The organism is Nocardioides sp. Z40_12 (assembly GCF_058215795.1).
In genome coordinates, this window is sequence record NZ_JBZAJA010000010.1 from 1 (window position 1) to 56935 (window position 56935).

Annotated in this window: 49 protein-coding genes, 1 tRNA gene, 1 rRNA gene and 1 other RNA gene (1 of these 52 cut by a window edge); 27 read left to right on the forward strand and 25 right to left on the reverse strand. The window is 72.2% G+C overall.

The genetic code is table 11. From position 1 onward, the window contains the following. The first annotated feature begins 262 nt into the window (after positions 1 to 262). From rrf to AC4BG9_RS16945, 3 genes are all read left to right on the forward strand, one after another. Positions 263 to 379: ribosomal RNA gene (rrf, locus tag AC4BG9_RS16935) — 5S ribosomal RNA — on the forward strand. A 93-nt stretch (positions 380 to 472) separates the two neighbouring features. Next, on the forward strand, positions 473 to 1462 hold the full coding sequence (locus AC4BG9_RS16940) for a tetratricopeptide repeat protein (RefSeq protein WP_490572294.1): 990 nt from the start codon (positions 473 to 475) through the stop codon (positions 1460 to 1462). 168 nt (positions 1463 to 1630) lie between these two features. Continuing rightward, positions 1631 to 2158: a DUF3145 domain-containing protein gene (locus AC4BG9_RS16945; RefSeq protein WP_490572295.1), complete on the forward strand. Its 528-nt coding sequence runs from the start codon at positions 1631 to 1633 to the stop codon at positions 2156 to 2158. Positions 2159 to 2191: 33 nt separating this feature from the next. Here the strand turns inward: AC4BG9_RS16945 and AC4BG9_RS16950 are convergent, their stop codons facing one another. The 6 genes from AC4BG9_RS16950 to AC4BG9_RS16975 form a co-directional block, all read right to left on the reverse strand. Continuing rightward, positions 2192 to 3649, reverse strand: a complete 1458-nt coding sequence (locus tag AC4BG9_RS16950; RefSeq protein WP_490572296.1) for an acyl-CoA carboxylase subunit beta — start codon at positions 3647 to 3649, stop codon at positions 2192 to 2194. Then, the gene (gene fabF / locus AC4BG9_RS16955; RefSeq protein WP_490572297.1) at positions 3646 to 4893 is read right to left on the reverse strand and encodes a beta-ketoacyl-ACP synthase II; all 1248 of its coding nucleotides are present in this window, start codon (positions 4891 to 4893) and stop codon (positions 3646 to 3648) included. The genes AC4BG9_RS16950 and fabF overlap by 4 nt, the downstream gene beginning before the upstream one ends. 73 nt (positions 4894 to 4966) lie before the next feature. Then, positions 4967 to 5212: an acyl carrier protein gene (locus AC4BG9_RS16960; RefSeq protein WP_490572298.1), complete on the reverse strand. Its 246-nt coding sequence runs from the start codon at positions 5210 to 5212 to the stop codon at positions 4967 to 4969. 104 nt (positions 5213 to 5316) lie between these two features. Next, complete coding sequence (locus tag AC4BG9_RS16965; protein ID WP_490572299.1) at positions 5317 to 6339, reverse strand: beta-ketoacyl-ACP synthase III; 1023 nt, start codon at positions 6337 to 6339, stop codon at positions 5317 to 5319. After that, complete coding sequence (locus AC4BG9_RS16970) at positions 6336 to 7520, reverse strand: acyltransferase domain-containing protein (protein ID WP_490572300.1); 1185 nt, start codon at positions 7518 to 7520, stop codon at positions 6336 to 6338. Before AC4BG9_RS16970 ends, AC4BG9_RS16965 begins: the two co-directional genes overlap by 4 nt. 79 nt (positions 7521 to 7599) lie before the next feature. Then, the gene (locus AC4BG9_RS16975; RefSeq protein ID WP_490572301.1) at positions 7600 to 8820 is read right to left on the reverse strand and encodes a PucR family transcriptional regulator; all 1221 of its coding nucleotides are present in this window, start codon (positions 8818 to 8820) and stop codon (positions 7600 to 7602) included. Between the two features lie 118 nt (positions 8821 to 8938). On the opposite strand from AC4BG9_RS16975, the gene AC4BG9_RS16980 reads away from it, so the two are divergent. After that, positions 8939 to 9922, forward strand: coding sequence for an alpha/beta fold hydrolase (locus tag AC4BG9_RS16980; protein WP_490572302.1), 984 nt, complete (start codon positions 8939 to 8941; stop codon positions 9920 to 9922). Positions 9923 to 9942: 20 nt separating this feature from the next. On the opposite strand, the gene aceE is transcribed toward AC4BG9_RS16980, so the two are convergent. Continuing rightward, positions 9943 to 12705 carry a pyruvate dehydrogenase (acetyl-transferring), homodimeric type gene (gene aceE / locus AC4BG9_RS16985; RefSeq protein WP_490572303.1) on the reverse strand — a complete coding sequence of 921 codons (2763 nt, stop codon included), beginning with the start codon at positions 12703 to 12705 and terminating at the stop codon, positions 9943 to 9945. 146 nt (positions 12706 to 12851) lie between these two features. On the opposite strand from aceE, the gene AC4BG9_RS16990 reads away from it, so the two are divergent. From AC4BG9_RS16990 to AC4BG9_RS17015, 6 genes are all read left to right on the forward strand, one after another. Further along, positions 12852 to 13289 (forward strand): DUF3052 domain-containing protein, encoded by a 438-nt coding sequence (locus AC4BG9_RS16990; protein WP_490572304.1) that lies wholly within the window; start codon positions 12852 to 12854, stop codon positions 13287 to 13289. A 49-nt stretch (positions 13290 to 13338) separates the two neighbouring features. Continuing rightward, complete coding sequence (locus tag AC4BG9_RS16995) at positions 13339 to 14919, forward strand: AMP-binding protein (protein ID WP_490572305.1); 1581 nt, start codon at positions 13339 to 13341, stop codon at positions 14917 to 14919. A 75-nt stretch (positions 14920 to 14994) separates the two neighbouring features. Beyond that, positions 14995 to 15465: a peroxiredoxin gene (locus tag AC4BG9_RS17000; protein ID WP_490572306.1), complete on the forward strand. Its 471-nt coding sequence runs from the start codon at positions 14995 to 14997 to the stop codon at positions 15463 to 15465. Positions 15466 to 15609: 144 nt separating this feature from the next. Further along, positions 15610 to 15681 (forward strand) — tRNA-Val (locus AC4BG9_RS17005). A gap of 22 nt (positions 15682 to 15703) precedes the next feature. Beyond that, entirely contained in the window at positions 15704 to 16855 is a 1152-nt protein-coding gene (locus AC4BG9_RS17010) for a Nif3-like dinuclear metal center hexameric protein (RefSeq protein WP_490572307.1), read from the forward strand. A 26-nt stretch (positions 16856 to 16881) separates the two neighbouring features. Beyond that, positions 16882 to 17613 carry a zinc ribbon domain-containing protein gene (locus AC4BG9_RS17015; protein WP_490572308.1) on the forward strand — a complete coding sequence of 244 codons (732 nt, stop codon included), beginning with the start codon at positions 16882 to 16884 and terminating at the stop codon, positions 17611 to 17613. Here AC4BG9_RS17015 and yaaA read toward each other — a convergent pair. Continuing rightward, the gene (gene yaaA / locus AC4BG9_RS17020) at positions 17610 to 18389 is read right to left on the reverse strand and encodes a peroxide stress protein YaaA (RefSeq protein WP_490572309.1); all 780 of its coding nucleotides are present in this window, start codon (positions 18387 to 18389) and stop codon (positions 17610 to 17612) included. The genes AC4BG9_RS17015 and yaaA overlap by 4 nt on opposite strands. Before the next feature lie 126 nt (positions 18390 to 18515). On the opposite strand from yaaA, the gene AC4BG9_RS17025 reads away from it, so the two are divergent. Together AC4BG9_RS17025 and AC4BG9_RS17030 are read left to right on the forward strand one after the other, a co-directional pair. Next, a complete protein-coding gene (locus AC4BG9_RS17025; protein ID WP_490572310.1) occupies positions 18516 to 19193 on the forward strand; it encodes a hypothetical protein in 678 nt (225 codons plus the stop codon). A gap of 265 nt (positions 19194 to 19458) precedes the next feature. Beyond that, complete coding sequence (locus tag AC4BG9_RS17030; RefSeq protein ID WP_490572311.1) at positions 19459 to 20598, forward strand: DUF4082 domain-containing protein; 1140 nt, start codon at positions 19459 to 19461, stop codon at positions 20596 to 20598. On the opposite strand, the gene AC4BG9_RS17035 is transcribed toward AC4BG9_RS17030, so the two are convergent. The 3 genes from AC4BG9_RS17035 to rnpB all read right to left on the reverse strand — a co-directional run bounded on the left by AC4BG9_RS17035 (position 20513) and on the right by rnpB (position 22889). Continuing rightward, on the reverse strand, positions 20513 to 21793 hold the full coding sequence (locus tag AC4BG9_RS17035) for an MFS transporter (RefSeq protein WP_490572312.1): 1281 nt from the start codon (positions 21791 to 21793) through the stop codon (positions 20513 to 20515). The genes AC4BG9_RS17030 and AC4BG9_RS17035 overlap by 86 nt on opposite strands. A gap of 95 nt (positions 21794 to 21888) precedes the next feature. After that, the gene (locus AC4BG9_RS17040; RefSeq protein WP_490572313.1) at positions 21889 to 22317 is read right to left on the reverse strand and encodes a PPOX class F420-dependent oxidoreductase; all 429 of its coding nucleotides are present in this window, start codon (positions 22315 to 22317) and stop codon (positions 21889 to 21891) included. Positions 22318 to 22497: 180 nt separating this feature from the next. After that, an RNA gene (gene rnpB, locus AC4BG9_RS17045) (RNase P RNA component class A) lies at positions 22498 to 22889 on the reverse strand. A 53-nt stretch (positions 22890 to 22942) separates the two neighbouring features. Here rnpB and AC4BG9_RS17050 point away from each other — a divergent pair. Together AC4BG9_RS17050 and AC4BG9_RS17055 are read left to right on the forward strand one after the other, a co-directional pair. Continuing rightward, positions 22943 to 23356, forward strand: a complete 414-nt coding sequence (locus AC4BG9_RS17050; protein WP_490572314.1) for a tetratricopeptide repeat protein — start codon at positions 22943 to 22945, stop codon at positions 23354 to 23356. A 24-nt stretch (positions 23357 to 23380) separates the two neighbouring features. Then, positions 23381 to 24475, forward strand: a complete 1095-nt coding sequence (locus AC4BG9_RS17055) for a hypothetical protein (RefSeq protein ID WP_490572315.1) — start codon at positions 23381 to 23383, stop codon at positions 24473 to 24475. A 40-nt stretch (positions 24476 to 24515) separates the two neighbouring features. Here the strand turns inward: AC4BG9_RS17055 and map are convergent, their stop codons facing one another. Beyond that, positions 24516 to 25364, reverse strand: a complete 849-nt coding sequence (gene map / locus AC4BG9_RS17060; RefSeq protein ID WP_490572316.1) for a type I methionyl aminopeptidase — start codon at positions 25362 to 25364, stop codon at positions 24516 to 24518. A gap of 115 nt (positions 25365 to 25479) precedes the next feature. On the opposite strand from map, the gene AC4BG9_RS17065 reads away from it, so the two are divergent. Next, positions 25480 to 25707, forward strand: coding sequence for a hypothetical protein (locus tag AC4BG9_RS17065; protein ID WP_490572317.1), 228 nt, complete (start codon positions 25480 to 25482; stop codon positions 25705 to 25707). Between the two features lie 19 nt (positions 25708 to 25726). On the opposite strand, the gene AC4BG9_RS17070 is transcribed toward AC4BG9_RS17065, so the two are convergent. Together AC4BG9_RS17070 and panB are read right to left on the reverse strand one after the other, a co-directional pair. Then, positions 25727 to 26977 carry a PQQ-dependent sugar dehydrogenase gene (locus AC4BG9_RS17070; protein WP_490572318.1) on the reverse strand — a complete coding sequence of 417 codons (1251 nt, stop codon included), beginning with the start codon at positions 26975 to 26977 and terminating at the stop codon, positions 25727 to 25729. A 49-nt stretch (positions 26978 to 27026) separates the two neighbouring features. After that, entirely contained in the window at positions 27027 to 27896 is an 870-nt protein-coding gene (panB, locus tag AC4BG9_RS17075; protein WP_490572319.1) for a 3-methyl-2-oxobutanoate hydroxymethyltransferase, read from the reverse strand. 131 nt (positions 27897 to 28027) lie between these two features. On the opposite strand from panB, the gene AC4BG9_RS17080 reads away from it, so the two are divergent. The 4 genes from AC4BG9_RS17080 (at position 28028) to AC4BG9_RS17095 (ending at position 35223) form a co-directional block, all read left to right on the forward strand. Beyond that, entirely contained in the window at positions 28028 to 30067 is a 2040-nt protein-coding gene (locus AC4BG9_RS17080; RefSeq protein WP_490572320.1) for an NAD(+) synthase, read from the forward strand. A gap of 60 nt (positions 30068 to 30127) precedes the next feature. Then, the gene (gene glnA / locus AC4BG9_RS17085; RefSeq protein ID WP_490572321.1) at positions 30128 to 31465 is read left to right on the forward strand and encodes a type I glutamate--ammonia ligase; all 1338 of its coding nucleotides are present in this window, start codon (positions 30128 to 30130) and stop codon (positions 31463 to 31465) included. A gap of 82 nt (positions 31466 to 31547) precedes the next feature. Next, the gene (locus AC4BG9_RS17090) at positions 31548 to 32261 is read left to right on the forward strand and encodes a hypothetical protein (RefSeq protein ID WP_490572322.1); all 714 of its coding nucleotides are present in this window, start codon (positions 31548 to 31550) and stop codon (positions 32259 to 32261) included. Beyond that, complete coding sequence (locus tag AC4BG9_RS17095) at positions 32251 to 35223, forward strand: bifunctional [glutamine synthetase] adenylyltransferase/[glutamine synthetase]-adenylyl-L-tyrosine phosphorylase (protein ID WP_490572323.1); 2973 nt, start codon at positions 32251 to 32253, stop codon at positions 35221 to 35223. The genes AC4BG9_RS17090 and AC4BG9_RS17095 overlap by 11 nt, the downstream gene beginning before the upstream one ends. Here AC4BG9_RS17095 and AC4BG9_RS17100 read toward each other — a convergent pair. Then, positions 35220 to 35618 carry a DoxX family protein gene (locus AC4BG9_RS17100; protein ID WP_490572387.1) on the reverse strand — a complete coding sequence of 133 codons (399 nt, stop codon included), beginning with the start codon at positions 35616 to 35618 and terminating at the stop codon, positions 35220 to 35222. The two genes, AC4BG9_RS17095 and AC4BG9_RS17100, sit on opposite strands and share 4 nt — an antisense overlap. A gap of 127 nt (positions 35619 to 35745) precedes the next feature. Then, entirely contained in the window at positions 35746 to 36954 is a 1209-nt protein-coding gene (locus AC4BG9_RS17105; protein WP_490572324.1) for a TerC family protein, read from the reverse strand. A gap of 183 nt (positions 36955 to 37137) precedes the next feature. Between AC4BG9_RS17105 and AC4BG9_RS17110 the strand changes: the two genes are divergently transcribed. Then, on the forward strand, positions 37138 to 38355 hold the full coding sequence (locus AC4BG9_RS17110; protein ID WP_490572325.1) for a lipase family protein: 1218 nt from the start codon (positions 37138 to 37140) through the stop codon (positions 38353 to 38355). 18 nt (positions 38356 to 38373) lie between these two features. Here AC4BG9_RS17110 and AC4BG9_RS17115 read toward each other — a convergent pair whose 3' ends face one another. The 4 genes from AC4BG9_RS17115 to AC4BG9_RS17130 are packed head-to-tail and all read right to left on the reverse strand — an operon-like array spanning position 38374 to position 41811. After that, positions 38374 to 38610, reverse strand: coding sequence for a hypothetical protein (locus tag AC4BG9_RS17115; RefSeq protein WP_490572326.1), 237 nt, complete (start codon positions 38608 to 38610; stop codon positions 38374 to 38376). Beyond that, positions 38607 to 39581: a carbamate kinase gene (gene arcC / locus AC4BG9_RS17120; RefSeq protein ID WP_490572327.1), complete on the reverse strand. Its 975-nt coding sequence runs from the start codon at positions 39579 to 39581 to the stop codon at positions 38607 to 38609. The genes AC4BG9_RS17115 and arcC overlap by 4 nt, the downstream gene beginning before the upstream one ends. A 1-nt stretch (position 39582) precedes the next feature. Beyond that, complete coding sequence (gene argF, locus AC4BG9_RS17125) at positions 39583 to 40584, reverse strand: ornithine carbamoyltransferase (RefSeq protein WP_490572328.1); 1002 nt, start codon at positions 40582 to 40584, stop codon at positions 39583 to 39585. 3 nt (positions 40585 to 40587) lie between these two features. After that, on the reverse strand, positions 40588 to 41811 hold the full coding sequence (locus AC4BG9_RS17130; RefSeq protein WP_490572329.1) for an arginine deiminase: 1224 nt from the start codon (positions 41809 to 41811) through the stop codon (positions 40588 to 40590). A gap of 164 nt (positions 41812 to 41975) precedes the next feature. Between AC4BG9_RS17130 and AC4BG9_RS17135 the strand changes: the two genes are divergently transcribed. Beyond that, complete coding sequence (locus AC4BG9_RS17135; RefSeq protein WP_490572330.1) at positions 41976 to 43505, forward strand: YfcC family protein; 1530 nt, start codon at positions 41976 to 41978, stop codon at positions 43503 to 43505. A 44-nt stretch (positions 43506 to 43549) separates the two neighbouring features. Further along, positions 43550 to 44464, forward strand: a complete 915-nt coding sequence (locus tag AC4BG9_RS17140; protein WP_490572331.1) for a universal stress protein — start codon at positions 43550 to 43552, stop codon at positions 44462 to 44464. A gap of 15 nt (positions 44465 to 44479) precedes the next feature. Here the strand turns inward: AC4BG9_RS17140 and AC4BG9_RS17145 are convergent, their stop codons facing one another. Both AC4BG9_RS17145 and AC4BG9_RS17150 read right to left on the reverse strand, forming a co-directional pair. Beyond that, positions 44480 to 46216 carry a sensor histidine kinase gene (locus tag AC4BG9_RS17145; RefSeq protein WP_490572332.1) on the reverse strand — a complete coding sequence of 579 codons (1737 nt, stop codon included), beginning with the start codon at positions 46214 to 46216 and terminating at the stop codon, positions 44480 to 44482. A 96-nt stretch (positions 46217 to 46312) separates the two neighbouring features. Next, entirely contained in the window at positions 46313 to 46993 is a 681-nt protein-coding gene (locus tag AC4BG9_RS17150) for a response regulator (RefSeq protein WP_490572333.1), read from the reverse strand. A gap of 309 nt (positions 46994 to 47302) precedes the next feature. On the opposite strand from AC4BG9_RS17150, the gene AC4BG9_RS17155 reads away from it, so the two are divergent. The 4 genes from AC4BG9_RS17155 to AC4BG9_RS17170 all read left to right on the forward strand — a co-directional run bounded on the left by AC4BG9_RS17155 (position 47303) and on the right by AC4BG9_RS17170 (position 50085). Beyond that, positions 47303 to 48658: an amidohydrolase gene (locus AC4BG9_RS17155; protein ID WP_490572334.1), complete on the forward strand. Its 1356-nt coding sequence runs from the start codon at positions 47303 to 47305 to the stop codon at positions 48656 to 48658. A gap of 10 nt (positions 48659 to 48668) precedes the next feature. Continuing rightward, on the forward strand, positions 48669 to 49202 hold the full coding sequence (locus tag AC4BG9_RS17160; protein WP_490572335.1) for a DUF1269 domain-containing protein: 534 nt from the start codon (positions 48669 to 48671) through the stop codon (positions 49200 to 49202). Next, positions 49199 to 49669, forward strand: a complete 471-nt coding sequence (locus tag AC4BG9_RS17165) for an Hsp20/alpha crystallin family protein (RefSeq protein WP_490572336.1) — start codon at positions 49199 to 49201, stop codon at positions 49667 to 49669. The genes AC4BG9_RS17160 and AC4BG9_RS17165 overlap by 4 nt, the downstream gene beginning before the upstream one ends. Before the next feature lie 221 nt (positions 49670 to 49890). Beyond that, positions 49891 to 50085, forward strand: coding sequence for a hypothetical protein (locus tag AC4BG9_RS17170; RefSeq protein ID WP_490572337.1), 195 nt, complete (start codon positions 49891 to 49893; stop codon positions 50083 to 50085). Here AC4BG9_RS17170 and AC4BG9_RS17175 read toward each other — a convergent pair. Beyond that, a complete protein-coding gene (locus AC4BG9_RS17175) occupies positions 50072 to 52942 on the reverse strand; it encodes a cation-translocating P-type ATPase (protein ID WP_490572338.1) in 2871 nt (956 codons plus the stop codon). The two genes, AC4BG9_RS17170 and AC4BG9_RS17175, sit on opposite strands and share 14 nt — an antisense overlap. A gap of 24 nt (positions 52943 to 52966) precedes the next feature. On the opposite strand from AC4BG9_RS17175, the gene AC4BG9_RS17180 reads away from it, so the two are divergent. Continuing rightward, positions 52967 to 55414 carry a phosphoketolase family protein gene (locus AC4BG9_RS17180; RefSeq protein WP_490572339.1) on the forward strand — a complete coding sequence of 816 codons (2448 nt, stop codon included), beginning with the start codon at positions 52967 to 52969 and terminating at the stop codon, positions 55412 to 55414. A gap of 21 nt (positions 55415 to 55435) precedes the next feature. Here AC4BG9_RS17180 and AC4BG9_RS17185 read toward each other — a convergent pair whose 3' ends face one another. Together AC4BG9_RS17185 and AC4BG9_RS17190 are read right to left on the reverse strand one after the other, a co-directional pair. Then, positions 55436 to 55909: a PGPGW domain-containing protein gene (locus AC4BG9_RS17185; protein ID WP_490572340.1), complete on the reverse strand. Its 474-nt coding sequence runs from the start codon at positions 55907 to 55909 to the stop codon at positions 55436 to 55438. 60 nt (positions 55910 to 55969) lie between these two features. Beyond that, on the reverse strand, positions 55970 to 56935 hold the 3' portion of the coding sequence (locus tag AC4BG9_RS17190) for a hypothetical protein (RefSeq protein ID WP_490572341.1). 84 nt of this gene lie beyond the right edge of the window; 966 of the gene's 1050 nt are visible here — the last part of the coding sequence; the start codon falls outside the window, past its right edge — the gene reads right to left on this strand; it ends in the stop codon at positions 55970 to 55972.

Genomic DNA, 56935 nt, shown 5'->3' on the forward strand with positions numbered 1-56935 from the left:
ATGCCTAGCCGACCGGTACTAATAGGCCGAGGGCTTGTCCCAACACCGTACAAAACCACTCAACGGTGACAAGACCCCTAATGCGCACATGTTTGCCCGCGTCCACTAACCAGTTCCCAGACAACAACCCTCCCGGGTTGGTCTGCGAACACACACAACACAACAACGAGCTTGGCCCCACCCCAATACGGGTGCATGGGCGGACCCCCCTGCATGGGGAGTGTCCAGGTCCACGCCCGAGGGGATGGGATGCCACAAGAGTTACGGCGGCCATAGCGAAAGGGAAACACCCGGTCCCATACCGAACCCGGAAGTTAAGCCTTTCAGCGCCGATGGTACTGCAACCGAGAGGTTGTGGGAGAGTAGGACGCCGCCGGACATACACTCCGCAGAGGCCACCCACTAGGGTGGCCTCTGCGCCATTTCACGGCCCTTCGGGTCGTGCACGCGAAGACAACGAGAAGGTGGAGTCGTGGCTGAGCAGCGTCGCAGTCAAGGGGGACGTAGTGGCGGTGGAGACAAGAGGGTCGGTCGTGGCCCCGGTGGCTCCGACGCCCGTGGCGGCAAGCCGCCGCGTTCCGGTGGCTCGACCGATGGCTCGTCCGGCGGACGGTCCGAGGGCCGCAGCGGAAGGCCCGCGGAGCGGAGCGGACGCCCGAGTGAGCGCGCCGGCGCCGGCGAGCGCGGTGGGCGCCGGACCGAGCGGGCCGGAGGCCCCCAGGGCCGTGGCGGCCCCCGTCGTCCTCGGGACGCGGAGGATCGCACTCCCCGCACGGTCGACCAGGCCCGGTACGACGGTCCGGAGATCCCCGCGCACATCACCGGCAAGGAGCTGGACCGCGGGATCATCGCGCAGCTGAAGGGCCTGCCCGAGAAGCTGGCCGCCCGGGTGGCCCGTCACCTGGCTGCGGCAGGCGAGCTCATCGAGGACGACCCGGAGACCGCCTACCAGCACGCGCTGGCGGCGCGTTCGCGGGCGCAGCGGCTTGCCGTGGTCCGCGAGGCGACGGGGGAGACGGCGTATGCGGCAGGCCACTACGCCGAGGCGCTGGCCGAGCTGCGGGCCGCCAAGCGGATGAACGGTGCCACGGACTACCTGCCGATCATGGCGGACTGCCACCGGGCACTCGGTCAGCCCGAGCAGGCGCTCAAGCTCGCCAAGAGCCCGTCGGTGGCCAACTTCAGCCCCGAGGCCAAGGCGGAGATGACACTGGTGGAAGCCGGTGCCCGGCGGGACATGGGGCAGCTCGACGCCGCCTTGCGCACGCTCGAGCTGGCGCCGCTGATGTCGAAGAGCCGCGCCTCGTGGGTGGTCCGGCTGCGCTACGCCTACGCGGACATCCTCGAGGCCGCCGGCCGCGACGGCGACGCGCTGGCATGGTTCCACCGCACCAACGCGATCGACGGCGAGCAGATCACGGACGCTGCGGAGCGGGCCGAGATGCTGGAGCGCAAGGCCTGAGTGGCCAGGCCCGGCCGCGCGTCGGCGTGTCCGGGTCGTCAACGCTGGCATTGTGGTCTCGAGTGAGTCACAATGGTCGCACAAACCACATATGTGTCATCTTGCTCCTTGTTCCATGACGAGACCGCTGGGGAAGGCGTAGCTCGCGCCGGAACGAAGGAGGTCACGGTGACCACACGTACTGCCCCCCGTCCGAACGGACCTGCGACCAGGGGGATCCTGTTCGTGCATTCAGCGCCGTCCGCGCTGTGCCCGCATATCGAGTGGGCAGTGGGCGGTGTGATCGGCGCTGCCGTCAGCATGGACTGGACCCCTCAGCCCGCGCAGCCCGGCACCTACCGTTCCGAGCTGTCCTGGACCGGACCCGCGGGGACGGCGGCTGCTGTGGCGTCCGCGCTCCGCGGCTGGAACCACCTGCGGTTCGAGATGACCGAGGAGCCCACCGCGTCGACCGAGGGCACCCGCTACTCCTACACGCCCGAGCTCGGGGTCTTCCACGCCGTCACCGGCCTGCACGGGGACATCATGATCCCCGAGGACAGGCTGAAGGCCGCCGTGGTGAAGGCCGCCATGGGCGACACCACGGTGCTCCTCGAGATCGACAAGTTGCTCGGCAAGGCCTGGGACGACGAGCTGGAGACCTTCCGCCACGCGGGCGACGGCGCACCGGTCCGCTGGCTGCACCAGGTCGTCTGACGCTGACGCGGGTCCGCCTCGGACCCGCGCCGGTCAGAGGGGGATGTTGCTGTGCTGGCCGCGGGGGACCCCGTGGGTCTCGACGGCGTCCGCGATCGCCCGGGCAAGAGCAGTCCGGGTACGGCGGGGCTCGACGACCTCGTCGACCACGCCGATCTCGACCGCCCGCTCCACGCCGCCGGCCATCCTCTCGTGCTCGACCGCGAGCTCGGCCTCGACCTGGGGCCTGATGTCGGGGGAGACCTCCGCGAGGCGGCGACGGTGCAGCACTCGGATCGCGGCCACCGCCCCCATCACCGCGACCTCGGCACCGGGCCAGGCGAAGACACGGGTGGCGCCGAGCGAGCGGGCGTTCATGGCGATGTAGGCGCCCCCGTAGGTCTTGCGGGTCACCAGGGTGACGCGGGGGACCACGCACTCGGAGAACGCGTGCAGCAGCTTGGCGCCACGGCGGACCACGCCGTCCCACTCCTGGCCGACGCCCGGCAGGTAGCCCGGCACGTCCACGAGGACCAGCAGGGGGATGCCGAAGGCGTCGCACATCCGGACGAAGCGGGCGGCCTTCTCCGCGGAGAAGGAGTCCAGGCAGCCGCCCAGGCGCAGCGGGTTGTTGGCCACCACGCCCACGGTGCGGCCGCCGAGCCGGCCGAGGGCGGTGACCACGTTGGGCGCCCACCGGGCGTGGAGCTCCTCGGTGGTTCCGGGCTCGAGCACCGCCTCCACGAGCGGGTGCACGTCGTAGGCACGCTTGCGCGCCGCCGGCAGCAGCGCCTCGAGGTCGACGTCCTCGACGAAGTCGGGGTCCAGGCTGCCCTGCGAGCCGAGCAGCGAGGTGAGGCTGCGGGCTCGTGCGAGAGCCTCCTCCTCGGAGTCGGTCAGCACGTGCACCACGCCGGACCGCCGGCCGTGCGGCTCGGGGCCGCCGAGGCGGAGCATGTCGACGTCCTCGCCGGTCACCGACCGGACGACGTCCGGCCCGGTGACGAAGATGCGTCCCTCGGGGCCCAGGATGACGACGTCGGTGAGGGCGGGCCCGTAGGCGGCGCCGCCGGCGGCGGGACCGAGCACCACCGAGATCTGCGGCACCTTGCCGGACGCCTGCGTCATCACGTGGAAGATCCGCCCCACGGCGTGGAGCGAGAGCACTCCCTCGGCGAGCCGGGCGCCGCCGGAGTGCCACAGCCCGATGACGGGGACGCCGTCGGCCATCGCCCGGTGGTAGGCGTCGACCACGACGCGGCAGCCGGTGTCCCCCATCGCACCGCCCATCACCGTGGCGTCGGAGCAGAAGGCCACGGCGGGCGCGCCGTGGATCCTGCCGGTGCCGGCCATCATCCCGGAGTCGTCGTCGGGGCTGATCAGCTCGAGCGTGCCCTCGTCGAAGAGGGCCGCGAGGCGGGTGGCGGGGTGGCGCGGGTCCTCGTGGCGGGGGACCTTGAGTGCGACCCGGGTCTGGGAGGACGCTGCGGCGGCAGCGGGGATGGCGGTCATCGGGCGCTCCCGGCCGAGCCGAAGGCGACCGCGACGTTGGCGCCACCGAAGCCGAACGAGTTGTTGAGGGCGGCGATCTCGCCGTCGGGCAGGGGACGGGCCTTGGTGGCGATGTCGAGCTCCACCCGCTCGTCGAGGTCGTCGAGGTTGATGGTCGGCGGGCTAATGCGCTCGTGCAGCGCCATCACCGTGGCCACGGCCTCCAGGGCCCCGGCGCCGCCGAGGAGGTGTCCGGTCATCGACTTGGTGCTGGTGACGACCACGTCGTTGACGGCGCTGCCCAGGACGGCGTGCAGCATCAGCCCCTCGGCGACGTCTCCCAGAGGGGTGGAGGTGGCGTGGGCGTTGACGTGCTTGACGTCGGAGGCGCTGATGCCCGCGGCCTGCACGGCCTGGCGGATCGCGCGTGTCCCACCGCGTCCCTCGGGGTCGGGCTGGGCGATGTCGTGGGCGTCGTTGCTGATCCCCGCGCCGAGCACGACCGCGTAGATCTTCGCGCCACGAGCACGTGCGTGCTCCTCGGACTCCAGCACCAGGATGCCGGCGCCCTCGCCGAGGACGAAGCCGTCGCGTGCGGTGTCCCAGGGGCGCGAGACGGTGGTGGGGTCGCCGTCGTTCTTCGACAGGGCCATCATGTTGGCGAACGCCGCCATCGGCAGTGGATGGATGGCTGCCTCGGTGCCCCCCGCCACGACGACGTCGGCGCGGCCGAGCGAGATGAGGTCGAGCGCCATCGCGAGGGCCTCGTTGCCCGAGGCGCAGGCCGAGGTGGGGGCGTGGACGGCTGCCCTGGCGCCGAGTGCCAGCGACACGTTGGCGGCCGGCGCGTTGGGCATCAGCATCGGCACCGCGAGCGGCGAGACCCGGCGCGGACCCTTGTCGCGCAGCGCGTCGTAGTTGTCCAGGAGCGTGGTGACGCCCCCGATGCCCGAGGCGATCGACACCGCGAGGCGGTCCCCGTCGACGGCCGCCTCGGCGAGGCCCGCGTCCGCCCACGCCTGCTGGGCGGCGACCATGGCGAACTGGCTCGACCGGTCCAGGCGCCGCGCCTTGACGCGCTCGAGCACCTCACTGGGCTCCACGGCGACGCGGCCGGCGATCTTGACCGGCATGTCGGCCGCCCAGGGGTCCTCGAGGCGGCGTACGCCGGACCGGCCGGCCAGCATGGCCTCCCAGGTGGACGTGACGTCCCCGCCGAGCGGGCTGGTGGTGCCGAGACCGGTGACGACGACTCGGGTGCTCATGTGGGTCTTCCGTTCCTTGCGTGGTCGATGGGGGCCGCTGGCCGGTGGTCCTCGCGGACCACCGGCCGGGTGCTCAGGCGGCTTGCGCGCGCTCGATGAAGGCGACCGCGTCGCCCACGGTGCGCAGGTTCTTCACCTCGTCGTCGGGGATGGTGACGCCGAACTTCTCCTCGGCGGCGACGACGACCTCGACCATCGACAGCGAGTCGACGTCCAGGTCGTCGACGAACGACTTGTCCAGCTGCACGTCGCCGGTCTCGATGCCGGCGACCTCGTTGACGATCTCGGCCAGGTCGGTGCGAATCTCTTCGGTGGTCATGTTGCTTCCTTCTCCTTGGGTGGCGGTGAACTGGTGGGTGGTGAACCGGGGGGTTGGACCGCAGCGGCGGGCCGGGTGGTGCGGGCGGGCCTCGGGGTGCGGGCTCAGGGGACGATCACGACCTGTGCGGCGTAGGCCAGGCCGGCGCCGAAGGCGATGAGCAGGGCCGTGTCGCCCGAGCGTGCCTCACCCTCGGAGATCATCCGCTCCAGGGCCATCGGGATGGAGGCGGCCGAGGTGTTGCCCTGCTCGGCGACGTCGCGGGCGACGCGGACGTGGGCCGGGAGACCCATGGAACGGGCCATCGCGTCGATGATGCGCATGTTGGCCTGGTGGGGGACGAAGACGTCGAGGTCCTCCAGCCGCACGCCCGCCTGGTCGAGGGCCTGTCGCGCCACCTTCGCCATCGCGAAGGAGGCCCAGCGGAAGACCGCGTTGCCCTGCATGGTCAGGTGGGGCATCACGCCGCTGCCGGGTGCGTCCGCGGTGCCCACGACGTCGCGCCAGTCCTCGCGCTGCCGGATCAGGTCGGACTGCTCGCCGTCCGAGCCCCAGACGACGGGGGAGAGGCCGGGCTCCTCGCTGGGCCCCACCACTGCGGCGCCCGCGCCGTCGGCGAAGATGAAGGCGGTGCCCCGGTCGTTCAGGTCGGTGATGTCGCTGAGCCTCTCGACCCCGATGACGAGCACGTGGCGGGCGGTGCCGCCGCGGACCAGGTCGTTGGCCAGGGCCAGCCCGTGGCAGAAGCCGGCACAGGCCGCCGAGATGTCGAAGGCAGCGGCCTGCTCGGTGCCGAGCTCGTGGGCGATCATGGTGGCGACCGCCGGGGTCTGCATCAGGTGGCTCACGGTGGCCACCACCACGCAGTCGACCTGGCGGGCCTCGATCCCCGCTCGCTCCAGGGCCGCGGCGGCCGCGCGCACCCCCATCAGCTGCACGGTCTCCTCGGCGGTGGCGAACCGGCGCTCCTTGATCCCGGACCGCTGCTGGATCCACTCGTCGGAGGACTCGATGGCGGCGACCAGGTCGGCGTTGCGCACCACCCGGCTCGGCCGGTAGGCCCCGACTCCCAGGATCCGGGCGCCCGGGGAGCCGGTGGTGGCGGCGAGCGGCCGGAGCGCGGTCACGCCGCCCCCTCGGGATGCAGGCGCAGCAGCGGCTGGCCCGGCGAGACCGGGTCGCCGTCCTCGACGAGCCACTCCATCACCTGGCCACCGTGCCGGGCGGAGACCGGGGTGCGCTCGCGCAGGCTGGCGACGTCCCCGATGACGCTCCCCGGGGGCAGGGATTCGGTGGCGTCCACGCCGCTGGCCTGGTGGAAGGTCCCCTTGGCCGGGGCGACGACCATCCGCCAGGTGGGGGAGATGTCCATGGGCGAGGCCTCGCCGTGCCGGTCGCAGAAGGCCCGGGCCTCGTCGAGCTGGTCGGGGTGCTTGAGGGCGAAGGTCTCCACGCCCTTGAGCGCGCGCTTCGCGATGCCGGTCAGGGTGCCGGCGGGCGGCATCTCCAAGATGCCGGTGACGCCCAGGTCCTGCATGGTCTCCAGGCACAGGTCCCAGCGCACGGGCGTCGCGATCTGGCCGACCAGCCGGGCCAGCAGCTCCGGGCCGTCGTGGACGATCTGGCCGTCGCGGTTGGAGATCACGCGGGTCCGGGGGTCGTGGGTCGACACGGAGCGCGCCAGGGCGGCCAGATGGGCGACCGCGGGCTCCATGTGGACGGTGTGGAAGGCGCCGGCGACGCTCAGCGGGACCAGCCGGGCCCGGGACGGGGGCGCGTCGGCGAGGGCACGCAGCTGGGCGGCCGTGCCGGCGGCCACGAGCTGGCCGGGCCCGTTGTCGTTGGCCGCCACGAGACCGTGGGAGGCCAGCGTCTCGAGCACCTCCTGACGGTCGCCGCCGAGCACCGCGGTCATGCCGGTGGGCTCGGTCGCGGCGGCCCGGGCCATCGCCGCGCCGCGCTCGCGGACCAGCACCATGGCCTGCTCCGCGGTGATCGCCCGGGCGCCGGCGGCCGCGGTCAGCTCGCCGACGCTGTGCCCGGCCACCGCCCCGATCTTGCCGAACGCGTCGGCGGGGTGGGGGAAGAGCTCCAGGGCCGCGACCAGCCCGGTCGCCACCAGCAGCGGCTGGGCGATCCGGGTGTCGCGGATGGTCTCCGCGTCGGACTCGGTCCCGTGCGTGACGAGATCGAGACCGGCGACGGCGGAGAGCCAGTTCATGCGGGACCTGAAGACCGGGTCCTGGACCCAGGGGGAGAGGAAACCGGGGGACTGGGCACCCTGGCCGGGTGCGACGATGACGAGCACGGAGCCAACTGTGCCCGTCCCGGCCCACCGAACCCATCGGGGACGCACACGAAAGGTCGCGACGAAGTTTGTGGGGTTCCTACAAAGGGTCGGCCGCGCTGGAGCGGTGCGCCTGGCGCCCCAGCACGAGGGCGAGCTGGAGGGTGAAGCCCTCCCGCGGCGCGGTCGGGTCCAGGCCGGTGAGGGCCGCCACCTGGCGCAACCGGTAGCGGACCGTGTTGGGGTGCACGTAGAGCGCGCGACCGGCCGCCTCCGTGGAGCCGCCGGCGGCGAGGTAGGCCGAGACGGTGGCGACCAGCGCCCCGCGGGAGGCGGCCAGCGGGCCGTAGACCTCCTCGACCAGGTGCCTGCGTGCGTGACCGTCCCCGGCGAGGGCGCGCTCGGGGAGGAGGTCGTCGCTGCTGACCGGACGGGGGGCCTCGGGCCACCCCGGGGCGGCGCGCAGCGCGGCCGCCGCGGCCCGCGCCGAGACGTGGGCCCGGTCCAGGCCGGGGACCACCGGGCCCACGGCCACCTGCCCCTCGCCGAAGAGGTCGGCCACTGCGCCCGCCGCCGCGCGCGGGTCGCGGACCCCGCCCAGCACCACCACCAGGCGCTCACCCTGGGTGGCGCAGAGGGCGTCCATGCCGGCGAGCCGGGCGAGGCGGCGTACCTCCCCGAAGACGTCGGTGTCGGTGCGGGACAGCGGAGCGCTGCCCAGGACCACGGTGACGCCGTCGCGGGCCGCCCAGCCGAGCGCGCTGGCCCGGGAGAGCAGGGTCTCGTCGCCCTCAGACCTGAGCACCGCGTCGACGACCAGGGCCTCCAGCCGGGCGTCCCAGGCCCCCCGGGACTCCGCGGCCCGGGCGTAGACCTCGGCCGTGGCGAAGGCGACCTCGCGGGCGTAGCGCATCACCGCCGCGCGGACCGCCGGGATCTCCGTGGGCTCGACCAGCGACTCGATGTTGGACTCCACGACGTCGATGCTGAGCCGGATCAGGTCCACCGTCTGCTGCAGGTTGATCACCCCGGTGAGCTCGCGGGGAGCCGCACCGAAGATCTGGCCGGCCAGCGCGTGCCCCCACGATCCCTCTGCCCCCGACTCGGGCGGGCTGCGCAGCCACCCGGTGAAGCCGCGGATGCCTGCCTGCACGATCAGCCCGACCCAGGACCGGTCCTCCGCGCTCAGCTGAGCGAACCAGGGCATCTGGTCCTCCATCCGGGCCATGGCCGCGGTGCTGAGGGCGCCCGACGAGCGGTCGAGGGCCGAGACGACGCCGGCACGGTCCTGCGGGACCAGGTCATCGGTGGCGAAAGTCACATCCCCATGTTAGTGCAGACCCGCCAAAGGTCTCGATCACGTTAAAGCCTTCGCACGGAGCGGCTCACCAGGGAGGGCGGATGCTTGAATACGAGCACAGCGACGAAGGGGGGAGCGCGTGTCCGACCCGGCCTTCGAGGTGGATCACCTCACCCTGCACGGTCACCGGCGGGCATTCGTGCGAGCCGGATCGGGGCCGGTGCTGCTGCTGCTCCACGGGCTCGGCTGCGACCACCGCACCTGGTCGCCGGTGCTGGCCGACCTGGCCCGGGACCACACCGTCATCGCCCCCGACCTGCTCGGCCACGGCCAGTCGGAGAAGCCCCGCGCCGACTACAGCCTGGGTGGCTACGCCAACGGCATGCGCGACCTGCTCACGGTGCTGGGCATCGACAAGGTCACGGTGGTGGGGCACAGCTTCGGCGGCGGCGTGGCGATGCAGTTCGCCTACCAGTACCCGGAGCGCACCGGGCGCATCGTGCTGGTCTCCTCCGGAGGTCTGGGGCCCGAGGTGAGCCCCGCCATCCGCGCCATCACGAGCCCCGGCTTCCACCAGGTGATGGGGGTGCTGACCCTGCCGGTCGTCCGGCACGTCGCGTCCACCACGCTGCGGGTGCTCGCCTCGACCGGCCTGCCGCGCACCCGCGACCTGGACGAGGTCGCGGCGGTCTACGAGCAGTTCACCGACCCGCGGCAGCGGGCCGCGATCCGTCACGTGGTGCGCGCCGTCGTGGACTGGAAGGGACAGGTGGTGACGATGGCGGATCGCGCCTACCTCACCCGGGAGATGCCGATGTGCGTGGTGTGGGGGGCCGACGACCACGTCATCCCGGCGACCCACGCCGCCCACGCAGCCGCGCTGGCGCCGTCGGCGCGGGTGGTGGTGCTGCCCGACAGCGGCCACTTCCCGCACAAGGACCACCCGGAGGAGTTCGCGGCCATCCTGCGCGAGTTCATCGCGGGGACCGAGCCCCAGCGCCACTCCCGCGCGACCTGGCGCCGACTGCTGGAGCAGGGCCAGGACCGCCCGGTGCGCCAGAGCGAGGCCGGGCGGTCGCCCGTCTCGCCGGTGCCGGACCTGCACAGACGCCCGGCGGGCTGAGCCGCGCCGGGCGCCGCGCCTCAGGCGTCGCCGCCCTCCTGCGCCACGTCCGAGACCGCGGTCGGGTCGTCGATCCGGTAGCGCCGGGCCGCCTCGGCGACCTTGTCGACCGGGAACTCGCCGGCGTCCGCGAGCGCCTGGAGCGCCTGGACGACGATCGACTCCGCGTCCACGTGGAAGAACCGCCTGGCCGCCGGCCGGGTGTCGGCGAAGCCGAAGCCGTCGGTCCCCAGCACCCGGTAGTCGTTCGGCACCCACCGGGCGATCTGGAGGGGGACGGCCGCCATGAAGTCGGAGACGGCCACCACGGGACCCGAGGACTCACGCAGCTTGTCGGTGACGTAGGGCGTCCGCCGCTCCTGGTCGGGGTGCAGCAGGTTCCACTCCTCGGCGGCCACGGCGTCGCGGGCCAGCTCGTTCCAGGAGGTCACCGACCAGCCGTCCGCGACGACGCCCCAGTCCTCGCGCAGCATCGTGGCGGCCTTCTCGGCCCAGGGCCAGGCCACCCCCGAGGCGAGGAGCTGGACGCGGGGTCCGTCGCCCTCGCCCACGCTGACCCGGTGCAGGCCGCGCAGGATGCCGTCGACGTCGACGTCGTCGGGCTCGGCCGGCTGGCTGACCGGCTCGTTGTAGACGGTCAGGTAGAAGATGACGTTCTCGGCCTGGTCGCCGTACATCCGGGTGAGGCCGGACTCCATGATGTGGCTGACCTCGTAGGCGAGCGCCGGGTCGTAGTGCACGACGGCCGGGTTGGTGCTGGCCAGCAGGGGGGAGTGGCCGTCCGCGTGCTGGAGGCCCTCCCCGGTCAGCGTGGTGCGCCCGGCGGTGGCGCCGATGAGGAAGCCGCGCGCCAGCTGGTCGGCCATGGCCCAGACGGAGTCGCCGGTGCGCTGGAAGCCGAACATCGAGTAGAAGATGTAGAACGGGATCATGTGCTCGCCGTGCGTGGAGTACGCCGAGCCCGCCGCCGTGGCCGAGGCCATCGCGCCCGCCTCCGAGATGCCCTCGTGGAGCATCTGGCCCTGAGCCGACTCCTTGTAGGCCAGCAGCAGCTTGCGGTCCACGGCGTCGTACTGCTGGCCGCCCGGGTTGTAGACCTTGGCCTGCGGGAACATCGAGTCCATGCCGAAGGTGCGGTACTCGTCGGGCGCGATCGGCACGATCCGGTCGCCGATCCCCTTGTCCTTCATCCAGTCGCGCAGCAGGCGGACCAGCGCCATCGTGGTGGCGATCTTGTTCTTGCCCGACCCCTGCCGCAGCTCGGTGTAGGTGTCCTTGCCCGGCAGCGTCAGCGGGGTCGCCCGCTCGACCCGCCGGGGGACGGAGCCGCCCAGCGCGCGACGGCGCTCGAGCATGTACTCGATCTCGGGGGCGTTCTTGCCGGGGTGGAAGAAGGGTGCCCCGCCGGTCTGGTCGTAGGACTCCTCGAGCTCCCGGTCGCTGATCGGCAGGTAGAGCCGGTCCCGGTACTTCTTCAGGTCGGCCGGCGTCAGCTTCTTCATCTGGTGGGTGGCGTTCTTGCCCTCCAGGGCGTCGATCGTCCAGCCCTTGATGGTGTGCGCCAGGATCACCGTCGGCTGACCGACGTGCTTGGTGGCGGCGTCGAAGGCGGCGTAGACCTTGCGGTAGTCGTGCCCGCCGCGGGGCAGCTTCTCGATCTGCGAGTCGCTCATGTGCTCGACCATCGCGCGCAGCCGGGGGTCGCTGCCGAAGAAGTCCTCGCGGACGAACGCGCCGTCCTCGGTGGAGTAGGTCTGGAACTGCCCGTCGGGCGTGGTGTTCATCCGGTTGACCAGGACGCCGTCGACGTCGCGGGCGAGCAGGGCGTCCCACTCGCGGCCCCAGATCACCTTGATCACGTTCCACCCGGCGCCGCGGAAGTTGGCCTCGAGCTCCTGGATGATCTTCCCGTTGCCGGTGACCGGGCCGTCGAGCTGCTGGAGGTTGCAGTTGATCACCCAGGTGAGGTTGTCGAGCTCCTCGCGGGCGGCGACCCGGATCGCGCCGAGCGACTCGGGCTCGGCCATCTCGCCGTCGCCGAGGAAGGCCCACACGCGCTGGTCCCGGGTGTCCTTGATGCCCCGGTTGGCCAGGTAGCGGTTGAAGCGCGCCTGGTAGATCGAGTTGATGCCGGTCAGGCCCATGGAGACCGTGGGGAACTCCCAGAAGTCGGGCATCAGCCGGGGGTGGGGGTAGGACGGGAGGCCCTGGCCAACGCCGTGCTGCACCTCCTGCCGGAACCGGTAGAGCTGACCCTCGGTCAGCCGGCCCTCGAGGAAGGCCCGGGCGTAGATGCCCGGCGAGCCGTGCCCCTGGATGTAGATCTGGTCGCCGCCGCCGGGGTGGTCCTTGCCCCGGAAGAAGTGGTTGAAGCCGACCTCGTAGAGGCTGGCCGCGGACTGGTAGGTGGCGATGTGGCCGCCGACCTCCAGGCCCTTGCGGTTGGCACTGGAGACCATCACCGCGGCGTTCCAGCGGATGAAGGCACGGATGCGCCGCTCCATCTGCTCGTCACCGGGGAACCACGGCTCACGCTCGGAGGGGATGGTGTTGATGTAGTCGGTGGAGCGCAGCGCGGGGACCCCCACCTGCTTCTCGCGCGCCCTCTCGAGCAGGCGGAGCATGAGGTAGCGGGCCCTGGCCCGGCCGCGGTCGTCGACCAGCGAGTCGAAGCTCGCCAGCCACTCCTGAGTCTCCTCCGGATCGATGTCCGGCAGCTGCGTGGGCAGCCCTTCATGGATGACGGACGGGGTGTACGGGCGATCGGTCGGCTGGTCACTCACGGGTGCATCGTCGCACGTCGGCGCGGCAGGAAGAATCTACCGGCTGGTACGCCTGTTGGGCTCAGGCTTGCGCTCAGGGCCGGACTCCGCTGGACTACTCATCACTCCGCGCATCCGCGGGGGTATACGTGACGAAGGAGGGTCCGTTGACTGCGAGCGTGGGCGGGGAGTCCACCCAAGGATCGGGCGACGGCGTCGCGAGCAGGCTGGGGCTGAAGCCCGGACTGGTCGTGCAGGAGCTCGGCTGGGACCAAGACACCGACGACGACCTGCGGATCGCGATCGAGGACGCCATCGACGCCGACATGGTCGACGGGGACTACGGCAACGTGGTCGACGCAGTGGTGCTGTGGTGGCGCGACGAGGACGGCGACCTGGCGGACGGCCTGGTCGACGCCAAGACCGACGTGGTCGGTGGCGGCGCCATCTGGCTCCTGACTCCGAAGGTGGGCCGGCCCAACAGCGTCGACGCCGCCGACATCGCCGAGGCCGCGCCGATCGCGGGTCTGGCCCAGACCACCACCGCTGCCGTCAGCAAGGACTGGCAGGCCACCCGGCTGGTCACGCCGAAGACACCCGCCTGAGCCGTCGTCCAGCACTACGGACACGGCCCTCCACGAGCCCGAGGTTCACATGAGCATCGTCAAGACCCTGTCCGTGCTGTCCAGCGCCGGGGTGGTCCACCCCATGTCCCCTCGTGTCCTGCGCGGGATCGTCAAGACCGTCAAGGCGTGGGGGACCGGCCCCGCGGGCGGCTTCAGCCAGCTCGCGATCTCGCGTCCCGACGAGGTCGGCCTGATCGACGAGCTCGGCTCCCTGACCTTCAAGCAGATCCACGAGCGTTCCAACGCCCTGGCCAACGCCCTCGCCGCCCGCGGGGTGAAGGAGGGCGACCAGGTGGGGATCATGTGCCGCAACCACCGCGGCTTCGTCGACGCCACCATCGGGGTCGCCAAGCTCGGCGCCGACCTGCTCTACCTCAACACCGCCTTCGCCGGCCCGCAGCTCGTCGACGTGATCGCGCGGGAGAAGCCCGTCCTGGTCATCCACGACGAGGAGTTCACCGCTCTGCTCGCCGCCGCCGAGGTCAAGGACAAGATCCTCGCCTGGACCGACGCCCCCGGGGCACCGGACTCCCTGGAGTCGCTGATTGCGGCCCACCCGACCACCGACCTCACCCCGCCCGAGCACCACGCGCGGATCGTCATCCTCACCTCCGGCACCACCGGCACCCCCAAGGGGGCTCCGCGCAAGGAGGCCGGCATCAGCAACGCGGTCGCCCTGATGTCGCGGCTGCCGCTCAAGTCCGGGTGGCGCACGCACATCGCCGCGCCCCTCTTCCACACCTGGGGCTTCGCCCACCTCTTCCTCGGGATGCTGCTCGGCTCGACCATCGTGCTGCGGCGCAGGTTCGACCCCGAGGAGTCCCTCAAGGTGGTCCGCGACGAGCGCTGCGACTCCTTCATCGTCATCCCGGTGATGCTCCAGCGCATCCTCAACCTGCCCGAGGAGACCCTGGCGGGCATCACGATGCCGTCCCTCAAGATGGTCGCCGCCTCGGGCTCGGCGCTCCCCGGCGACCTGGCCCTGTCCTGGATGAACCGGTTCGGGGACAACCTCTACAACATCTACGGGTCGACCGAGGTGGCCTACGCCTCCATCGCCAACCCCGTCGACCTGCGCGAGGCGCCCACCTCGGCCGGGAAGCCGCCGTACGCCACCACCGTGAAGATCTTCGACCCGGCCGGCAAGGAGGTGCCGCAGGGGGAGACCGGGCGCATCTTCGTCGGCAACTCGATGCTCTTCGAGGGCTACACCGGGGGCGGGGGCAAGGAGATGATCGACGGCCTGATGTCGACCGGTGACGTCGGCCGGTTCGACGAGAACGGTCGCCTCTACGTCGAGGGCCGCGACGACGAGATGATCGTCAGCGGCGGCGAGAACGTCTTCCCCCGTGAGGTCGAGGACTGCCTGTGCCGTCACGACAGCGTGGTGGAGGCGGCCGCGGTGGGCATCGAGGACGAGGAGTTCGGCTACCGGCTGCGCGCCTTCGTCGTGGTCTCGGACCCGGCCGCGGCCGACGAGACCGTCCTCAAGGACTGGGTGCGCGGCAACCTGGCGCGCTACAAGGTGCCGCGCGAGATCGTCTTCCTCGACGAGCTGCCGCGCAACGCCACCGGCAAGATCCTCAAGCGCGTCCTGGCCAACAGCTGACCCGCTCGCGAGCAGGGTGGGCGAGCCTCACCCTGCTCGGGCCAGGCAACCGGTCGGTGCGATGATGGCGCCATCATGAGCGGACTCATCCCCGGGGGCCCCGCCCCCGACTTCACCCTGCGCGACCAGTTCGGGCAGGACGTCACCCTCTCGTCGTACCGCGGGCGGAAGGCGGTGGCGATCCTCTTCTACCCGTGGGCCTTCTCGGGGGTGTGCACCGGGGAGATGGCGGTGGTCAGGGACCGCCTCGACGAGTTCATGACCTTCGACACCGAGGTCGTCGCGATCTCCTGCGACCCGGTGTTCTCGTTGCGTGCCTTCGCCGACCAGGACGGGCTCAACTTCCCCCTGCTCTCCGACTTCTGGCCCCACGGCGAGGTCTCCCGGGCCTACGAGGTCTTCGACGAGGCCAAGGGCATCCCGCGGCGCTCCTCCTACGTCGTCGACCGGGCGGGCACCGTCTGCTGGTCGGTGCACAACCCGATGCCGCAGGGTCGGGACCTCGACGAGCACCTCGTCCAGCTCCGTGCCGCGGCCGAGGCCTGACGCGGAGAATTCTTTACCTTCGCAGAGCCCGAACTGCCGGACACCGGTGGTTCCCAGGGCATAGCATCATCCTTGTTGAGCCGCTGGTGACCCGAGACGCCAGCGGCTCAACTCATTTCCCGTGCCGTAGTCTTGGCCCGCCTCGCGTCGGTAGCTCAGCGGTAGAGCACTCGGTTTACACCCGAGCGGTCGGCGGTTCGAAACCGTCCCGACGCACGCCGCACTAGGATTCACCTCCATGCCCACCCTGCAGGAAGTCGTCGCGCGTCTGCACACGTGGTACCCGCCCGGCACCGCCGAGCAGTGGGATGCCGTGGGCCTCGTCCTGGGCGACCCGGACGCTCCGGTGCGGCGGGTCATGTTCGCGGTGGATCCCACCCTGGAGGTGGCCCGGGAGGCCGCCGGCTGGGGCGCGGACCTGCTCGTGGTCCACCACCCGCTCTTCCTCAAGCCGGTCCACGGCTTCGCGGCCACCACCCCCAAGGGGCGGACCCTGGCCACGTTGGCGGGGGCGGGCTGCGCGTTGCTCACCGCCCACACCAACGCCGACCAGGCGGTCGACGGCGTCTCCGAGGCGCTGGCGCGCACCCTCGGGCTGACCGGGCTCGAGCCGCTGCTGCCGACCCCGCAGGAGGCGCTGGACACCCTCGTGGTCTACGTGCCCCGGGAGGACGCCGAGCGGCTGCGCCACGTGCTCGGCGAGGCGGGGGCAGGGGCTCTCGGCGACTACGACCTGTGCAGCTTCACCGGCGCGGGAGAGGGGCGGTTCCGTCCCCAGGAGGGCGCGGACCCCGCGATCGGCCGCCCGGGCGAGCTCGAGGTCGTCGCGGAGGAGCGGATCGAGGTGGTGCTGCCTCGGGCGCTGCGTCGGCAGGTGGTGCGGGAGATGCTCGCCGCCCACCCCTACGAGGAGCCGGCCTACCACGTGCTGGAGGTGGCCGACCCCGGCCAGGCGGTCACCGGCACCGGCCGGATTGGGTCCGTCGACCCGACGACCCTGGAGGAGTTCGCCCGCCTCGTCGGTGACCGGCTCCCGGCGACCGCGCAGGGGGTCCGGGTCGCGGGCCGCCCGGACCGTCCGATCCGCCGTGTCGCGGTCGTCGGCGGAGCCGGCGACTCGTTCCTCGACCACGTCGCCTCGCTCGACGTCGACGCCTACCTCACCAGCGACCTGCGCCACCATCCCGCCGCGGAGTTCGTCGAGAAGCAGGGGCCCGCGCTCATCGACGTGGCGCACTGGGCGGCGGAGTGGACGTGGCTCCCGGTGGTGGCCACTCGGGTGCTGGCGACGTGGGGCGATACCGTGGAGACCCGCGTCAGCACCATCCGCACGGACCCGTGGACGTTCCAGATCCCCGCAGGCCCACCCACCGAAGGAGCACGACCCTGAAAGCCGATCCCGCCGACCAGGCCAGGTTGCTCGACGTCCAGGAGCTCGACTCCGCCGTCGACCAGCTGCGCCACCGCCGCGCCCACCTGCCGGAGGCGGCCGAGATCGAGAAGCTGGAGGCCAGCCGGGCCGAGGTGGCCGACCGCGCCCGCGATGCCCGCATCGTGGTCGACGACCTGACCGTCGAGCTGCGGAAGGCGGAGGCCGACGTGGAGCAGGTGCGCACGCGCCGGACGCGCGACCGCGACCGCATGGACCAGGGGCTCGTCAGCAACCCCAAGGACCTGCAGCGGATGACTCACGAGCTGGAGTCGCTCGAGCGCCGCGTCAGCACCCTCGAGGACGCCGAGCTGGAGATCATGGAGCGCCTCGAGGAAGCGCAGGCGACGTTGTCGCGCCACGAGGAGGAGCTGGCCGCCAGCGACGCCAGGCTTGCCGACCTCGCCGCCGCGCGGGCCGAGAAGGAGGCGGAGATCGACGCCGAGCTCCAGTCGCTGGTGGCCCGCCGCGGTCCGGCCGTCACCGACCTGCCCGCAGACCTGCTCGCTCTCTACGACCGGCTCCGGCAGGCCAAGGACGGCATCGGGGCGGCGCTGCTGCGGGCGCGGCAGTGCAGCGGGTGCCGCCTCGGAGTCGACGCCCAGGAGCTCGCCCGGATCAAGGCCGCTCCCGCCGACGACGTGATCCGCTGCGAGGAGTGCCAGCGGATCCTGGTCCGCACGGCCGACTCCGGGCTGGGCGGCCAGGCCCCGGCCTAGACGTCCGCGACCACCACGTCGAGGCGGGTGCCGTGGGCACCCGGGTGCCCCTGCTCGACCTGCCAGCCCAGGTCCCGCAGGGCCCCGGCGAGGCCGCCCGCGCTGCGGGCCGTCACGCCCTCCTCCAGGAGGGCGCGGACGAGGCGCCCCTTGGTGGCCTTGTTGAAGTGGCTGACGACCTTGCGGACGCCCCGGTGCTCGTGCAGCACCCGGATCCCGACCGTGCGCCCGGCCAGGTCGGGGCCCGGGCGCCAGAAGGCGGCGTAGGTGCCCGAGCGCAGGTCCACCAGGAGCCCACGGCCCACGCGGTCGGTGACCGCGGGCCCGAGGCGCTCGCGCCAGTGGGCGGCGACCGGGCCCAGGTCCGGGAGCGCGGCGTCGCCGGAGAGGCGGTAGGCGGGAATGCGGTCGGCGGGGGAGACGAGCCCGAAGAGGGCCGAGGCGACGGCCAGCTGGCGGGTCGCGCGCCGCTTGGCCGCCGGCGAGAGCGTGGCCGGGGAGAGGGCGTCGTACAGGACGCCGGTGTAGACCGCGTCGGCCCGTGCGGTGGGGGCGGTGGTCAGCTCGGCGTTGCGGGCCACCAGCGCGGCCTGGGTGGGGCCGAGCCCCAGCACCCGCGCGGCGTCGGCCGGGTCGTCGGCGCAGAGCCGGACGAGCGCGTCCAGCAGCAGCGACCTGGTCGGGGTGAGCGAGGGGAAGGACAGGGTCGTCAGGTCGAGGGGCTTGCCGCGGCGCGGGGCGGTCTTCCCCTCACTGGGAGGCAGCAGGATGAGCACCGGGCAACCCTAGGACGCGCCTGCCGGCGGCCGGACAGCCGCCTTGCCGACGGTCCGGGCGCGGGTGCAACCTGGGCTGGCCCCTGGTGCGTCATGAGGGGGACACGCACCCTCCGGGAGGACACCATGACCGCCGGCCACCTGTCTCGAGACCGGTTCCGCAGGCCCGCACGCGCCCGGTGGCTGACCGGCGCCCTGCTCGCCGCGGTCACCGCGAGCGCGCTCGTCCTGCCCGGGGCCGGCCACGCCTTCGCCGGGTCCGGGAGCCGCACCGGGGCGAGCGCGGCGGCCGAGCTCGCCTCGGCGCCGGCCCGGACCCGGCTGGCCTTCACCGTGGAGGACTGCGAGGGCTGCCTGGTCAGGCTGCACCAGGCTCGTCGCACCCGCGACGCTCGGGTGGTGCGCGAGTGGTCGTCGCGGGAGCGCACGGTGCAGGACGGCCGGGTGGTCTTCTACGTGGCGAGCCGCCGGACCCGCGGCATGGCGGCGACCGTCCACGCCCCGTGGGAGGGCCAGACCGGCTACGCCACGACCGTCGCGTGGCGCTACGGCGGCAAGTCGGTCGGCGACCCGATCTCGCTCAAGGAGGCGGTGGGGAAGCGACGCGCCTCCGCGTGCTGGGAGGGCACCCGGCAACGTCACCTCACCCTGCCGCTGGTGGTCGAGCGGATGGAGGTGGACGGCGTGCGCGGGCGGGTGCCGGGCAGCATCGCGTTCGTGCCGACCACCCAGTCGTGGCTGCCGCCCATGCGGGAGGTCTGGGACGGCGTCCTGGGCTCCCAGGACGTCAACATCTGCCGGTGAGCCGCGACGCGGGGCTCACGCCCGGGAGAGGAAGAGCTTCTCCATCTTCTTGACGTCCACGCTGTCGACACCGCCGCCGTCGACGAGGCACTGCTGGAGACCGGTGGCCACGATCGCGAAGCCGGCCCGGTCGAGCGCCTTGGAGACCGCCGCGCCGAGCAGGGTGTGACGCAGATCTCATTCGGGTCTACGGTGAGGAAAGTCGCGCGCGAGCGCGCGATCCCAGGAGCTCCACGACGTGGCTCCGAGGACGAGGGAGCCCGACATGACGGTCCGACCCGCACGCACCCTGACCGCCGTGCTGAGCACGCTGCTGACGGCGGCGGCGCTCGTCGTCCCACTCGCGCTGCTGGCCGGCGGTTGGTCCTCGCCCGCGGGAGTGAGCGCGGCCGCCCAGCAGCAGGACGCGGGGGCCTGGTGGCCCGCGGACCGGCCGGGTCGCCAGCGCTCGGCCGACTGCGGTCGGTGGGTGGTGGACGCCCGCGGCTACTGCGTGGCCGACGACCGACGCAACGGGCTGGAGCTGGGCGTGCGGTTCCGGACCTCGAGCCCGGTGCTGGTCACCGGGCTCCGTGTCTACCGGGTCGACCCGTCGCGGCTGCGGATCTCCTTGTGGGACGAGCAGGGCAACCGGATCGCCGCGGGCGAGGTGGCCGCCGGGACGGCGGACGGCTGGACCGACCTCGCCTTCGACACCCCGGTCGAGGTCGGCCCCGACGTCACCTACACCGCGTCCTACTTCACTCCTCGCACCATGTACGCGTTCGAGTACGGGTTCTTCGCCGGACGCTCGCTGACCGAGGGGCCGGTCACTGCGCTGGCCGACACCGAGAGCAGCCCGAACGGTGCGCACTGCTACGACGAGGCCCCCTGCGGCTCCTACCCGTCGCGCGGCCACCGGCAGTCCAACTACTGGATCTCTCCGTTGTGGCAGCCCGCCGGAGGGCCTGGCCCGTCGGCGTCCCCGACGCGCACCCCGGGACAGGACCCCACGAAGTCACCGGCCCCGACGCGGCCCCCGGGCGGGCCGAACGGTCCGGGGCAGGAGCCCACCCAGGGGCCAGGGGCGAAGAAGGCGGCCCCCCGGGTGGTCGGGTGGCGGGCCAAGCCCCGCTCCGGGCGGGTCGGGGTGCGCATCCGCTTCTCCGAGCCGCTCCGGCGGAACAGCGTCACCAAGGCCGCCGTACGCCTGTCCCGGCCCGGCGGCAGGAGCGTGCCCGTGCGGCTCAGGCTCTCGGAGGACGCCACCCGGCTGGTGGTGACCGCGAGGTCCGCGCTGAAGCGCCGGACGAGCTACCGGGTCTCCGTCGCCCCGGCGATCAAGGACGTGGGCGGTGCCCGGCTCGACCAGCAGCCGCGGAAGGCGGGGCCCCAGGAGGCTGTGTGGTCCTTCCGGACGCGGTGAGCCGGCGTACCGAGGGCAGGGCGGCTGCGGCCAGGGAGCCCGCGGCCATCACGGCGGCGCAGACCCAGAGCCAGGCTGTCACCCCGGTGGCCGCGCTGACGGGTCCGACCAGGGCCAGGCCCAGCGGGCGGGCCAGGTAGGACCCCACCAGGTCGAAGGAGTAGACCCGCGCGAGCTTGTCCGGGGCGATGTTCTGCTGGATGGCGAGGTCCCAGTTGACCGAGAAGATCTCCAGCCCGAGACCGTGCAGGAACGCGCCGACCAGCAGGACGGTGAGGCTGTCGCCCAGCGCGATCGCGGCGGGGAAGCACGCGGTGAGCGACAGCAGCAGGGTGCCGACGAGGAGCCCCCGCCGAGGACGGATCAGCAGCGAGATGGCGCCACCCGCCATGAAGCCGGTCATCAGCGCCGCCAGGGCCCAGCCCCAGGCCGCGACGTCCCACGCGTCGCGGACGGCGATGGGCCCGAGCACGCCCTGCACGCCGCCGTAGAAGAGGTGGTAGAGCGTGGCCTGGAGGATGAGCATCCACAGCCAGGTGTGGCTCAGCACCTCGCGCGCGCCCTCGCCGAGGTCGCCGACCAGCGAGCGCACCTGCCCGTGGGCGGAGGTGGCCGGCAGAGGAGCCACGTCCAGCTGGTGGAAGCAGTACGCCGCCGCGGCGAAGGACACCGCGTCCAGCGTGATGGCCCACCCCGATCCCGCGGCGGCGACGACGATTCCGGCTCCCGCGAAGCCGACGACCATGGCGGTGTTCTGCAGGAGGCGCCGCAGCGCCACCGCGGCGGGCAGGACCTCCTCCGGCACCGTCTGGCGTGTCAGCGCCGCGGACGACGGGCCGCTGAGTGCGGAGAGCGAGCCGTTGGCCATCCCGACCAGGCCGAGCATCAGGATGCTGGACCAGCCGCCGATCAGGCTGGCCCCGATCAGGGCCTGGGTGGCCGAGGCGCCCAGGGCGGACCCCTGCAGCAGCAGGGCGCGGGGCACGCGGTCGCCGATCACGCCTCCGAAGAGCGTGGTCAGCACGTGGGTCAGGGCGTACGCCGCCTCGACCAGCCCGAGCTGGGTCGCCGAGCCGCCGAGGTCGAGGACGGCGAAGGCGAGCGCCACCGGCGTGATCGCGTTGCCGAGCGCGCTCGTCGTGGTCCCGGCGACCAGCCACCGGAAGTTCCGGTGGGCGAGGGCGGGCGGCGGCACGCGAGGCACCGTACTGGGCGGGCGCGCCCCCGTCGATGCCTATCGGACGGTTCGCCGCCGACCCGCTGCGCGGTCAGAGCAGGCGGGGCGCGCCGTCACTCGCTGCCGTCCGGCTGGTCGTTGTTCTTCTGAGCGCCCCAGCCGTGCACGCGCTCGATCTCGATCAGCGCGCTCACGCGGGCGCGGTCACGCTGGGGGTAGGGCTTGCCCGAGTAGTGGGTGGACAAGGCGTCGATGTCCGCGAGCCCCTCGTCGTCGTAGATCTCCACGACGCGACCGATGAGCGTGACGTGGGTGTACCACGACGCCTCGTCGAGCACGGTGAGGGAGACACGCGGGTCCCTCCTGAGATGGGCGAGCCGCTTGCGGCCCTCGTCCATGTTGACCAGGACGCGGTCCCCGCGAAGCAGGTACCAGGTGGCGGCCGAGACGGGCTGGCCGTCGGAGCGGGTGGTCGCGATCACCGCCGGGTTCGGCTTCTCGAGCATCGCTCGAGCGGATTCGTTGAGGGACGTGGGAGGCATGAGGGATTCCGTTCGTCGGGGGGTGGTGAGTCGGCCCGAAGGGGCCTTCGTGGTGTACCCGTGAGTCGGTGAACTCATCGCCCCGCAGCTGCGGCGGTCCCGACCACGCCCGCCGCGGTGAAGATGGTGGGTACAGCAGACCCCTCTGAAGCGCGTCCTCGCAGCTCAGAGGGGGTGAAGCGAATGGGCCAGCCTGTAAGCCGGGTTCTGTCCCGCCTCGCGGCGGGGGCGATCATCCATCTACGACGACCGTTGCCGATCGCCTCCTGCGGTCTACCCGTGCACTCGGGCGGGCCGCCCTCGAACGTGCACGCACCGGCCGCTCTCACGTCCGGCTTCTTGACCTTGCTCCCGGTGGGGTTTGCCTAGCCGCCCCGGTCGCCCGGGGCGCTGGTGGTCTCTTGCACCGCCGTTTCACCCTTGCCGCTCCCGGAGGAGAGGCGGTCTGTTCTCTGTGGCACTGATCCCGCGGGTCACCCCGGGTGGGTGTTACCCACCACCGCGCCCTGTGGAGCCCGGACTTTCCTCGGCGAGGCGGTCTCCCGCCCCGACGCGATCGCCCGGCTGGCCCATTCGCGAGGACGAGTCTAGGGAATCGCGCGACCCGGCGCAGCGTTGGGGAGGCATGGAGCAGGAGTACCAGGTCCCGCCGATCACCCCGTCGGGGATGTGGCGCCACGAGCAGGCGTACGCCGCGGCGTACGACCTGCTGGCCCGGCGCCTCCCGGAGGAGGCGCTCGGGCTGCTCCAGCCCGCGCTGGCCGAGGAGCCCGGCAACACCGGGCTGCGGACGCTGCGCGCCTGGGCGCTGATGATCCGCGCCCAGCTCGGCCCCGCCGAGCAGGAGCTGCGTGCCCTGGTCGAGGACAACCCGAGCGACGACTGGTCCCGCCACGCGCTGGGCCGCGTGCTGGAGCGGCAGAACCGGCTGGAGGAGGCGCTGCCCCACCTGCGGCTTGCCGCGGTGATGTCGATGGAGTACGACCACGAGGCCGCGGTCTTCCGGGTCGAGCAGGCGCTCGCCCGGCGCCAACCCTGACGCTCCTGGGGCAGACTGTCGCGCGTGAAGCCGACGATCGCACACGCCCGCACCCGCCCCCGGATCACGAGCGCCCTGACGGGGGCGGTGGTGAGCGCGGTGACCGTGACCCTGCTGGGGGCGGTCCCGACGTCGTACCCCGCCGGCTCGGCGTCGGCTGCCGAGCCCGCCGCCGACGTGCATGCCCGCAAGGCCGCCGTCCGGGCTCCCCGGGTGCGGATCGGCGAGGAGCTCGCGCCGTCCGCGACGAACCGCTACCGGTTCAAGGGCCGGCAGGGGCAGCGGGTCATCCTCATGCCCGACGGCTGGCCGAACGAGTACCACGGTTGCTACGCCAACGCGTCGCTGCGCATCGGCGGTGCCACCCTGGAGAAGGGCGCGATCGGGGACTGGCGCCTGCCGCGGACCGGGACCTACCGGCTGCGCCTCGGTGACTTCTGCGTCGACCGGCTGCAGCTGCGGATGCGGCGCTACCAGCGGCCGACGCGGGAGGTGGGGGACGACCTGCCGACCCGCTTCACGCGGACCCTCATGCGGTCCGCCGTCGTCCGGCTGCCGGCGGGGCGCCCGGTCATCCTCGAGCAGGTGGGCAGCGCCGCCGGGGTCTACGCCACCGGCCTCGTCCCGGACGGGTCTCCCTTCATCGGTTGCCATGTGCACGTCCTGACCGCCGGCACGGGGCTCAGCTGCGGACCCGGCAGGGTCTCCCGCCTGGCCCTCGTCTCCGCCCCGACGCGCAGTTCCGTGCGGCTCGCGCGGGTCGTCCCGGCGCGGGTCGACGGTTCGCCGGTCGAGGTCGCCGACCCGGGGACCACGCTGGTCCGCGTGGACGTGCCTGGCCCGACCGCGGTGCGGGTCGAGGGTGCGGCCGTGCCCCACGCCGTCCTGGGTGCCCGCCCCTGGGTCTCGTTGTACTCCGCCACCGGCGCCGGGGACGGGTGGGACCTGATCGCCTTCGAGGTCGAGAACCCAGACGGCACCCGACTCCCGTCGGGCTGGACGATCGAGAAGGCCGGCAGCTACCTGTTCCAGCTCAACCGGCACCTCGTGGGTGACGGGCCGCAGGCACTCGCCGTCCGCACGAGCCCGAACCCGCCGCCGGGGGAGAGCCGCTGGTAGGGCCGGGCCGGCCCAGCGGGGCTGCCCGGCGGTACGGGCCTCACGGGTTGGTCAGCACCTCGGCGCCGTCGGCGGTGACCAGCAGGGTGTGCTCGAACTGGGCGCTGGCCCGCCGGTCCTTGGTGACGACCGTCCAGCCGTCGTCCCACATCTCCCACTCGTGGGTGCCGAGGTTGAGCATCGGCTCGATGGTGAAGGTCATCCCGACCTCGATCAGGTCGTCGTAGGCGTCGGTGTCGTAGTGGGGCACGACCAGCCCGGAGTGGAAGGCGGTGCCGATGCCGTGCCCGGTGAACTCGCGGACCACGCCGTAGCCGTACCTCTTCGCGTAGGCCTCGATCACCCGGCCGATCACGTTGATCCGGCGGCCGGGGCGCACCGCGCGGATGCCGCGCTCCAGTGCCTCCCGGGTGCGCTCCACCAGCAGCCGCGTCTCCTCGTCGACCTCGCCGGCCAGGAAGGTGGCGTTGGTGTCGCCGTGGACGCCGTCGAGGTAGGCGGTGATGTCGATGTTGACGATGTCGCCGTCCTCCACCACCCGGCTGTCGGGGATGCCGTGGCAGATCACCTCGTTGACGCTGGAGCACAGCGACTTCGGGAAGCCGCGGTAGCCCAGGGTGGACGGGTAGGCGCCGTGGTCGCAGAGGAACTCGTGGCCGATCCGGTCCAGCTCGTCGGTGGTGACGCCGGGCGCCACGTGGGATCCGACGAGCTCGCGGGCCTGCGCGGCCAGCCGTCCGGCGACCCGCATCCGCTCGATGGTCTCGGCGTCCTTGACCTCCGATCCCTCGAAGCGGGCCGGGGCGGGCCGGTCGACGTACTCCGGCCGCTGGATCGCCGCGGGGACCTGTCGGCGGGGTGAGATGCGGGCGGCCACGACGGAAGTCACGGCCCCGAGTGTAGTTTCCCGCTCCGCGGTCCTGGGCCGGGCGGGTGCATGGGCGGGCGCGTGGGACGCCACGTGTCGGTGGTGCTGCGCCCCGGCGCGTGTACGTTCTCCGACTATGAGCGACACGCCGGAGTACTGGTTCTGCCTCAAGCACCACGCGGTGGAGGGACGGGACGGCTGCAAGAACGCCGACCGCCTCGGCCCCTACGGCTCGCAGGGGGAGGCCGAGCGCGCGCTGGAGCGGGTCGAGGAGCGCAACGAGAGCTGGGACAACGACCCGGCCTGGAACGACGACGACGAGGACGACGAGGACGGCGACGGCGCGGAGCCGACCCGGCCCTGACGCGCGTCGGCCCCGGGCCTCAGCGCGGGGAGACCCGCAGCACGCGGTCGCGCCCGTCGCCGTTGGAGGTGGTGATCAGCAGGCTGCCCCCGGGCGTGGTGGTCACGCTGCGCAGCCGGCCGAACCGGCGCAGCGAGCGCGGCGCGCGCTCCCACCTCGACGCGCCGTCGGCGTCGAAGCGCAGGAAGACCAGCCGGCTGCCCTTGAGGGCGGCGACCGCCAGGGTTCCGTCCAGGCGCCCCCAGCCGGCGCCGCGCACCCAGTCGGCCCCCGAGGTGGCAAGGGTGGGCCGGCCGGAGCTCCAGCGGGCGTCGATCTGCTCCCCGGGCAGCGAGTGGTCGGTCATCGGGACCGACTCGTCGTAGCCGGGACCGGGGTTCCACCCGTAGTCGCCGCCGGGGACGAGCAGGTTGACCTCGTCGTCGCGGTCGCTGCCGTGCTCGACCGACCAGAGGCTGCCGTCGGCGCGCTGGGCCAGGCCCTGCACGTTGCGGTGCCCGTAGGTCAGCACGAAGCGGCGCGGCGTGCTCGCCTGCGCCCAGGGGTTGTCGGGCAGGGCCCGGCCGGTGCGCGCGTCGAGGCGCAGCACCTTGCCGGCCAACGAGTCCAGGTCGCGCGGGTGGCTGCTCACCCCCGAGTCGCCGGTGCCGACCAGGAGGGCGCCGTCGCGGCGGTCCAGGAGCAGTCGGCAGCCGCCGTGCTTGCCGCTGCTCAGCGGGACCCCACCGATCACCGTCCGCCGGTCCTTGAGGGCGGTCCAGGCTCGGTTCACGCGCCAGCGGGTGACCCGCACCTCGGTCCCGGAACGGCCGCGGGCGCCGTGACAGGCCCACAGGGTCCGCGACGGCGCGTCGAGGGCGATCGACATCAGCCCGATCTCGCCGCTGACGTGCACCAGCCCCCGCAGCGAGGCCAGGGTGCGGCGCTCGCCCTTGCGCACCACGCTGATCCGGGCCCGCTCGCGCTCGGTCACCAGCACCCGGCCGCCGGGGGCCGGTTGGGCGTCCCAGGGGAGGTCGAGGCCGCGGGCGAGCGTGCGCACCTTGAACGAGGGCATCCGCGCCCCGGCGGCGGTGGTCTCCCCGGTGGCCTGCGCGGCGGCCGCCGGGCTGGTCGTCGCGGCCGTGGGTCCGGCTGCGGCGACAGTCCGGGCCGACGGGGCCGACGGGGCCGGCGCGGGCGCCGCGAGCGAGGAGGCGCCCAGCGCCAGCACCAGGCCGGAGGCGGCGAAGGCCGAGAGGGACAGGGTCGTGGTGCGCCGGGTCCGCATGGCAGCGCACGGTACGCGGACCACGGGCCGGCCCGGAAGGGGTCCCCGGCTAGAAGGTGTGCTCAGGACCGGGGAACGTCCCGCCGCGCACGTCGTCGGCGTAGGCCCTGGCCGCCTCCAGCAGCACGGTGTGCACGTCGGCGTACTGCTTGACGAACCTGGCCATCCTCCCGGTCCGCAGGCCGAAGGCGTCCTGCCAGACCAGCACCTGCCCGTCGCAGCCCGGCCCGGCGCCGATGCCGATGGTGGGGATGCGCAGCTCCCGGGTCACCTCGGCGGCGACGTCGCCCGGGACCATCTCCATCACCACGGCGAACGCCCCGGCGTCCTGGACCGCGCGGGCGTCGGCGAGCACCCGGTCGGCGGTCTCGCCGCGGCCCTGCACGCGGTAGCCGCCGAGGGTGTGCTCGCTCTGCGGGGTGAAGCCGATGTGCGCCATCACCGGGATGCCGCCGCGGGTGCACCGCTCGATCACCGGCACCATCTCGGCACCGCCCTCGAGCTTGACCGCGTGGGCGCCCCCCTCCTTCATGAACCGCGCCGCGGTCAGGTAGCCCTGCTCCGGCGAGGCCTGGTAGGAGCCGAACGGCAGGTCGCCCACCACGAGCGCCCGTCGCGCCGAGCGGGCGACCGCGCGGGTCAGCGGGAGCAGCTCGTCGACCGTGATCGGCAGCGAGGTCTCGTTGCCCAGGACGTTGTTGGAGGCCGAGTCGCCCACCAGCAGCAGCTCGATGCCCGCCTCGTCGAAGGTCGCGGCGGTGTACATGTCGTAGGCGGTGAGCATCGTGAAGCGCTCCCCGCGCTCCTTCATCTCCCGCAGGTGGTGGGTGCGCACGCGCTTGACGGGGGCGGCGGGGCCGGGGGACGCGGCCCCGGATCCGTAGGGCGCGCCGACGTCGCCGTGCTGCTGCTCGCTCATGGGATTGCTCTCCTCTGGCTCGTCTCGCGGCTCCCCGCTGGAGTCCACGGACTCCGCACAGGCTATTCCTGCCGGACAGGTTGGCGATGTGGTGGGCACCACGTCGCCCCGGCCCGACCTAGACTCCGGGCGTGGACTTCTACTCCGCCTACGCGCACGGGTTCGCGCGCGTGGCCGCCTGCACCCTGCCGGTCGCCCTCGCCGACCCGGCGACCAACGCGCGCCGCGTGGTCGAGCAGGCGCGGGCGTGCCACGACGACGCGGTCGCGGTCGCGGTCTTCCCCGAGCTGTGCCTGAGCGGCTACTCGGTCGACGACCTCTTCCTCCAGGACACCCTGCTCCAGGCCGTGGACGAGGCCCTGGCCTCGGTCGTGGACGCGAGCCGGGAGCTGCGGCCGCTGCTGGTCGTCGGCGCCCCGGTCGTGCACGGGTCGCGGGTGCTCAACTGCGCGGTGGTGATCCACCGTGGGCGGGTCCTCGGGGTGGCGCCGAAGTCGCACCTGCCGACCTACCGCGAGTTCTACGAGCGGCGCTGGTTCGCCCCGGGCGACGACCTGGCCGGGCACGAGGTCATGGTCGCCGGCCAGCGTGCCCCGCTGGGCCCCGACCTGATCTTCCGGGCGGTCGACGTCCCGGGCCTGGCCGTCCACGTCGAGGTCTGCGAGGACCTGTGGGTGCCGGTGCCGCCCAGCGCCCGGGCCGCGCTGGCCGGCGCCACGGTGCTGCTCAACCTCTCCGGCAGCCCGATCACCGTCGGGCGCGCCGAGGAGCGGCGCCTGCTGGTGCGCAGCGCCAGCGCCCGCTGCCTGGCGGCCTACGTGTACGCCGCGGCGGGGCAGGGCGAGTCGACCACCGACCTGAGCTGGGACGGCCAGACGATGGTCTACGAGGTGGGCGACCTGCTGGGGGAGGGGCAGCGGTTCCCCGAGGGCCCGCAGCGCACGGTCGTCGACGTGGACCTGGCCAGGCTGCGCAGCGAGCGGCTGCGGCAGGGCACCTTCGACGACAACCGCCGCAGCCTCGGCACTGCCCAGACGTCGTTCCGGACCGTGGACCTCACCCTCGAGCCCCCGGCCGGGGACGTGGGGCTGCACCGCAAGGTCGACCGCTTCCCGTTCGTCCCCGACGACCCCGAGCGGCTCGCCCAGGACTGCTACGAGGCCTACAACATCCAGGTCTCGGGCTTGGAGCACCGCCTGGTCTCGATCGGCAGCCCCAAGCCGGTGATCGGGGTCAGCGGCGGGCTGGACTCCACGCACGCGCTCATCGTCGCCGCGAAGGCGATGGATCGCCTCGGGCGCCCGCGCAGCGACATCCTGGCCTTCACGATGCCCGGCTTCGCCACCGGCGAGGCCAGCAAGTCGTACGCCACCCGGCTCGCGACCGCCCTGGGGGTGACCTTCGAGGAGATCGACATCCGGCCCGCTGCCGAGCAGATGCTGGCCGACCTGGACCACCCCTACTCCCGCGGCGAGAAGGTCTACGACGTCACCTTCGAGAACATCCAGGCGGGTCTGCGCTACGACTACCTGTTCCGGCTGGCCAACCAGCGTGGCGGGATCGTGGTCGGCACCGGGGACCTGTCCGAGCTGGCCCTGGGCTGGTGCACCTACGGGGTGGGCGACCAGATGTCGCACTACAACGTCAACGCCGGGGTGCCCAAGACCCTGGTGCAGCACCTGATCCGCTGGGTGATCAGCCACGACGAGCTCGACCCCGGGGCGGACGAGGTGCTGGCCGAGATCCTCCGGCAGGAGATCACCCCCGAGCTCATCCCCACGACGGAGGGGGAGAAGCCGCAGGCGACCGAGGACTCGGTCGGCCCCTACGCGCTCCAGGACTTCACCCTGTTCCACCTGGTGCGCTTGGGCCACTCGCCGGCCCGGATCGCCTTCCTGGCGATGCACGCCTGGGCGGACGCCGGGACGGGGGAGTGGCCGCCCGGCTACCCCGAGCAGGACCGGCCGTCGTACGACCTGGCGGCGATCCGCCGGTGGCTCGAGGTCTTCCTCCGGAGGTTCTTCGCCTCCCAGTTCAAGCGCAGCGCCCTGCCCAACGGACCCAAGGTGAGCGCCGGTGGGACGATGTCGCCGCGAGGGGACTGGCGGATGCCCTCGGACGCCCGCGTGGCCGTCTGGTTGGCCGACCTGGACAGGGTGCCGCGAGGCTGAGCGTGTCCGTTTGGGTGATCCGCGCGTGGACGGCACACCGGTAGGACATAGTTTGGTGCCATGGGCAAGCAGGAAGACTTCGTTCTCCGGGCGCTCGAGGAACGGGATGTGCGGTTCGTCCGCCTCTGGTTCACCGACGTGCTGGGCTACCTCAAGTCAGTGGCAGTGGCGCCGGCCGAGCTGGAGAGCGCCTTCGGTGAGGGCATCGGCTTCGACGGGTCCGCGATCGAGGGCTTCGCGCGGGTGCAGGAGAGCGACATGCTCGCCAAGCCCGATCCCTCGACCTTCCAGATCCTCCCCTGGCGGGGCGAGGGCCCGGCCACGGCGCGGATGTTCTGCGACATCCTGATGCCGGACGGCAGCCCCTCCTACGCCGACCCGAGGCACGTGCTGAAGCGCACCCTGGGGCAGGCCGCCGACAAGGGGTTCACCTTCTACACCCACCCCGAGATCGAGTTCTACCTCTTCAAGGACGTCCCGCAGCCCGGTGTGGAGCCGGTGCCGGTGGACCGCAGCGGCTACTTCGACCACACGGCGCAGTCGATGGGCGCCGACTTCCGCCGCGAGGCCATCACGATGCTGGAGTCGATGGGCATCTCCGTCGAGTACAGCCACCACGAGGGCGGCCCCGGCCAGCAGGAGATCGACCTGCGCTACGCCGACGCGCTCTCGACCGCCGACAACGTGATGACCTTCCGGACGGTGATCCGCGAGGTGGCGCTGACCCAGGGCATCTGGGCCACCTTCATGCCCAAGCCGTACACCGAGCACCCCGGCTCCGGGATGCACACCCACGTGTCGCTCTTCGAGGGCGACCGCAACGCCTTCTTCGAGGCGGGCGCCCAGTACCAGCTCTCCAAGACCGGCAAGCAGTTCATCGCCGGTCTCATGCGCCACGCCGCCGAGATCACCGCGGTCACCAACCAGTGGGTCAACAGCTACAAGCGGCTGATCGGCGGCGGCGAGGCGCCGTCCTACATCTCCTGGGGGCACAACAACCGGTCCGCGATGGTCCGGGTCCCGATGTACAAGCCCAGCAAGGGACAGTCCACCCGGATCGAGCTGCGCTCGCTGGACGCCGCCTGCAACCCCTACCTCGCCTTCGCGGTGGTCCTCGCGGCCGGCATGAAGGGCATCGAGGAGGAGTACGAGCTGCCCCGGGAGGCGGAGGACGACGTGTGGTCGCTCAGCGAGCGCGAGCGACGCAGCCTCGGGATGACCGCGCTGCCGCGGACCCTCTACGAGGCCATCAACATCGCGGAGAGCAGCGAGCTGCTCGCCGAGACGCTCGGGGAGCACGTCTTCGACTTCTTCCTGCGCAACAAGCGCGCCGAGTGGGAGCAGTACCGCGGTCAGGTGTCGGCCTTCGAGCGTGACCAGATGCTGCCGGTGATCTGACGTGCCGGGTCACCGCGGCGAGGGGGAGGAGCGCCGGGCCGGCGCTCGGAAGGCGGCGCGCCCGGTCCTGGACCCGACGCCCGTGCCCCACTCGTCCGCGGTGGCGGGCTCCGGACACGTGCCGAGGCGCCGACCCGTCGTGGGCCGCGACTACCGGGTGGACCCCACCCGCGTCACCGGCCCGATCCGGCTGGTCCTCGAGCCGATGCTGTGGGTCGCCTTCGCCAGCGGGGTCGTGTGGCTCCTGGTGGCGGTGGACCCCGGGGTCCGGGACCCCGACGCCGGCGTCGCGGTCTACCGTCACACCCTGCCGTTGGCGCTCCTGGTGGGCACCCTGCTGGTCGTGTCCACGGTGACCGCGCTGATGTGGCTGCCCACCTCGACGACGGCCGCCCGGGCGCGCACGTCGTTCGCCGGTCTGGGGATGCTCGCCTCCGGGTGGCTCTTCTCCGCGGTCAACCCGGTGGACACCACCGACTTCCTGAGCCTCTCCTGGGCCTGCATCGCGGTCGGCGTCCTGCTCGTGGCCGTCTGCGCCGTGCCGTGGCCCACCAAGGCCTCGCGCCACCCCGGACCCCGCGGCCCGCTGGCCAGGGCCCTGGTGCTGAGCCTGGTGGTGGCCGTCGGCTGCGTCTCGCTGCTCGCCTGGGAGAGCGCCCAGGAAGGCCTCGTGGGCCGGGGCCCGGGCACCGGTGACGCCTGGGACGAGCTGCTGCCGCTGCTGAGCCTGCTGGTCGTGCTGATCGCGGGCGTACGACTCGTGCTCCGGCTGCCCTCGCGAGACCATGCGCGCTGACCTGGGAACCACCCGGCTGATCAGGGCGGGCTTCCAGGACCTGGAGCGGGCCCGCACGGGACTCGCGGCCCTGGGTGCTCATGCCGCCGCGCTGCTGGACCTGCTCTCCCGCGCGGCCGACCCCGATCTCGCGCTCTCCTCGCTGGTCCGTCTCGCCGAGGCCGCCGACCCGGCCGACGACCTGCTGGAGTCCCTCGCCTCCGACGAGGGTTCGGCGATGCGGGTGGTGGCGGTGCTCGGGGCGAGCGAGTCGCTCGGGGACCACTTGGCGCGCCACCCGGAGCAGTGGCGCGAGCTCACCGACCCCTCGCTCGGCTGCACCCGTCCGGCCGCCTGGTGGTTGCGCGCCCAGCTGCTGGCCAGCGTGGGAGCCTCCGCCGACGACGAGATGCCGGTCGCCACGGTGGAGGACCACGCCGCGGTCGACGCACTCCGGGTCGAGTACCGCCGGCTGCTGCTCCGGCTCGCCGCCCGGGACCTCGCCCACCACCAGGGAGTGGACGACCTCGCCGCCGAGCTCTCGGACCTGGCCGCCGGCACCCTGGAGGCGGCGCTGGCCGTGGCCCGGGCCCGGGTGGGGGAGGACGCCGCCACCGCGCGGCTGGCCGTGGTCGCCATGGGCAAGTGCGGGGCCCACGAGCTCAACTACGTCTCAGACGTCGACGTGATCTTCGTGCACGAGGCGGTCGAGGGCGCCGACGAGAAGAAGGCCACCCGGGTGGCCACCCAGCTGGCCGCCCAGCTGATGCAGGTCTGCTCCGACCAGACCCGCGAGGGCACGATCTGGCCGGTGGACGCCGGGCTCCGCCCGGAGGGCAACGCCGGGCCCCTGGTCCGCACCCTGGCGAGCCACCAGGGCTACTACGAGCGCTGGGCGAGGACCTGGGAGTTCCAGGCGCTGCTCAAGGCGCGCCCGGTCGCCGGCGACCTCGACCTCGGCCGGCGGTTCGTGGCGATGGTCTCGCCGCTGGTGTGGTCGGTGGCCGAGCGGGACGGGTTCGTCACCGACGTGCAGGCGATGCGCCGACGGGTGCTGGAGCACATCCCCAGCAAGGAGGCGCAGCGGCAGCTCAAGCTCGGCTCCGGCGGACTGCGCGACGTGGAGTTCGCCGTCCAGCTGCTCCAGCTGGTCCACGGCCGGGCCGACGAACGGCTGAGGGTCGCCACGACGCTGAGCGCGCTGGCGGAGCTGACCCGCGGCGGCTACGTCGGGCGCGAGGACGGGGAGACCCTGCACCGCGCCTACGCGTTCCTGCGCACGCTCGAGCACCGGATCCAGCTCTTCCGGCTCCGCCGCACCCACGTGGTGCCCTCCGACGAGGGCGACCTGCGCCGGCTGGGCCGCTCGCTGGGGTTCGCCAAGGAGCCGGTGCAGCGGCTTGAGGAGACGTGGCACCACCACCGGCGCGAGGTGCGACGCCTCCACGAGAAGCTCTTCTACCGGCCGCTGCTCGACGCGGTGGCTCGCATCCCCGGCCCGGACGCCCGCCTGACCATCGACCAGGCGCAGGCGCGCCTCGCGGCGCTCGGCTACGCCGACCCGAAGGCCGCGCTGCGGCACCTCGAGGCCCTGACCAGCGGTGTCTCCCGGTCGGCGGCGATCCAGCGCACCCTCCTCCCGGTGATGCTGGAGTGGTTCGCGGACTCCCCGGACCCGGACGCGGGGCTCTTCCGCTTCCGGCGGATCAGCGAGGCGCTGGGGGACAGCCACTGGTACCTGCGCCACCTGCGCGACGAGGGGCAGGTGGCGCAGCGCCTGGCGCGGCTGCTGTCCACCTCGGCCTTCGCCACCGACCTGCTCGAGCGCGAGCCCCAGGGCGTGCGCATGCTGGGAGCCGACCTGACCCCTTTGGGGCCCGGGGTGCTGAGCACCGAGATGCTCGCCACCGCCCGGCGCCAGGAGGGCCCGGAGGACGCCGTGCGCTCGGTGCGCGCGATCCGGCGCCGCGAGCTCTTCCGGATCGCGGTGGGGGACCTCTTCGGCGAGATCGACGTGGCCGACGTGGGCCGTGCCCTCGGCCGGCTCACCGACGCCACCCTCGAGGCGACCTTGGACGTGGCCGTCCGGCAGGCCTGCGCGCAGCGTGGGCTGGCCGAGCCGCCCGCCCGCCTGGCCATCGTGGCGATGGGCAGGTACGGCGGCTTCGAGCTCTCCTACAGCAGCGACGCGGACGTCATGTTCGTCTACGAGCCGGTCGACGGGGTCGACGGGCAGACCGCGGCCGGGTGGTCCCAGGCGGTGGCCAACGAGATCCGCCGGCTGCTGGCGCTGCCGGGCAGCGATCCCGCGCTGGAGGTGGACGCCGACCTGCGGCCCGAGGGCAAGCAGGGACCCCTGGTGCGCACCCTCGAGTCCTATGCGGCCTACTACGCCAAGTGGTCCCACGTCTGGGAGGCCCAGGCCCTGCTGCGGGCCGACGCCGTGGTGGGCGACCAGGGCCTGCGGGACCGCTTCACCGAGATGATCGACCCGCTCCGCTTCCCGCGCGGGGGAATCAGCGCGGACGAGGTGGTCGAGATCCGCCGGATCAAGGCCCGGGTCGACGACGAGCGGCTGCCGCGGGGCGCCGACCCGCGCACCCACCTCAAGCTGGGGCGCGGCGGGCTCGCCGACGTCGAGTGGACCGTGCAGCTGCTGCAGCTGCGCTTCGCCGGCGACCTGGAGGGCCTGCGCACGCCGCAGACGCTCCAGGCCCTGCAGGCCGCCGCCGACTACGAGCTCCTGCCCCAGGAGGACGCCCGCACCCTCGTCGAGGCGTGGCGGATGGTCAGCCGGGTCCGCAACGCCGCCACCCTGGTGCGGGGTCGTCCGGTCGACCAGCTGCCCCAGGACGCCCGCGAGAAGGCGGCCGTGGCCAGCGTGCTGGGCTACGGGCCGGGGGAGTCGGACCGGATGGTCAACGACTACCTGCGGATCACCCGCCGGGCTCACACGGTCGTGGAACGGATCTTCTGGGGCTAGCGTCCGGCTTCGCGCCGGGCCTGGCGCAGCGCCTTCCAGGCGCCGCTGGACCACAGCGCCCACGCGACCAGGAGCGGCTGGAAGAAGAGCCGCCCGAACCGCTTGCCGTCGGTGTCGAGGCCGAACGCGTCGGTGCCCTCGACGTACTGGGCGATGTTGCCCGGGAAGATCACGACGAAGAAGGTGGCGGCGGCCAGCCCCACGCTCACCCGGGGCCGCTCCAGCAGCAGGAGCCCGAGGCCCAGCCCGATCTCGGCCACTCCCGAGACCACCACGACGACGTCGGTGTCGACCGGGAACCAGTCGGGCACCTGCGCCGAGAACTCCTGGCGGGCGACGGTCAGGTGCGAGGCCCCGGCGAAGGTGAGCACGCCTCCCAGCACCCAGCGGGCCAGCCGTTGCGGCACCGACGTCGCGGGAGCGGGACGGGTGGTCGCGCGGCGTACGAGATCGAGCACGTCGTCCTCCGGAGCTGGTCGGGGTGGTTCGGGCCCCTGCTGGGCGGCCTCAGGCGTTCGGGCCTCAGGCGTTCGGGGTGGTCTCGCCCCGCTCGACGGCGCCGTCGTGGCTGGCCTGCACCTGGTCGAGCAGCTCCATCAGGGGCTTCTCCTGCCGCGCCTTCTCCTGGTACTTCGGGCCGAGGGCACGGATCTGCTCCCGCTCGGCCAGCAGCGCCTGGTAGATCCGCTCCCGCTCGGCCGCGTCGTGGGTGTACTCGGAGTCCAGGTAGGCCTTGGCGTGCCGGCGGGCGTTGGCGATGGCGTTCTGGGCCTTGCCCGCGGGGCTGACCAGGGAGGCGATGACGGTCAGGATCAGGGTGCCGACGATGACGGTGAGGGAGAGACCGATCCCGACCTCGACCACCGGGACGTGCTCGCCGTCGTTGATGAACGGCAGGTTGTTCTCGTGCAGGGCGTGCAGGATCAGCTTGACGCCGATGAAGGCGAGGATCGCCGCCAGCCCGTAGGAGAGGTAGATCAGGCGGTCGAGCAGGCCGTCGATGAGGAAGTAGAGCTGGCGCAGGCCCAGCAGCGAGAACGCCGTGGCGGTGAAGACGATGAAGACGTCCTGGGTGAGGCCGAAGATCGCGGGGATCGAGTCGAGCGCGAAGAGGATGTCGGTGCCGCCGATGGCGACCATCACCAGCAGCATCGGGGTCATCACCCGCTTGCCGTTCTCGATGGTGAAGAGCTTGTCGCCGTCGTAGTAGTCGGTGGTGTGGAAGACCTTGCGGGCCATGCGGATGATGAAGTTGTTGGCCTCCTCGTCCTCCTCGTCCTCGGGCTTGAGGAGGTTGCCGGCGGTGATCAGCAGGATCAGGCCGAAGAGGTAGAAGATCCAGGCGAACGAGTTGATCAGCGCCGCGCCCAGCAGGATGAACCCGGTGCGGGCGATCAGCGCGAAGACGATGCCGAAGAGCAGGACCTTCTGCTGGTCCTCGCGAGGCACGCGGAAGCTGGACATGATGATGAGGAAGACGAAGAGGTTGTCGACCGAGAGCGCCTTCTCCGTGATGTAGCCGGCGAAGTACTCCGAGCCGGCCTGGCCGCCCCCGAAGAGGAGGACGCCGAAGCCGAAGAGGATCGCGATGCCCACGTAGAGCGCCGACCAGAGCGCGGCCTCGCGCAGCGTGGGGACGTGGGCCTTGCGGACGTGGAAGAAGAAGTCGAACGCCAACAGGGCGATGATGCCGACGATCGTCAGACCCCAGACTGCTGGGCTCACGTCCATGTGTTCTGCTCCTTGCTCGACCCGATGACCCGGAAAGTCTCGCAGACGCCCGGTGAGTCCCCGTGGCCCGCACCCACCAGCAAGGTGAGACAGGTGTCTCATGGTGGCGTCATGACTCTTGCGTGTGAGGTGGGCCACATGCTCTGCTGCGGCTACCACAGCTCGGGGGCAAGAGGAGAGATCGTGAAGATTCGACGCATCATCACCGTGCTGGCCGCCTGGACGGCCGGGGTCGCGCTCGGGCTGGCTCCGGTGCCGGCCCAGGCCGCGGAGCCGCTGCCGCCCTTCTACCAGGCGCCCGCCTCGCTGCCGGCGGCGAACGGGGACCTGATCCGTAGCGAGCCCCTGAACATCCTGGTCGACCCCTCGAAGCTCTTCGGGGTGCGCTCCCGCGCCACCCGGGTGCTCTACCGCTCGACCGACCGCACCGGCGCCCCGATCGCGGTCTCGGGGTCGGTGATCGTGCCCGAACGCGCCTGGGTCGGTCCGGGTCGGCGACCCGTCATCGGCTACGCCGTCGGCACCCAGGGCATCGGTGACACCTGCGCCCCCTCCCGCCTCTTCAGCGAGCTGCTGGAGTACGAGTCGATCTTCATGTCGGGCCTGCTGGCCCGCGGCTACGCGATCGCGATGACCGACTACGAGGGACTGGGGACCGCGGGGGAGCACACCTACATGGACCGCCGCTCCCAGGGCCAGGCGGTCCTCGACATGGTCCGCACCGCGCAGCGGCTCCCCGGCAGCGGCCTCTCCGCCCAGCACCCGGTCGCGTTCTACGGCTACTCCCAGGGCGGCGCCGCGGCCGCCTCCGCGGCCGAGCTCGCCGCCTCCTACGCGCCGGAGCTGAAGGTCAAGGGCACCGTGGCCGGGGCCGCGCCCGCAGACCTGCGGGCCCTGCCGGGAGCCATCGACGGGACGCTCTACTCCGAGTTCACCTGGTACGCCATCGCCGGTCTCTCGGCCAGCTACGGCCTGGACATCACCACCTACCTCAACGCGGCGGGCAAGGAGATGTTCGCCGGGATGCAGGACAACTGCGTCTTCGACCTCTTCGGGTCGGCGTTCACCAAGTCGTCGGACTACACCGCCGACGGGGCCAGCCTGGGCCAGCTCATCGAGCGGGAGCCGTTCCGCACCATGATCGACGACCAGCGGATCGGGCGGATCCGGCCCAGCGCCCCGGTGCTGCTGACCCACAGCCTGCTCGACGACGTGGTGCCCTACCGGGTGGGCAAGCAGCTCGCCAGGGACTGGTGCGACCGGGGGGCCAACGTGCGGCTGAGCACCAACGCCACCCCGCTGCACGTGGGCGGCATGCTCAACAACGCCACCGAGGTCTACGGCTTCCTCGAGGCACGGTTCGCCGGCATCCCCGCCGCGTCGTCCTGCTGGCGGCTCTGAGGCGCGGGAGGGCGCGGCTCAGGCCGGGTCGTCGTGCGGCCCCAGCAGGGGGTTGGGCTTGGGCACCGAGGTGTCGTGGTTCCCGTAGTGGTCCCCAGGACACATGTCGTAGCTGTGGGTCGGGTCCGGGTCGAACCAGCCGACGCTCTCGGTGTGGACGAGGTCCTCGGCGCAGTGGCGGCACCGGGCCGGGACGAGCCTGCCGCGGTGGAGCCGGCGCAACGGCTTGCGCCGGCCCTCCCCGTAGCCGGTCACGACATCGCGACCCGCAACGTGTCAGGGTTGCTGGGCGCCACGGCCGGGAGGCCCTGGTAGGACCCGTTGGGGGTCACCACGGTGCCGGACTCGCCGTTGAGGATCTGCTGGGCCTCCTCGAGCCGGCCGATGGCAGCGATGCCCCCGGTCAGCTCCACGAACCGGCAGACCGCCTCGACCTTGGGCCCCATCGACCCGGCCGCGAAGTCCATCTCACGCAGGCTCTTGGGCGTCGCCTGGCGCACCGGCTCCTGCTCCGGGGTGCCGAAGCCGCGCATCACGCTCGAGACGTCGGTCAGCACCAGGAGGATGTCGGCGTCGAGCGCCTCGGCCAGCACCGAGCTGGTGAGGTCCTTGTCGACGACGGCCTCGACGCCGGTCAGCTGGCCGTGCTCGTTCCGGATCACCGGCACCCCGCCACCGCCGGCGCAGACCACCACGGCCCCGCTCTGCAGCAGCTGCCGGATCAGGCGCGTCTCCACCACCCGGTGCGGGCGGGGAGAGCCGACCACGCGGCGCCAGCCGGTGCCGTCGGGCTTGACGACCCAGCCGCGGTCCGCGGAGAGCTGTCGCGCCTCCTCCTCGGTGTACATCTCACCGACGAACTTGGTCGGGTTCGCGAAGGCGGGGTCGGCCGCCTCGACCAGCGTCTGGTTGATGATGGCCGCCACCTGCCGCCCGGGCAGCTCGTTCTGCATCGCCTGGAGCAGCCAGTAGCCGATCATCCCCTGCGTCTGGGCGCCGAGCACGTCGAAGGGGTACGGCGTGGTCAGGCGAGGGTCCGAGGCGCTCTGGAGGGCCAGCACGCCCACCTGGGGACCGTTGCCGTGGGTGAGGACCAGCTCGTGGTCGGTGGCCAGCGGCGCCAGCGAGCCGACCGCCCGCCGGACGTTCTCCTCCTGCACGTCGGCGTCCGGCTTCTGACCGCGTTGCAGGAGCGCGTTGCCACCCAGGGTGGCGACGATACGCACCTCAACCCCCCAGGGTGGCCACGAGCACGGCCTTGATGGTGTGCATGCGGTTCTCCGCCTGGTCGAAGACGATCGAGTGCTTGGACTCGAACACCTCGTCGGTGACCTCCAGCGACTCCATGCCGGTCTCCTGGAAGAGCTCCTCGCCCACCTTGGTGTGGCGGTCGTGGAAGGCGGGCAGGCAGTGCATGAACTTGACCCTCGGGTTGCCGGTGGCCTCCACCACGCTCATGCTGACCTGGTAGTCCTTGAGCTGGTCGATGCGCTGGGCCCACAGCTCCTTCGGCTCGCCCATCGAGACCCACACGTCGGTGTAGAGGAAGTCCACCCCGGCGACGCCGGCGGAGACGTCGGCCGTGTGGGTGATGCGGGCTCCCGTGTCGTCGGCGATGCGGGTGGCCTCGGCGATGATCGCCTCGTCGTTCCACAGTGACTCCGGCGCCACGATCCGCACGTCCATGCCCATCATCGCGCCGGTGACGAGCAGCGAGTTGCCCATGTTGTTGCGGGCGTCGCCGAGGTAGGCGAAGGCGATCTCCTCGTCGTGCTTGGCGCTGTGCTCGCGCATGGTGAGCATGTCGCAGAGCATCTGGGTGGGGTGCCACTCGTCCGTCAGCCCGTTCCAGACCGGGACCCCCGCGTAGGCGGCCAGCGTCTCGACGTTGGTCTGGGCCGAGCCCCGGTACTCGATGCCGTCGTACATCCGGCCCAGCACCCGGGCGGTGTCCTCCATCGACTCCTTGTGCCCGATCTGCGACCCGGTCGGGTCGAGGTAGGTCACGCGGGCACCCTGGTCGAACGCGGCGACCTCGAAGGAGCAGCGGGTGCGGGTGGAGGTCTTCTCGAAGATCAGCGCGATGTTCTTGCGAGCCAGTCGCGGCTGCTCCGAGCCGACGTACTTCGCGTGCTTGAGCTCGGCGGCGAGGTCGAGCAGGAAGCGCCACTCCTGGGGGGTGAAGTCCAGCTCGCGGATGAAGCTGCGGTTCCTCAGGTTGAAGGCCATGACTCAGATCCCTTCCCGCTCGACGGGGCACGACATGCAGCGCGGGCCGCCGCGGCCACGCCCGAGCTCGTTGCCCCGGATCGTGATCACCTCGACGCCCTTCTTGCGCAGGTAGGTGTTGGTGGTGACGTTGCGCTCGTAGGCGACGACCACGCCGGGCCTCAAGGCCAGCACGTTGCAGCCGTCGTCCCACTGCTCGCGCTCCGCGGCGTGCACGTCCTGGGTGGCGGTGAGGACGTTGATCGAGTCCAGGCCGAGCGCCTTCGCGATCGCCAGGTGCATGTCCTCGGCGGGGTGCGGGGTGATCTTGAGCTCCGTCTCGCTGTCGCCCGGCTCGATGGTGTAGGCCGGCAGCATCCCCAGCCCGACGTACTTGGTGAAGGTGTCCTCGTTGACCATCGTCATCACCGTGTCGAGGTGCATGAACGCCCGGGCCATCGGCATCGACAGTGCGACGACCTTGCTCGCGCTCCCCTTCTTGAAGAGTCGGCGGGCCAGCCGCTCCACGCCTTGGGGCGTGGTGCGCTCGCTCATCCCGATCAGCACCACGCCCCGGCCCAGGACGAGGATGTCGCCGCCCTCGGTGGTCGCGGTGCCGTTCACGGTGCCTTCGGACCACACCTGGTAGGAGGCGTCGGCGAAGCGGGGGTGCCAGCGGTAGATCGCCTCGTAGTGGATCGTCTCGCGGGCGCGGGCCCGCTTGCGCATCGCATTGATCGAGACGCCGTCGAAGATCCAGGCGGAGGTGTCGCGGGTGAAGAGATGGTTGGGCAGCGGGGGCAGCAGCAGGTCGTCGAGGTCGAGGGCATGCACCACCAGGGAGGCGGGCTCCTCGACGCGCTCGAGCAGCTCGCGCTTGGTCATCCCACCGATCAGGTGGGTCGTCAGCTCCGCATTCTCCATCGACCCGAAGGCGCTGTGCAGGCTCGCCATGGCCATCGGCCCGTAGACGAGCTCGTTGAGCGACTGCTCCAGGATGAACTTCTTCGCCTCGGGGATCGCCAGGGTCTCGGTCAGGAGCTGGTCGAGCAGGTAGACCTGCACGCCCTGCTCCCGCAGCACCTCGGCGAAGGCGTCGTGCTCGAGCTTCGCGTTCTTGACCCACAAGACGTCGTCGAACAGGAACTCGTCGTGGTTGCTCGGCGTCAGCCGCTTCAGTTCCAGGTCCGGACGGTGGAGGATCACTTGCTTCAGTCGGCCGACCTCGGAGTCCACGTGCAGGGTCATGTCCTGTTCCTTCCGGTTGTCTTGTCTTTCACCCTGCGTCTTCTCCGGCGCCTGGGGGAGGGGCCGAAGGTCACGAGCCCCGATGCCAACCGGCCGGTGTGGGGGGGACGCCCGCGCGGTTGCATGGAGGCGCCCACTTCGTCGGACCGAGCAGAGGTATCTCCGTGGCCAGACACGCGGCACAAGGATCCGACTCGTCGACAGACGAGCCGAAGAAGTCGAGGGAGCTGAGGTTCCCGAGCGCGTTCACCGTGCTCTTCGTGGTGACCGTCGTGGTGTGGCTGCTGGCCTTCATCATCCCGACGGGCAGCTACCAGAACGACGCCGAGACCGGCGCCCCCATCCCCGGGAGCTATGAGCGCACCGACGACCCCCTGACCTTCGGTGGCCGGCTGATGCAGCTCTTCCTGGCCCCGGTCAACGGCCTGTACGGCGTGCAGAACGCCGACGGCTTCATCGGGCCCTACGAGGCCGGGGAGCTCTACGGCGCGGCGGGCGTCTTCCTGTTCGTCATCGCCATCGGCATCTTCATCACGATGTCGATGACCACCGGGGCCATCGACAACGGGGTCGCCCGGATCGCCCACCGGATGAGCCACCGCGGACCGGTGCTGATCGCCGTGCTGATGGTGCTCTTCTCCGTGGGGGGCACGACCGAGGGCATGGCCGAGGAGACCCTCGGGTTCTACGCCCTGGTCATCCCGCTGATCCTGGCCCTCGGCTACGACCGGATGGTCGCCACCGGGGTGATCATGGTCGGCGCGGGCGTCGGCGTCCTCGCCTCGACCGTCAACCCGTTCGCGACCGGCGTGGCCTCGGACGCAGCCGGGATCTCGATCGGCGACGGCATCGGGCTGCGTTTCCTGATGTACGTGCTGCTGGTGCCCGTGGGCATCTGGTGGGTGCTGCGCTACGCGCGCCGGGTCAAGGCCGATCCGGCCGTCTCCTACACCGGTGTGGTCCCGGGCGACGAGGAGATCCGCTCCAGCGGCCTCGGCGAGCCCCCGGTGCTCACCGGCAAGCAGAAGCTGGTGCTGACGCTGGTGGGGCTCACGTTCGTCTTCATGATCTTCGCGATCGTGCCGTGGGCCCAGGTCATCGACGGGCCGAACGCGGAGAGCTACAGCTGGCAGCTCGACTGGTACTTCCCCGAGCTGGCGGCGCTGTTCCTGGCCATGTCCCTCGTCGTCGGCCTGATCGGCGGTCTGGGGGAGAAAGGGTTGACCGACACCCTGGTCAGTGGCGCCGGCGACTTCATCGGAGTCGGCCTGATCATCGTCCTGGCGCGCGGCGTCACCGTGATCATGAACAACGCCGAGATCACCGGGACCATCCTGCACTCGATGGAGGAGCTGGTGAGCGACACCAACTCCGGGCTCTTCGGAGCCGTGATGTTCCTGATCAACCTGCCCTTGGCGTTCCTGGTGCCGTCGTCGTCGGGGCACGCTGCCCTCGCCATGCCGATCCTGGCCCCGCTGGCCGACTTCGCCGGCGTCAGCCGCGCCATCGTGGTGACGGCCTACCAGTCCGCGTCCGGAGTGGTGAACCTGATCACCCCGACGTCGGCGGTGGTCATGGGTGGCCTCGCGCTGGCCAAGGTGCGCTACGACCAGTACGTGCGCTTCGTGGCTCCCCTGCTGGGGATCCTGCTGGTCCTTTCCGCGGTGATCATCGCCGTGGCCGCGTCCTTCTGAGCACCCCACTTGCCCTCACCGACCCGTGGAAGGAACGAGAGCGAGTGAACACCCTTCTCCAGCCACTGCTCGTCGGCGTCGTCGGGTCACCGGCCATCCACGGGGCCGTGCGCGCCGCGGTGGCCGAGGCGCGGGAGCTGGGCGCGTCGCTGAGGCTGGTGCACGTCGTGCCGGACCACCTTCCCCTGGTCCCGGTCGACGCGCTGGTGGGCCGCGAGCTGGTCAGCAGGGGAGCAGACCTCCTGGCGAGCGCGGCGGCCAGCGTCGCGGCCCTGGCCCCCGACCTCGAGGTGGAGACCCAGCTGCGTCGCGGCGGCGTGGCGACCCAGCTCGCCGCCGCCGGTGAGGACGCCGCCGCGCTCTACGTGGGCCGCGAGGGCCCGCAGCTGGGGCACGTCCTGAAGGGCAACGCGGCAGCCGGGACAGCGGCTCGCGCGCCCTGCCCGGTGGTGAGCGTCCCCGCGGACTGGCAGCCCCGGCCGAAGCGGGGCAAGGTGGTCGTGGCACTGAAGATGGGCGCCGACGCCTCGGAGCTCTTCGCCGACGCCTTCGCCGAGGCCGGCACGCGCGGGGACAGGGTCGTGGTGCTGCACTCGTGGGGCCTGCCCGCCATGTACGACGACCTCGTGGTCTCGCAGGCGGGCCCCATGGAGCCGGCCCGCCGCTCGTCCGCGGTGCTCGAGCAGCTTCTCCAGGAGTGGCGCACCAGCTATCCCGGTGTCGAGGTCGAGCTCCGGGTGGTCCACGACGAGCCGGTGCGTGCCCTCGTGGCGGCGTCCAGGGTGGCGGACCTGCTGATCCTGGTGCGCCGGCCCCACGGGCCCAAGCAAGGAAGCCTCGGCGGCACGGCCCGAGCCGTGCTGCGCGGCGCCGAGTGCCCCGTACGGGTGCTCCCGCCCTCGCGGCCCCCCGGCCAGCCCGCTCTGGTGCTCGAGCGGTCGGGCGGCCTGGTGACCTGAGGAGTCCGGCCGCGGTCAGGGGATGGGCACGGTCCAGACCAGGCTCGTCCCGTGCCTGGGGGACGAGCGGACGCGGAGCCGCCCGCCGCGTCGCTCGGCGCGCCGGCGGACGTTGGCGAGCCCGCTCTCGACGGCCGACTCAGGGATCCCGATGCCGTCGTCGATGACCGCGACCACGACCTCCTCCACGACGCTGACCTGGACCGAGCACGTGGTCGCCCCCGAGTGACGGACGGCGTTCGAGAGGGCTTCGCTCAGGACGGCGAGGACGTCGGAGAGGAGGTCCTGGTCCAGGACGGTCCTGATCGCGCCCCGGAACTCCAGGGTGGGCCTCAGCTTCATCGTCCGGGTCGCCCGGTCGACCAGCTCCACGATGGCGGACCGGGGATCCAGGTCGTCGTCCACCGGTCCGAGCCGGAAGATGGTGCGTCGGATGTCGCGGATCGTGGTGTCGATCTCGTCGGAGGTGCGGGCGAGACGGCGTGAGATCTCGTCGGGGTCCCGGAGCCACGAGATCCCCTGCATCTCCAGACCCAGCGCGAAGAGCTTCTGGATGACCAGGTCGTGCAGGTCGCGGGCGATCCGGTCGCGGTCCTGCAGCACCGCACGCCGCTGGTCGGCCTGTCCGTGGCGCGCCTCGCTGAGGACCAGGGGGGCCTGTTCGGCGAGCGTGGCGGCCAGGGCGGTCCGGGGCCGCTGGCGGTCGGGGACGCCGTCCCTCCTCCAGGCCAGGGTGATGACCGCCTCCAGTCCCGCGGAGCTCGAGATGGGGACGACCAGTCCCGGCCCCGTGGGAGCCAGGCCGAGCGCGGCCGGGACGTCGACCGCGTGGCGGTGGTCCGCGATGCTCTTGACCGTCATCGCCCGTCCGGTGGTCGCGACGTCGCGGGCCAGGGAGGTGGTGAACTCCAGGGCGGCCATCTCCTCGGCCGTGGCCTCGAACCCCGAGACGACACGCAGCCTCAGGTCCGCCGGGTCGGAGCCGGTGACCACCCATGCCAGATCGGCTCCGGAGAGGTCCCGAGCCCAGTCGCAGACGTGCTGGAGCGCGACGTCGTCGGGCTCGCCGTGGAAGAGCTCGGAGGCGGCCGAGAGCCAGTGCTCGCGCTGGGTGACCTGCGCGCGCAGCCGGGACCCCTCGATCGCGACCCCGGCCGCACCCGCCAGGGCCGAGGCGATCTGCTCGTCCTGCTCGGTGAACCCCGCCCCGGAGCGCTTGTCGCCCAGGTGGAGGGTGCCGAACACCTGGTCGCCGACCTGGATGCCGGCCTCGAGGGCCAGCGTGGTCGGCTGCTGCGCGCCCGGCTGGCGCAGCTGGCGCCACGCCAGCGTGCCGTCCGTCTCGTCGCCGGGCCCGTCGCCGGCCAGGACGGCAGGGTCGTCGGCGGCCGGCTTCCGCTGGGTGGGCACCCCGAGTGCCTCCGCGGGCAGCCCGGGGGCTTCCGCCGCCAGCCCGGCCTCCTGGGTGGTGACGAAGCCCCGGGGCGCGGGCGGGCGCTGGTCGTGGTCCAAGAGCTTGAGCGTCCCGTAGCGGGCGCCGGTGAGGTCCATCCCCACCTGGACGATCCGAGCAAGCTTCCCGTCGAGGGGGAGCCCCGAGGAGAGACTGGCCAGTGTGCCGAGCAGCAGCCGCCACTCCTGGTTCGCCACCGTGCCGGCCGACGCGCCCGCTCGAAGCATCAGCTCGTCGAAACTGGCCTGGGGGTCGTGCGGCGAGGCCTGTGCCTCGCGGTCACCCGAGATGTCATGCATGCTCACTCCTCCGCGGCCGCTGTCTTGACTGACGGGTTCACGTACCCCATTTGTGTCGGAGCATCCCCATTCCGGGGGATGGGCCCATGAACCCGCTCAGCGGGGCTCGGGGTGACCGTGCGTGGCGATGATGGCGGCCTGGGTCCGCGAGCTGACCCCGAGCTTGCCCAGCATGGTGGAGACGTAGTTCTTGGTGGTCTTCTCGCTCAGGTGGAGCTGCGAGGCGATCTGCCGGTTGGTCAGGCCCTGCCCGACCAGGGCCAGCACCTGGCGCTCCTTGGGGGTGAGGTGCCGGGTGAGCGGGTTGACCGGCGGCCCGTCGCGCAGTCGCGCCAGCACACGGGCGGTGAGGGCCGGGTCGAGCATCGACTGACCGGCCGCGACGCGACGTACCGTGTCGGCCAGGTCCGCGGCCTTGACCTGCTTGAGCACGTAGCCGGAGGCCCCGGCCATGATGGCGGCGAAGAGCGCCTCGTCCTCCTCGTAGGAGGTGAGCATGAGGGCGGCGATCTGGGGGTCCACCGAGCGCACCTGACGGCAGACCTCCACACCGGTGCCGTCCGGGAGCCGGACGTCGAGGACCGCGACGTCGGGGCGGAGCGCGGGGATGAGGTGCGCCGCCTGCTGGGCCGACCCGGACTCGCCGATGACGACGATGTCCCCGTCCCGTTCCAGCACGCTGCGGATCCCGTGGCGGACAAGCTCGTGGTCGTCGAGTAGGAAGACCGTGACCGGGCGCTGCGGCCCGGTGGCCGAGCCCGTCCCCTGCTCATGCATGGGCCCAATCTACGGTCAGCCCCGCCACCACAACCTAGACCTGAGGCAGCGATCTCTCGGGCCCTTGGCCTCTTGCGGATTTCGCCGGAATAGGGCAAGGAGCGGTTCGCCACCCGCCCGTGCCGTGACCGGGGGCGGCCCGGCCGGTGGCGGTGAGGAAGTGTCCAGAGGTCCTCACCGAGGGGTGTCGTTTGGCCCTGCGCGGCGACGCGGCGCCCGCCCCACGCTGGTGGTGCGCCGTCGCCCGGTCGGGGGACGGCACTCGGTCAGGACCACCCGCCCTGCTGGCTTACCCGAGAGGCGTGACAGATGACAGTGCTCGACAACCTCCGGCTCGACCCCGCGCTCCGCGACCTCTACCGCGACCTCCACCGTCATCCCGAGCTCGGCTTCCAGGAGCACCGCACCGCGAGGGTCGTCTCGCAGCGGCTCGAGGCGCTGGGCTACCAGGTGACCACCGGGATCGGGCGCACCGGTGTCGTGGGGGTGATGACCAACGGACCGGGATCGACGGTCCTGCTCCGCGCCGACATGGACGGCCTGCCGGTCAAGGAGGAGACGGGACTCGACTACGCGAGCACCGAGACCGCGGTCGACGCCCAGGGCGTCCGGGTGCCGGTCAGCCATGCGTGCGGCCACGACCTCCACACGACTTGCCTGCTGGGCGCGGCCGAGATCCTGGCCCGGGACCGGGACAGCTGGTCGGGCGCGCTCGTGCTGGTCTTCCAGCCGGCCGAGGAGCTCGGCGCCGGCGCCCAGGCCATGGTCGACGACATGCTCTTCGGGCGCTTCCCCGTGCCCGACGTGGTGCTGGGCCAGCACGTCTCCCCGCTGCCGGCCGGGACCATCGCCGCCCACGCCGGTCCCGCCTACGCGGCATCGGACTCGTTGCGCGTGCGGCTGGTCGGCAAGGGTGCGCACGGCTCGATGCCCCAGAACTCGATCGACCCCGTGGTGATGGCTGCCGAGACCGTGCTGCGGCTGCAGACGATCATCTCCCGGGAGATCCCCAGCACCGACGTGGCGGTGCTGACGGTCGGCGCGGTCCACGCCGGAAGCACCGCCAACGTCATCCCGGGCGAGGCCGAGCTGCTGCTCAACATCCGCAGCTACGACGAGGCGGTGCGCAGCCGGATCCTCGACAGCGTCGAGCGGATCGTCCGGGGCGTGGCCGCGACCGCCGGAGCTCCCCAGCCGCCCGAGGTCATCCGGACCGAGGGCTTCCCGGTGGTCAACGACGCGCGTGCCCTGGACAGGACGCTGCGTGGCCTCGCCGCCTGGGTCGGCGAGGAGCACATCCTCGATCCGGGCGCCGGCGCCGGCAGCGAGGACGTCGGGATCCTCGCCACCAACGCCGGCGCCCCGCTCTCCTTCTGGTTGCTCGGGGGCAGCGATCCCTCGCTCTTCACCACGGGCGGTCTCGACGACCCGGCCCTGCTCAAGGTGCCGAGCAACCACTCTCCCAGGTACGCGCCGGCGATCGAGGTGGCCCTGCCGATGGGTGTGCAGGCACTCGTGACCGCTGCGAGGTCCTGGCTGCGCACCCGCGCCGCAGCGGGTGGGCAGCGGGTCTCCGGACCGGGACGGCCCGACGCGGGCAACCAGGATCACCACCACCCGGTGGCGAGCACAACCGTGGGCCGGCTTTCCGGACCGCGACGATGAAGGAGCAGGCGTGGCGACACTGACAGTGTGGAAGTTCGACAGTCCCGACGGGGCCGAGAAGGCGGAGAAGGCGCTGGCCGAGCTGCAGAAGAAGGAGCTCATCCAGGTGCTCGACGCGGCCACGGTCTCCTGGCCGGAGGGGAAGAAGAAGCCCAAGACCCGTCAGGCCAACGACCTGGTCGTCACCGGTCTGGTCGGCGGCATGTTCTGGGGACTGCTGTTCGGGCTGATCTTCTTCATCCCCCTCATCGGCCTCGTGGTCGGTGCCGCGGCCGGGGCGTTGTTCAGCTCGATGGCCGACGTCGGCATCGACGACGACTTCATCCGGTCGGTGCGCGAGAAGGTGACCCCGGGGACGTCGGCCCTCTTCGTCCTCAGCGCCAGCGCAGTGGTCGACCGGGTGCACTCCTCCCTGCGCGAGCAGGGGATCCGGGGCGAGCTCATCGAGACGAACCTGTCGGCGGACCAGGAGGCCAAGCTCCGGGAGATCCTCGACGACGGCGACGCCGACGCCGACCAGCCGCGACACGAGGCGACGTCGTGAGCATCCAGAGCCGGCGGGAGACCCAGCCCCTGCTGGGTGAGCTGATGAGCTGGCTGGGACCGCACGGGGTCGACCCGCAGGTGCGGCTGGAGGAGTGGGTCGAGGGGGACCGTCGGTTCGTCCGGGCGGACATCCCCGGCGTCGACCCGCAGCGAGACATCGAGCTGACCGTCGACGGCGGGCTGCTCCACCTGCGGGGCGAACGCCGTTCCGAGACCCGCGAGCGGCACCGGACCGAGATTCGCTACGGCACCTTCTCGCGAGTGATCCCGCTCCCGCCCGGGACGCGCGCGGAGGACATCTCGGCCGAGTACGCCGACGGGGTGCTGACCGTCTCCATGCCGGACGGCACGGCGTCGAGCGCCAAGAGCATCCCGGTGAGTGTCCGCTCCGGGGCCGGTGGGTCGGGCGAGCGGGACAAGCAGGAGAACCAGGAGAACCGGGAGAACCAGGACAAGCAGGGCTAGCAGGGCTAGCCGGACCAGCGACCGGCGTCCGTCCGTGGCGTCCTCCACCCGAGGAGGACGCCACGGCTCTGCCGTGTCCGTGCCGTGCCCGTGCCGTGCCCGTGCCGTGCCCCGGGCCGTGGGGGAGGGGCCGGGCGGCCGGGGCGGGGGAGTCCTTGGTCTCGGGAGTGGGTGCCGACAAGCACTGCCCGGTGGTGGGCGGCCCGGCGCATCGTCGGGACATGAGCACGAACCAGCGTCCGTCGGTCCCCCGCCCGTCCGTCGACATGGGCTTCCTCGAGCGCAAGCCCCGGCTCGGGATGAGCCTGACGTTGCTGGTGCTCGTGCTGGTCGGGGTGGTGGGAGGCAGTGCCATCGGCCTGGCGCTCTCGCGCAGCGTCCAGTGGCTCCTCGCGTCGTTCCTCAGCGGTTCGTGAGGTCGTCGCTCATCCGCAGCAGCACCTTGCGGACCTCGTCGTACCAGAGCACGACCGAGGCGAGGGCCACGCACGCCGCCCAGTGAGCCAGGTCCAGGGACTCGGTGCCGAAGGCCACCTGGAGGAACGGAACCTCCACGACCGCGACCTGGAGCACCACCCCGAGCCCGATCGCGCCCCACAGCCACCCGTTGGTGAAGAGGCCCCGGAAGGCGCTCGACGTCTCCGAGCGGGCGTTGAGGGAGTTGAACAGCTGGGCCAGCACCAAGGTGGTGAATCCGGCCGTGCGAGCGACCTCGAGGGTGTCGTCCCCCTCCACCAGACCGCCCGGCAGGAACAGGTCGATCGCGAGCAGGGTCACCAGGGCCATCACCAGCCCGATCGTGAAGATGCCGCGCCACATGCGGGCGTCGATCGCCCGGTCCGTCATCCGACGCGGTGGCCGCGCCATCACGTCGTCGATCTCCGGGTCGATGCCCATCGCCAGGGCGGGGGTGGAGTCGGTGACCAGGTTGATCCACAGGATCTGGGTCGCGAGCAGCGGCAGCACGATCGCCGACCCCTGGGCGGCGTCGTCGAGGCCGATCGCCCCGGCCGCCACGACACCGAGGAAGACCGTGAGGACCTCGCCCATGTTGGAGGAGAGCAGGTAGCGCAGGAACTTCTTGATGTTGTCGAAGATGACCCGCCCCTGCCGGACGGCGGCGACGATCGTGGTGAAGTTGTCGTCGGCCAGGATCATCCGCGCGGCCTCCTTGGTGACCTCCGTCCCGGTGATGCCCATCGCGACGCCGATGTCGGCCGACTTGAGCGCCGGTGCGTCGTTGACCCCGTCGCCGGTCATGGAGACGATCTGCCCGTCGGCCTGCAGCGCGTCGACCAGCATCAGCTTGTGCTGGGGGGACACCCGGGCATAGACGGAGACCTCGCGGGTGAGCTCGCGCAGCCCCGCCTCGTCCAGGGTGTCCAGCTCCGCGCCGGTGGCGGCGCGATCTCCCGGCCCGACGATGCCGAGGTCCTGGGCGATGCGCAGGGCGGTGGTCGGGTGGTCGCCGGTGATCATGATGACGCGGATGCCGGCCCGGTGTGCCTCGTCGATGGCCGGCGCCACCTCCGCACGCGGGGGGTCGATGATGCCGACGACGCCGAGCCAGACGAGGTCCTGCTCGAAGGACTCGTCCATCCCGGCGTCGTCCTCGGGCCGCGTCGAAGGCGGCTCGCCCACGCGACGACACGCGACACCCAGGGTGCGGTAGGCGTCGGCGGAGAGCTCCTCGATCTCGGCCAGACGCATGGTGCGGTCCTGCTCGGTGAGCGCCACCGCCTCGCGCCCCACCTGCTGCCGGGTGCAGCGGGCCAGCAGCACGTCGGGAGCGCCCTTGCTGAAGACCACCCGGGTGCCGTCGCGCGTGTCCTGGTCCAGGGTGGACATCATCTTGCGGTCGGAGGTGAACGGGATCTCCGCCCGGCGCGCGAAACGGCTCGTCCACTCGGTGGTCCCCTCGAGCTTGCGGCTCGCGACCAGGAAGGCGGCCTCGGTGGGGTCGCCCACGACCTCCCACGCACCGTCGCGCTCACCGAGCTGGGCGTCGTTGGCCAACGAGCCCGCGCCGAGCACGAGTCGCACCTCGTGCAGCTGCGCGCCGGTCAGCGGTCCGCCGTCGCTGCGCACCTCGCCCTGGGGCCGGTAGCCGACCCCGCTGACCTCCGCCCGGCCCGCCGCGGTGACGACGCGGCCGATCGTCATCTCGTTGCGGGTCAGGGTGCCGGTCTTGTCGGTGCAGATGACCGAGGCCGAGCCGAGCGCCTCCACCGAGCTGAGGCTCTTGACCACGGCGTTGCGCTTGGCCATCCGCTGCACGCCGATGGCCAGCACGACCGACAGGATGGCCGGGAGTCCCTCCGGCACCGCCGCGACGGCGAGGGAGACGCCGAGGAGCAGCACCTCCACCAGGTCGTCGGGGTCGGTGATGCCGTCGACCACGATGATGGTGAGCATCACGACGATCGCGATGACCACGACCCCCCTGCCCAGCATCCGGCTGATGTCGGCCACCTCGCGCTGCAGGGGAGTGGGCTCCTCGACGGTGGCGTCGAGCAGGTCCGCGATGGCCCCGATCTCGGTGTCCATGCCGACCCCGGTGACGATCGCGCGGCCGGTGCCCTGCGACACGGCGGTGCCCTTGTAGACCATGTCGAGCCGGTCGCCGAGGGGGGCCTGGTGCTCCAGTGGCGTCGGGTCCTTCGTGACGGCCTCGCTCTCACCGGTCAGGGAGGCTTCCTGGATGCGGAGCGAGCTCGCGCTCAGCAGGCGGGCATCGGCCCCCACCGCGGCACCCTCGTCGAGGACGAGCACGTCGCCCCTCACCAGCTCCGCGGACGGGAGGGTGCGCAGCAGGCCGTCGCGCAGCACGGTGGAGGTGGCGGCGGTCATGCTGCCCAGGGCGGCGACCGCCTCCTCGGCGCGGGACTCCTGGCTGTAGCCGAGGACGGCGTTGAGCACCACGATGGCGGTGATCACCAGGGCGTCGACGGGGGTGCCGGAGGCGCCCTCGAGGGTCCAGGCGACCAGTGAGATCGCCACGGCCGCGAGCAGCAGGTAGACCAGCGGGTCCTGGAACTGGGCCAGCACCTGTCGCCAGGCCGGGACCCGTCGGCTGGCGCGGAGCTCGTTGGGGCCGTCGGCGGCCAGCCGGGCGCTCGCCTCCTCCTCGGAGAGCCCGCGGGCGGGGTCGACCTCGAGTGCGCGCGCCACGGCCTCGGCCGTGAGCAGGGACGGGTCGTCCGGCAGCTCGTGAGCGGATGGGTCGAGCACCATGGTGGGCCTCCCGAGACGCCGCGCTCTCGACGCGGCCATGACTCCAGGCTAGCGTCGCAGTGCATGGGTACACCCGAGGTCATGAGCGGCTCCGGCGGTGGGCCGCCCCTCGGCCCCGCCGAGCTCCGGCGGATCGACGCGTGGTGGCGGGCCGCGAACTATCTCTCGGTCGGCCAGATCTACCTGATGGACAACCCGCTGCTGCGCGAGCCGCTGCGGCCAGAGCACGTGAAGTCGCGGCTGCTGGGGCACTGGGGCACCACGCCCGGCCTCAACTTCGTCTACGCGCACCTCAACCGGGCGATCACCGCCCGCGAGCTGGACATGATGTACGTCATCGGCCCGGGGCACGGCGGGCCGGGTCTGGTGGCCGCCGGCTGGCTGGAGGGGACCTACAGCGACGTCTACCCCGACGTCGGCCTCGACCTGGCCGGGATGCGCCGGCTCTTCCGCCAGTTCTCCTTCCCCGGCGGGATACCGAGCCACGTGGCGCCGGAGACCCCCGGCTCCATCCACGAGGGTGGAGAGCTGGGGTACTCGCTCTCCCACGCCTACGGGGCCGCCTTCGACAACCCCGACCTGGTGGTCGCGGCGGTGGTGGGGGACGGCGAGGCCGAGACGGGCCCGCTGGCCACGAGCTGGCACTCCAACAAGTTCGTCGACCCGCGTCGCGACGGAGCGGTGCTGCCGATCCTGCACCTCAACGGCTACAAGATCGCCAACCCGACCGTGCTGGCCCGGATCAGCGACGACGAGCTCGAATCGCTGCTGCGCGGCTACGGGCACGCCCCCCACGTGGTGGCCGGCTCCGACCCCGAGGAGATGCACCAGGCTTTCGCCGCCACGTTGGACCTGTGCCTGGACGAGATCGCCGACATCCAGCACGAGGCCCGGGCGGCTGTGGGCGCTCCGGTGCCCCGGCGGCCGTGGCCGATGATCGTGCTGCGCTCCCCGAAGGGGTGGACCGGGCCGGCTGAGGTGGACGATCACCGGGTCGAGGGGTCGTGGCGCTCCCACCAGGTGCCGTTCGCGCGGGCCCGGGAGGACGACTCGCACCGTGCCGTCCTCGAGCGGTGGCTGCGCAGCTACCGCCCCGAGGAGCTGTTCACCGACGACGGGGCTCCGGTGCCCGAGATCGCCGAGCTGCACCCGCCGGGGGAGCGGCGGATGAGCGCCAACCGGCATGCGAACGGCGGCCTGCTGCTCCGGGACCTGAGGATGCCCGACTTCCGGGACCACGGGGTCGAGGTGACGGCGCCGGGCACGGGCGCGGTCGAGGCGACGAAGGTGCTGGGCGGGTTCCTGCGTGACGTGATGGCCGCCAACATGGACCGCTTCCGCCTCTTCTCCCCCGACGAGAACAACTCCAACCGGCTCCAGGACGTGCTCGAGGTGACGTCCCGCACCTGGAACGCCGAGCTCCTGCCGGACGACGACGCCCTCGCCGTCGACGGACGGGTGATGGAGATCCTCTCCGAGCACACCTGCGAAGGGTGGCTCGAGGGATATCTGCTGACCGGCCGCCACGGGCTGTTCTCGTGCTACGAGGCGTTCATCCACGTGGTGGACTCGATGTTCAACCAGCACGCCAAGTGGCTGAAGGTGACCAACGACCTCGCCTGGCGCCGTCCCATCGCCTCGCTCAACTACCTGCTGACCTCGCACGTGTGGCGCCAGGACCACAACGGCTTCTCCCACCAGGACCCGGGGTTCGTCGACCACGTGGTCAACAAGACGGCGGACGTCATCCGCGTCTACTTCCCGCCGGACGCCAACACCCTGCTCTCGGTGACCGACCACTGCCTGCGGACCCGCCAGTACGTCAACGTGATCGTCGCGGGAAAGCAGCCGGCCCTGCAGTACCTCACGATGGACGAGGCGGTAGCGCACTGCACGAAGGGCATCGGCATCTGGGAGTGGGCCGGCACGCACACGGGGGAGGAGCCGGACGTGGTGATCGGCTGTGCCGGCGACGTGCCGACGATGGAGGCGCTGGCCGCGGTCCAGCTGCTGCGGGGCTTCTTCCCCGACCTGGCCGTCAGGTTCGTCAACGTGGTGGACCTGATGCGCCTCCAGGACGAGCGCGAGCACGCCCACGGCCTCTCCGACGCGGCCTTCGACTCCCTGTTCACCAGGGACAAGCCGGTCATCTTCGCCTACCACGGGTACCCCACCCTCATCCACCGCCTCACCTACCGGCGGCACAACCACCCGAACCTGCACGTCCGCGGCTACAAGGAGGAGGGCACCACGACCACCCCGTTCGACATGACCGTCCTCAACCAGGTCGACCGCTTCGACCTGGCGATGGACGTGATCGACCGGGTCCCGCGCCTCCAGGCCGTGGGCGGACCGGTTCGCGAGCTGCTGACGAACAAGCTGGTCGAGCACCGGATCCACATCCGCACCCACGGCGAGGACCTCCCCGAGATCCGGGACTGGCAGTGGCAGCCGGGGTCCGGCCCCCACGCCGTCACCCCGGATCCCGAGCGCACCGCGCCGGAGGGCTGAGCGCGTGGACCCGCTCCGGCGCTAGTCGTCCGCCAGGTCCTCGGACTGCGCGGCTGCGGCGCCATCCTCGCGGTCGCGGTAGTGCCGGTAGCTGTAGACGATCATCGCCAGGGCGATGAGGCCGGACCCGATCAGCGTGGCGCCGGTTCCCCAGCCGCCCAGCAGCCACCACGTGTCGGCGACGGGCCACCACGGGGGAGACGGGGGTCCGGCGCCCCAGAAGACACCGAACCCGATGATCACGCACGCTCCCAGCGTCGAGGCCATGATGCGCGGCCACGTCCTGACGCTGTCGGCGGCGGAGCGGTGTGCCGCCCTCTTCACCGGGGCGAGGCGGCGTTCTGCCCACTCGTACTGGGTGGCCAGGACGGCCATCCCCGCGAAGAGGGCGAGCAGGCCGGGGCCGGGGAGCACCAACGCCGCGAGACCGACGAGCACGAGCAGCCAGCCGACGGCCTGCAGCAGGACGTGCTTGACGGTGCTCGTGGCGCTCACGGCCGTCCTTCGTCGGGGGGTGGTCGGCATCTGCCGAGCGAGTCTAGCCTCGCTCGGCGCCTACGTGAGTGGCGTGGTGCTGGTGGCCGACGCCGGCTGGGGTGCCTGACGGGCGACGCCGAACGTGTGCAGGGCGAGGCCGAGGACCACCCAGGCGGCGAGGGTCAGACCCGCGACCAGTCCGCCCGCTCCGCCGAAGTAGGCGCCCGAGCGGACCAGGGTCCCGGCCGCGCCGGGCGGCAGGATCTGGCCGACCTCGCCCAGGCCCGACGGCAGCCAGGCGCCCGTGGTGGCGATGCCCGCGAGCGGGTTGCCGAGGAACATCATGGTCATCGCGCCGATCGTGAAGCCCTTGCCGCCGAAGGCCTGCTGGAGTCCGCTGAGCAGGAAGGCGAGGGCCGCGATGCCCAGTGCCATGGCGCCGGCGACGGGCCAGAAGGCGGACTCGATGCTGCCGAACCAGAAGCGCAGGACACCGGCGACGATCACACCGCCCGCGGCCGAGAAGGCGAGGAGGCCGCCGAGCCTCCACTTGTGGCGGCGGGGGAAGAGGGTGCGGAAGGCGACCACCGGGACGATGCCGCCGAAGACGAGCGGGAACGCGAGCCCGCCGATGCCGATGCCGGTGGGGTCGGAATCGGGCAGCGCCACCACGTCGCTGCTGCTGACCTCGGCGCCGAACGCCTGGCCCAGGGTCTGGGCGGTGGCGGCGACGGAGGAGGAGATGGCGGCAGAGCCTGCGCTCGCGACGACGGCGTGGATCTTGCCGGGGTCGACGACGAACCCACCGACCACCTCCCGGCCCCGGACGGCGTCGACCAGGGCCTGCTCGGAGTCGAACTGCTGGAGCTGGTAGGCGTCCGGGGCGGTGGTGGTCAGGTTCTGCTCCACCTTCGTGACTCCGGCAGCGGAGCCCACCACGCCGACCGGGAGGTCGTGGGCCCCGCTCTTGAGGGAGGGGAGAATGAAGAGGGCGAGCAGGATCACCAGAATGGCGGCGAGTCCCGCCGTCATGCCGAGCAGGGC

Excerpts from the sequence above, each read along its gene's own strand:
- AC4BG9_RS17175 (WP_490572338.1), bottom strand. The coding sequence starts at position 52,942 with ATGGCCGCGTCGAGAGCGCGGCGTCTCGGGAGGCCCACCATGGTGCTC.
- AC4BG9_RS17010 (WP_490572307.1), top strand. The coding sequence starts at position 15,704 with ATGCCCACCCTGCAGGAAGTCGTCGCGCGTCTGCACACGTGGTACCCG.
- AC4BG9_RS17000 (WP_490572306.1), top strand. The coding sequence starts at position 14,995 with ATGAGCGGACTCATCCCCGGGGGCCCCGCCCCCGACTTCACCCTGCGC.
- fabF (WP_490572297.1), bottom strand. The coding sequence starts at position 4,893 with ATGAGCACCCGAGTCGTCGTCACCGGTCTCGGCACCACCAGCCCGCTC.
- AC4BG9_RS17070 (WP_490572318.1), bottom strand. The coding sequence starts at position 26,977 with ATGCGGACCCGGCGCACCACGACCCTGTCCCTCTCGGCCTTCGCCGCC.
- AC4BG9_RS17155 (WP_490572334.1), top strand. The coding sequence starts at position 47,303 with ATGACAGTGCTCGACAACCTCCGGCTCGACCCCGCGCTCCGCGACCTC.
- panB (WP_490572319.1), bottom strand. The coding sequence starts at position 27,896 with ATGAGCGAGCAGCAGCACGGCGACGTCGGCGCGCCCTACGGATCCGGG.
- AC4BG9_RS16960 (WP_490572298.1), bottom strand. The coding sequence starts at position 5,212 with ATGACCACCGAAGAGATTCGCACCGACCTGGCCGAGATCGTCAACGAG.
- AC4BG9_RS17095 (WP_490572323.1), top strand. The coding sequence starts at position 32,251 with ATGCGCGCTGACCTGGGAACCACCCGGCTGATCAGGGCGGGCTTCCAG.
- AC4BG9_RS17040 (WP_490572313.1), bottom strand. The coding sequence starts at position 22,317 with ATGCCTCCCACGTCCCTCAACGAATCCGCTCGAGCGATGCTCGAGAAG.
- AC4BG9_RS17025 (WP_490572310.1), top strand. The coding sequence starts at position 18,516 with ATGACCGCCGGCCACCTGTCTCGAGACCGGTTCCGCAGGCCCGCACGC.
- AC4BG9_RS17050 (WP_490572314.1), top strand. The coding sequence starts at position 22,943 with ATGGAGCAGGAGTACCAGGTCCCGCCGATCACCCCGTCGGGGATGTGG.
- glnA (WP_490572321.1), top strand. The coding sequence starts at position 30,128 with ATGGGCAAGCAGGAAGACTTCGTTCTCCGGGCGCTCGAGGAACGGGAT.
- argF (WP_490572328.1), bottom strand. The coding sequence starts at position 40,584 with ATGGCCTTCAACCTGAGGAACCGCAGCTTCATCCGCGAGCTGGACTTC.
- AC4BG9_RS17030 (WP_490572311.1), top strand. The coding sequence starts at position 19,459 with ATGACGGTCCGACCCGCACGCACCCTGACCGCCGTGCTGAGCACGCTG.
- AC4BG9_RS17065 (WP_490572317.1), top strand. The coding sequence starts at position 25,480 with ATGAGCGACACGCCGGAGTACTGGTTCTGCCTCAAGCACCACGCGGTG.
- AC4BG9_RS17180 (WP_490572339.1), top strand. The coding sequence starts at position 52,967 with ATGGGTACACCCGAGGTCATGAGCGGCTCCGGCGGTGGGCCGCCCCTC.
- AC4BG9_RS16995 (WP_490572305.1), top strand. The coding sequence starts at position 13,339 with ATGAGCATCGTCAAGACCCTGTCCGTGCTGTCCAGCGCCGGGGTGGTC.
- AC4BG9_RS17130 (WP_490572329.1), bottom strand. The coding sequence starts at position 41,811 with ATGACCCTGCACGTGGACTCCGAGGTCGGCCGACTGAAGCAAGTGATC.
- AC4BG9_RS17105 (WP_490572324.1), bottom strand. The coding sequence starts at position 36,954 with ATGGACGTGAGCCCAGCAGTCTGGGGTCTGACGATCGTCGGCATCATC.
- AC4BG9_RS17145 (WP_490572332.1), bottom strand. The coding sequence starts at position 46,216 with ATGCATGACATCTCGGGTGACCGCGAGGCACAGGCCTCGCCGCACGAC.
- AC4BG9_RS17150 (WP_490572333.1), bottom strand. The coding sequence starts at position 46,993 with ATGCATGAGCAGGGGACGGGCTCGGCCACCGGGCCGCAGCGCCCGGTC.
- AC4BG9_RS16950 (WP_490572296.1), bottom strand. The coding sequence starts at position 3,649 with ATGACCGCCATCCCCGCTGCCGCCGCAGCGTCCTCCCAGACCCGGGTC.
- AC4BG9_RS17170 (WP_490572337.1), top strand. The coding sequence starts at position 49,891 with ATGAGCACGAACCAGCGTCCGTCGGTCCCCCGCCCGTCCGTCGACATG.